We start from the raw sequence: 57,265 nt of genomic DNA, 5'->3' as shown, positions 1-57,265 counted from the left end.
GTAAGCATTGCCGCTTTTAATTTCTCAATGCGCTGCTGAGTTCCAGCGTTTGCAGCTACATCTTTGATATTTATACTCTCTCTACTCTGAGCCTCCGAAGGATTTGGCCTTAGAAGCATCATAAAAGCAAGGCTAAAAACACCACATAAGGCAAGCAGTGCAATTAATATTCCTTCTGGCCACAGAAACGACTTATTGTTTTCCACCTCATACCTCCTTCAAATATCGAACCATCAACCACGTTATGACGGTACGTTATAGCACATTTTTTTAGATATCTTAGATACCATCTGCTTTCTGGTAATCCTGAAAATTGGAATTGCGAGTAACGACAGTTCAAAATCGAGAAGACAGACTATATAGCTTTAACTGAAATCTAGAACATCATTTGGGCGATCGCTTATACAATACTTGATACTATTTAATGTCAATCCATTTATAAAAGGCGAAATGTGAATTTCCACATTCTGGCCGCTAGCTCTAAGAAAGAAGAAGCGCAATCGAATAATTAATGACACCTCAAAATCCTCTTTATCGGAGTTCTGAATTAGTTTCTGTCTTTCACTTCATGGCTAAGGCAGCATTATCCTTTTAAGTTTTATAACTTTGCAAAAAAGATGTAACTCAACTCTCATGCCTACAATTTGCATTTTTTGTGAGCTGAAATTTTTATAGCAAGACTTTCTGACAGGAAAGCTGTATAAGTTGTAGCTGAGTAAATTATTTAATTAATATACAAAACTACTTACAAGGAGCAAGGTATATGTCAGAAAAGAGTCTAATAAACTATTAGCTCTATTCTTGATAAGATATATCTTACTGCCTGCTGCCATTCCTTACTTTTTAAGAAAAAGTTAAATTTTTAACTTACAGATTGTTGCCTTGAACTTTCTATGAAATAGACAGACGAAAATTGATTAAATATAGTTTCTCATTGCCAAGGGGCATTTATTAGTTAATCTGGATACTTTTAAATCATTTAGCAAAAATGATTTTATCAGCAGCTTAACCTGTTTTTGATGCTGATGCTTAAGCTTAAATTACTAGTAGCTTTTTGTCTGTTAATCTTCTTCTTGATAGTAAGGGAGATATATTATTAATAGTACAATCTAGTATATACTGTCACAGTAAAATTACGCAATTTATTCACATCTTTATAGCCATACTGTTAAAGTATTTGCCCAATAGTATATATCTATACTAAAATAACAATCCAGTAGAATCATTTGATGTAAAATTCTAAACATGCAAGATTTTTGAAATACACGTATTCGCGTGATACAGATAAAATGATCAACGTGAAACCCAACATTCATCAGGGTCTTGGATCTCATGCTTCGCTGCGCGACGGTAACGCTAATGACCCAACCTACAAAATTTATTGCTCTAATTTAGCTGTGCTACGCCACTACATATACTTAGATTTTTTCATGCAATCAAATCGGATTATTATATTTAAGGCATTCGCTAAGGGACTTCCAAATAAAAAAATACTTGACTCTTTGTTATGGGGTGAGCCTAAAAGCCTGCCTTGGACTACGGGCGCTCGTGTACCCACCCCATAAGATTGGGTAATTTATTTGTTGGAAGTCCCTAAACTGTATTTGCCATTTAATTAGCAATTTTCTGCTCAAAGAAAAAACCGACTGGCTGTATCGCTCTACCAATCGGTGACTGCTTTTTTAGCAGTAGGAAGCAAAATTGAAAATCATCTCATAACTTGCTTTATAATTGCAGCAATTAGAATTAAAATTTTTAATTACCTAAAAATCCTAATCATCAGCTTATATTGCCTTAAACAGGTCATGGTTGATTTACAGTAGTTTTGCTTGTCTTTGGTAGATGCGATAATTGTATTATTTAATATTTAGTATGGATTTATGCAGAATCCATCATGTTTATTAGTATACCTTTTGAGTCAAAATAATCAAGGTATTTGTTCCACTTCTTAAACTGGCTAGAAACTTTTATGATTCCTCACGAAAGTGATGTAAAAGAAGAGCGTGCGTCGTTAAAAGTATGGCGTAGTTGGCAAGAAAATCTGATTTTAATTGCGATCGCATTGTGTTTGGCATTTTTTATCAGGACTTTTATTGCCGAACCCCGCTATATACCTTCTGATTCGATGCTGCCTACCTTACATACAGGCGATCGCTTGGTAGTTGAAAAAATATCCTACCATTTTCACCCTCCCATAACTGGGGATATTATTGTTTTTCAGCCACCCGCAGAACTACAACGTCGAGGATATCCCAAAGACCAAGCCTTCATCAAGCGGGTTATTGGCCAGCCTGGTGAGGTAGTTAGTGTTGCTTCTGGCAAAGTCTATCTCAATGGTCAACCTTTGGCAGAAGACTACATCGCTGAACCCCCAAATCAGCCATATCAACCAGTGAAGGTTCCAGAGGATGAGTTTTTTGTCATGGGAGATAACCGCAACGATAGTAATGACTCTCGTTATTGGGGCTTTTTACCCAGAGAAAATGTCATTGGTCGAGCAGCGTTTCGCTTTTGGCCTCTTGATCGTATTGGGTTCATTTAATTAATTTTGGATTTTAGATTTTAGATTTTTCCTTTAATCGAAAATCCAAGTTGCACTGTAAGGGCATCAAAGGTGTGACTCAAAATCTAAAATTGGCGGAGTTAGGAGTTATTTTAGACTTCTAACTTAAAACCTTAAATAATACATCAGTTGAGCGATCGCATCACCAGGTAACTCCAAACGCCGTTGGAAATCAGCTAGGTTACGATAAGGCCCGGCTGATTGCCGATTTTGCACTACTGCATGTGCTAGAGACAAATCTATAAATGGAATTTGGGCTAAATTTTCAACTGTTGCTGTATTTGGATTGATTAAATGGGCCGGACTTTCTAGAGATTCGTGATCGTAGTAAATAAAATTCAGCAGAGGTTTTAATGGCTCCAGGCGCGGCGCTGGTACAGCCAAAGCCGCAGCGATATCTTCAATACAGTAAAATTTAACACCCGAACGCGAAAGTTCTACAAGCGATCGCGCTTGGTGAATTGACAAACCTGGTAAGCGTAACCAATCATCTACAGTGGCTCGATTAGCATCAATGCGAATACCTAATTTAGCCGCTATCTGAATTTCTTCCCCAGATTGTAAGCGATAGTAGGGATCGTTGAGGAGCTTGGCCCGGAGTTTTTGCAGCTTGGGGTTCAAAGGTAGCCAATTATTCATGTTGTCGCTTACCTCAAGAAATCTGGTCTAGCAATTGGCGGCGCTTTTGCTCAAATTCATACTCTGAAATTAGCCCATCCTGGCGCAAAGCATCCAATTCCCGCATTGCGTCAGCGATCGCTCCTACCTGATTACTAACTTTTTGTGAGTTTTTTGTTGCTGACTTACCTAGATTAAAATTTTGATCAAAAGCTTCTTCATTTTGAGCTAAATACCAAACTCCCTCAATGGCACTAGCTACCTTGGGGATCGGTGTCCATGAAAGCAACACATACAAAATGCCCCATAACCTCTGTCCCAGATAGAATTTATGTAATCCTGAAATTGGTGCCAGTGTGCCAGAAAAAGCTAAAACAGCAGCAACACTTCGACTTTTGCGCTTAGTCAACATATTTTTAATAAATATACCAATACCATAGTTCCGACAATTAGACAGTTAACTACTCTGCCTTGCCCTTTAGATGAGAATTCCCAGGCATAATTTAGTATTTGCAGAAATTTGAGTAAGTTTCACATGACCATGCATTGAGCTTTGATGCTAATTTTAAATTTTTAACAGCTTAATTACTACTATGTCACAGACCTTCCTACCGCCAAAATGGCTTCAACAGCTTTGTGATCCTTACGCTGTATTAGGAATTTCTGTAATTGCTGGCGATCGCCAGATTTTAAAACGCTATCACACTTTAGCGAAGCTGCTACATCCCGATCGCCATACCAAAAGCTCTAAGCCAGATCAAGAATTAGCAACGGCAATATTTAGCCATTTAATCAATCCAGCTTATGAACAACTGAAACATCAAGAGAAGCGCTTGATGGCGATCGCTATGCTGCGATCATTTGCTTTAGAGCAGAAGCCTTTGTCTTCTCAAAGTGCCATAGCTGAGAAAATTTTGGAAATGTCTACACCCCAAGCAGAATTGTTTTACGAAGAAGCGATCGCCTGCTATGCAGAAGATCAATACAAATCATTAGATCAGTTTTATCAGGTGACGCAACAAATTAATACACTGAATTTAGTATACTTACGGTTACATAAACCAGACCTACAATCAACACAAAAAGCTGTTAGCATCCTCTCTAAGGTAGAAGTTAAGCCAGTTGAATTGACATTAAATCAAAAAACTGATGTCAAACCAGTTGTGACATACGCTCAACGTCACTACCAGCGAGCTATTGAGTACGTCAAGCTAGGCAAGTGGCCCCTAGCCGTGTCAGAATTGCGCGATGCCATCAAATTAGAGCCAAATAATAGCGACTATTATGCCTTATTAGGTTTGGTACATCTCAAACAAAAATTTATCGGGATGGCCAGGGTTTACATCCATCAAGCATTAAAACTGAACCCGCAAAATTCACTAGCTTTGAAATACGCTCCCGAAGTGAAAATTCAATCTGGTAAAAATACCAATCCCAAATCAATGGCTACAGCTATGAGTATTGCGGCTTTATTAAGTCGGTTTGCTCAAAAGAAAGGTTCTCAAGTCAAGTGGTGAAATTTCGGTAACAAACCGTACTAAAACCGAAGCTTTGTTACTAGATTACTCTCCTAGACTAAAATAATAATAGAAGTAAAACTATTAAGCTCCTGAGTCTGGACACTCAGTTTAATATAAGCAATATGGGATTCTTCGATTCTGAGATAATTCAGCAAGAAGCAAAACAGCTGTTTGAGGATTATCAAGCACTAATCAAGCTTGGTAATAACTACGGCAAATTTGACCGCGATGGCAAAAAGCTATTTATTGAGCAAATGGAAGCCATGATGGATCGGTATCGCATCTTTATGAAGCGCTTCGAGCTATCAGAAGATTTCATGGCACAAATGACAGTAGAACAACTGAAGACACAATTAGGTCAGTTTGGTGTCACCCCACAACAAATGTTTGACCAAATGCACCTTACTTTAGAACGGATGAAAGCCGAACTAGAAAAACAAGCCTAAAAAAAGTAGAGACGCGATTAATCGCGTCTGTACAGGAGTTAGGAGTTCTCAATCAACTCATAACTCATAACTTATCACTCCTAACTTTAATTTGACTTGGGGCGAGGAAACTGGGAAGGTGGCTTGAAGTTTTCTACTGGTGTGTTCTTTAGTGCTTTCTCCATAAAATCTTTCCAGATGGGAGCAACCATAACACCACCTGTTGCATGGTCAGCTAACTGTCTATTGTCATCTCTCCCCACCCAAACAGCAGTTGTTAGTTGTGGTACAGTGCCAACAAACCAAATATCTTTTTCTGACGATGTTGTTCCCGTCTTACCTGCGGCTGGGCGACCGATAGCAGCACCTTTACCTGTACCTTCAGAAATTACCGATCGCATCACATCGATAATTGCTGCTGAAGCCCAAGGATCGAGAACTAGCTGTGGTTTAGGGGTATTGTCTAGCAACACGTTACCACTACTATCGGTGACACGAGCAATTACAGTTGGTGGAGATTGCCAACCATAATTAGCAAAGGTAGCATAAGCACTAGCTATTTCCAAAGGTGTGACACCAATTGCACCAAGTGGTAAGGAAGACACAGGTTCCATTGGACTCATAATGCCCAAGGTACGGCAGGTTTCTATGACTCTATTCATACCCACAGCCTTACCAATCTTGATCACGGGAATGTTGCGCGACTGAGCTAAAGCTGTGCGGATTGGCATCGCTCCTCTAAAACTATTATCATAATTTCTGGGAAAGTACCAACCGTTACCATCTCGATAACTAACTGGAGCATCTACTACCGTTGTGTCTGGCCCATATTTACCAGTGGCAAAAGCAGTATAGTATACAAACGGTTTAAAAGAAGATCCTGGCTGGCGTTGAGCTTGAGTTGCACGATTAAATTCACTGGTTTTAGGATCTATCCCGCCCACCAATGCTTTGATAAAATGTGTGCGCGGATCTATTGACACCAGAGCCATTTGATTTTTAGATAATCCTTGCTCCAGAAGTGTTTTATGCCACTTACTGACTGTTTCCTCTGCCATGATTTGGAAGTTGGCATCAACTGTAGTTTGTACCCGCATCCCGCCTTTGAGCAGTGTCTCACGCCCAAACTTTTTAGCCAACTCTTGCGCTACAGTATTGGTTACATAAGGTAGGGCACTACCTTGAAAGGATTTGATTTTACCAAGTTTGATTTCTTGTTTGAGGGCATTGTCATACTCAGACTGGTTGATCCAGTTCAACTCCAGCATCCGTCCTAGCACTTCTTTTTGTTTCTGTTTGGCCAGCTTCATGCTCACAAACGGACTGAATTCTTCTGGTGCTTGGATCAAACCCGCCATCATTGCTGACTCACCCAAGCTTAAATATTCTGCTGACTTATTAAAGTAACTGCGAGCTGCCGTTTGTACACCATAATTGTTATGACCCCAATAAACTTGATTGAGGTACATTTCTAAAATTTGGTCTTTGGTAAGAATTTGCTCTAACCTGATTGCCAGCACCGCCTCGGCTAACTTGCGGGTAAAGGCACGCTTTTGAGACAAAAATAGGTTTTTTACCAATTGCATAGTAACAGTAGAGCCACCCTCTTTGACTCCACCTGCTACAGCGTTAACTACTATAGCCCGACCAACACCAGTAGGGTTAATACCGTGGTGATCGTAAAAGTGACTATCTTCACTTGCTAATACCGCCCGTTTTAAGTTCGGGGAAATTCTATCCAGGGGCACGACTTCTCGGTTGGCTTCCCCGTGGATGCTAGTTAAAAGTTTACCCTTAACGTCATAGATGTAAGTTGTTTCTGAGGGAAAAAAGTTACGTAGCTGTCTGACATCTGGCAAATTGCGGAAACTAATGGCTAAACCAACCAGTCCTCCGGCTACAATGGAACTTGCCAGCATGGTCATTGAGAGGAGAGTACCGCCAGCTACCTGACCGACTCCTTTCAAAAACTCAAAACCTGATGAAGCCTGACGTTGTGGCTGCTTATCTTCAAAAGTCCTAGAAGACGACACGGCGATTTCACTTCCTCACTTGTAAATTTAACTGTAATTGATTGGACGAAGCAAGGCGGTTAATTTTTTGCAATTATAGTAGTTTGGCAGATGAGAAAGCGGATAAATTGCAAGTGTTTATAACCAACTTAACTTCTAATGTGCAAAACATAGCTAACAGTGGATTTTCTAGTATGACGCAAGATTTTGCTTGGCTGCGTCGTGGTGTGGTAGAAGTTTTCCCACAACCAGTTGATGTTAACAGTGAAACTCTAGAAAAACGCTTGGTAACTACAAACCAACCTTTGAGGATCAAATTGGGCATTGACCCTACAGGCACTGATATTCATCTTGGTCATAGCATACCAGTACGGAAACTGCGAGCGTTTCAAGATGCAGGACATATAGCAGTTCTGATTATTGGCGATTTTACCGCACGTATTGGCGATCCGACAGGTAAATCTGAAGTGCGTCGTCAGCTTACAGAAGCAGATGTAGCCCAAAATGCTCAGACTTATCTCGATCAAGTACGTCCTATCTTGGATTTTGACACACCAGGAAGGTTAGAGGTGCGTTATAACTCCGAATGGCTTTCTAAGCTCAACTTAGAGAAAATTTTGGAGTTACTCTCGACGATGACGGTGGGGCAGATGTTAGCTAAGGAAGGATTTGCCGATCGCTATAAAAAAGAGAATCCAATTTTTATCCATGAGTTCCTGTACCCGTTAATGCAAGGTTTTGATTCCGTTGCCGTTGAGGCAGATGTGGAATTGGGAGGGACTGATCAAAAATTTAACATTGCTGTAGGCAGAGATTTGCAACGCCATTTTGGTCAAAAACCCCAATTTGGGATGCTAATGCCGATTTTGATTGGCACGGATGGGGTGCAAAAAATGTCCAAGTCTTTAGGTAATTATATTGGGTTGTCGGAACATCCAGGGCAAAAATATCAGAAGTTACAAGGAGTTCCAGATAATCTGCTGAAGGAGTATTTTGAACTGCTGACAGATTTACCTTTGGATCAACTTCCAGAAAACCCCCGCGATCGCCAGACACTTTTAGCTTATGAAGTTGTCAAACAGTACCACGGCGAACAAGCAGCCCAAGAGGCAAAAGTTGCCGCCCAAAGCGGCGGAAAGGAAGGTACAGTTCCAGAATTCTCTCTAGCTGAGGTATCGCATCCCGCTAAGTTAGCGTATATTCTCAATGTCACTGGCTTATGCAAAAGTACGGGTGAAGGAAAGCGAAAAATTCAAGAAGGTGGAGTGCGCTTAGATGGCGATCGCATTACCGATGTTGATACTACTTTTGCTGAACCTGCCCAGTTACAAGGTAAGGTTTTACAAGTTGGGAAAAATAAGTTTGTGCGTTTAGTGCCTTAAATGGGGAGTGGGGAGTAGGGAATGGGGAATAGGGAACAAGTAGAACAACGAGTTATTGTGGCTTTGGATGTCCCGGATGAACAAAGTGCGATCGCTCTTATAGATCAACTCCCGCAAGTAGTTTGGTGGAAAGTTGGCTTAGAATTGTTTACCAGCACTGGCCCGAAAATTCTGGAAGTGCTAAAGTCTCGGCAAAAGCGCATTTTCTTGGATTTAAAGTTTGATGATATCCCCAATACCGTTGCTGGTGCTTGCCGGAGTGCAGCTACATACGGAGTGGATTTACTGACAATTCATGCTACTGCTGGTAGAGATGCCCTGAAAGCCGCAACTGAGGCGTCACACGAAGGAGCTACAAAAGCAGGTGTAGAACCACCAAAGTTAATTGCAATTACCCTGCTAACGAGCATTTCTGCTAGACAACTGGCATTTGATTTAAAAATACCTCTAGAATTACCAGAATATGCTCTAGAAATGGCCCTGCTGGCTCAGGAATCTGGTTTGGATGGGGTAGTTTGTTCGCCTCAAGAGGTGGCACAGCTACGACAAACTTGTGGAAATGACTTTTTGCTAGTTTGTCCGGGGATTAGACCAACTTGGGCTGATATTGGCGATCAAAAGCGATCGCTTACTCCAGCACAAGCAATTATTGCTGGTGCAGATTATCTCGTGATTGGGCGTCCCATTACTACTGCGACTGAGCCGGAGTTAGCCTGGAAGAGGATTTCTGAGGAGTTAACCACGGTGGCATGAAGCTAAAAGTCAGTAAGAAGCCGGGGGATAGGGTACAGAGTGTAGGGGAGAAGAATCTTACCTCTTCGTTCAAAAAGAAAAATTATAGTTTGCTTTTAGTTTGTGGCTTCTGGGTTTTAGTATCAAATAGCCTTGCTTACCCAGCGTTCTCGATAAACCTCACCCCTAAACCTTCTGCGCTAGCAGAAAAGGAAAATGTCAACGGTGGGGTGAAGTCTTTGTGTTCTGAGCAAAATTTAGAAACATTAACTATACAGCTACTGCAAGATTTACCTAGTTATACTAATCGCGCTAGTCAACGCGCCCGCCGCCTCAGCAGAAGCAGTGATGTTTACAGTTATATGTTAGTGGCAGGAAGACCTGAGTTTACTCCTTTGCCCCTTAACCTTGAAGAATATAGTGCAGACGCTTCTAAAAGTTCTGCATCAGGAGTTGAGCAAGTTTTCTTTACTACCTTAGAGCGGCAATACATAGGAAAGAAAGCGGTAGAATTGCAGGAATTTCACTGGCTATTGTTGACTAAAACTAAAATTGGTTGGCGTTTAGTGATGATGTTTTCTCAAATTGGTTCTTATTCAGGACAACAGCCAGTATCTCCGCCACGCGATAGTAGTAAGGGTACTGTTGCCCAAGGAGTTAAAACTTGGTTACGCGATTGTCAAGCTGGAAGTGTACGTCAAAGAAGAGGAAAAGGGGCAGGGGGCAGGGGGTAGGGGAAAAAACCCCATAAATTTAAGACTGCTGAAAACTTGGACACATTATTTCTCTTTAGGAGACGCTAAAGGCGAACATGCTTTGCGTCTTGAAATAAATATTTTTACTTTGAACATAAATAAATTTGTTTGCTCTGTAACTATGAAGGTAGGGGAATTTAAAAATTCTTTCCCTTAGCAAAGCCCTCCCTGTTCCCCTGCTTCTTTGGCCAATAAAACCTAATTCCAAGTCTTCGTAAATTAGGAGAATATTAAATAATGTCTAAAATACTCACTCAAATTATTTATGAACAGGATTATCACCTGTGGTTAGAAACTACGTTGAAACAATTACAAGAACGAGATTTAGAGCAGCTTGATTGGGATCATTTGATTGAGGAGATTGAAAGATTGGGTAATGAGCAGAAACACAAGCTCGAAAGTTATCTACTGCAACTTCTCAAACATCTGCTTTTGTATCAACATTGGAGTCTTCCTGAATGTAAAAATCATTGGGAAGTGGAAATTGATAATTTTCGGGTAGAACTTAGGAAATTAACCAAATCTAAAAACCTCTACAACTATCTGCTCAGGGTGCTTGAAGAAGTCTACATTGATGCGCTACGACAAGCAAAAAAGAAAAGTGGATTGAATTGTTTTCCACAAACTTGCCCTTATAGCATTGAGCAAATTTTAGATGTGGATTATTTACCACCATTTATTTATTGATTAAGATACATCACCCAGCTAGCTTGTATCCGTGTAATTGTGCCTGTATCTATGGGAGGATATTGAGGAGAAATAGCTGATAAATAGCGAAAAAAAAGCAGGCATTATTTAAAAACGAAGGCTGGCTTGAATTTAATCGTTGTGACTCCTGTTTTTTGGCGATAACATGTAAATAAGTTTACTTCAAGCTTCTCAAACCGTGTTTGGCGTCAGTTTTTTATGGAGATTCAGTTAATTAATATCGGTTTTGGTAACATTGTGTCTGCCAATCGAGTAGTTGCCATTGTCAGTCCAGAGTCTGCCCCGATTAAGCGGATTATTACCGATGCACGGGACAGGGGTCAACTGGTTGATGCAACCTACGGCCGGCGGACTAGGGCTGTAATTATCACCGATTCCAGCCACGTAATTCTGTCGGCAATTCAGCCGGAAACGGTAGCGAATCGCTTTGTGATTTCCCGCGAGCATCAAACTGTAGATAATTGATTAGGAGTGGATAACAATCTTACTTCTATTTGCACCACATCAGCAGTACTATGTGAATTAGACAAGTTTTCTGTCACCCTTGCTACAAATTCTTTAGTCTCTAGTACAGTCCGGCGGAAATAAACCTACCATTTTATTACAGCCAGAAAAACCAAAATTAAAGCTTTTTGACTTTTGACTTTTGATTTTTTACTTCCCCAAAGGGGCTGACTTCCGCCTTGCGGTACTAGTGGACTTAGCCAGGAACACAAGACTAATAAATAATATCTATTGATTGATTCACAGGTTGAAGGGATGATGCCAGTTTTACCCATCCAGAGTATTGCTACTACCGAAGAACGCTTACATTTAGGCAGGTTGATTGTCTTAACTGGCCCTAGCGGGGTCGGTAAAGGCACTTTAATGCGATCGCTTCTAAAACGTCATCCAGAACTTTATTATTCGGTATCCGTGACGACTCGTTCTCCCCGTCCAGGAGAAATCGATGGCAAAGATTATTACTTTATCAGCCGCAGTAAGTTTGAACAATTACTTACTGAAGGTGAATTTTTGGAATGGGCAGAATTTGCTGGGAACTATTATGGCACTCCCCGTGAAGCTGTACTTAACCAAATCCATTTTGGCAAGTTGGTGGTGCTAGAAATTGAGTTAGAAGGAGCAAGACAAATTCGTGCTTCCTTCCCCAGTGCCCTCAGTATTTTTATCTTACCGCCTTCTTTTGATGAATTAGAGAAACGAATACGCGATCGCGCCCAAGACTCTGAAGAAGCGATCGCCCGTCGTCTACTCCGCGCCCAAGAGGAAATTCAAGCCGCAGATGAATTTGATATTCAAATCGTTAATGACGATTTTGAAACTGCTTTAAATGACATTGAAACGGTTTTGTTTAAATAAGTTTGCAGAGACGCGATTAATCGCGTCTGTACAGGAGTTAGGAATTTAAACTCCTAACTCCTCATTTGTAAATTAACCAAATAAACCTTGAATTACTCCCAAATTGCTAGTCAAAAAGTAAGCAACTACTGCACCACCAATACCACCAATTAAGAAAGAACTGGCGAAGTTGTTCCAGCTTTCTTTAGAGTTAAAAGCATCTACTGGAGGATTGGGTACAGTAACACTAGCAAGTGCTTTCGGAGGATTGCTATTCGCATAGAGGGATAGTCCCGCCGTTAGAAGAACAATCAAGCCAATAGCTGCCAATAATCCAGCTAAGTTGGCATTAGCTGTATCCCGCAGTGGGCCCAATTTGGCGAAGGGGCCAAATATCCAGTAACCGTGAGCCATACCAACTTCTAGCCCACGTCTGGAAGGAGTTATACCAGGACGATAAGCTGGCAAGTTATTAATGAACCACTTGGTCAAGGGAGAAGCATTAATCGGGGTTTCTAGATTACCCTTTTGCGGATCGCGGAATGGGGGAAAAACAACTTCCCGATTTCTGGGATCGCTGGGGAGATTTTTTGATGCATCTACTGCTTGTGCCATATTTTATGTTCGCCTCTAAATTTAAAATGGTGGCATTTTTATATTAATAATAATTGTCGCTAAAGATATTTTTTGCGTAATAAGTTTAGAAAAATTAATTTAGCTGCTGTCAAAACTTTGAAACTCGCAAGCTGGTTTTAGGATCGCGAGTTTCAAAGAATTAATTTGTTAGTAATTTAGTTAGTAGTTACTAGTTAATTGCCAACTAACGGCTAACAAATTTTTAAATTCTGTCTTCAACTTATGGTAATGGGTGGAAAAGTAGGTCAGGAAACCAGTAGTTAAATAAAATCAACAAAACGGCTGTCAAAGACAAATTGACAAAAAGTAAAACTGGGCCCAAAGATAGATACTTAACGAAGTATTTCTGCTGCATGAATTATTCTCCTAAATAAATCAAAGGTTACGGTAAGGGTTAGCGTGGCGAAATCGGAATTTCTGTATCTTTAGCTGTTAATTCGCCAGACAGAAATTCTTTTATGGCTGATACAGGCCAAGCAAAGCCTGAGAGCATAATTGGCAGTGCCAAAGGAACTTCAATGATTGCTTCTCTCATTTCCACGTCGCCGCCTTGTTTCTTATTCGCTTGTAGGTAGGCACGGCCTACCCAACCAATCCAACCAGCAATATAGAGAAACAGAATGCTGGGGATCAAAAAGTCACCAGCATGATTTAGACTACCATCAACAATCAAGTGAGGATAACCTTCAGGGCCACATAGCTCTTGAGAATAACGCTCAAATCGCTTTATCCCTGATTTGGGGTCAGAGGTGGTATTACGGGCATTAGCAGCTAGCTGTTGAAAAGCGGGATTGTCACTACACGGTGTCAAATTAGCCCCTAAAGCTTTTGCTGGGGAGGCAAAATTGAACCAAAGACAAATCGCTAAAATCAAAGCAAACAATCGTCGCATAGAGTTGTTTCCTTTTACTACAAAACAAAAAGTTTTATGTACAAAACGAAGCGGCTTGTACAGTTGTTTATTTGCATAACTAGGAAGTCATCATACTCTTGGGTGGGAACCGAGTAAAGTTTAAGTAAATAAAAGTTAAAGCTTCTCAACCAAGATGAGTGGGGAATGGGGAGTGGGGAGTGGGGAATGGGGAGGATAATAATTGATTGTAGTAGGGTAGTTATAGAGTCCTGGGTATAAGAATTTTCATTGTACGGTAGTAAACAAGCAAGATTTTGTTTGTTCTACTCAAAACTCAGGACTCATAACTTGGAACTCCCTACTCCCCATTCCCTACTCCCCACTCCCAATGGCAACCGTTTTAGCAATAGAAACCAGTTGTGATGAAACAGCAGTCGCAATTGTTAACAATCGTAAAGTTTGTAGCAGTATTGTAGCCTCGCAAATTACAGTCCATCAGCAGTATGGCGGGGTAGTACCAGAAGTAGCGTCTCGTGAACACTTGGAAACGATAAATGTTGCGATCGCTCAAGCCTTAGAGCAAGCCCAACTAAACTGGGAGAAAATTGACGCAATTGCCGCCACTTCTGCCCCTGGACTCGTAGGAGCGCTATTGGTGGGGTTAACTGCTGCCAAAACCCTGGCAATGGTACACAACAAACCATTTTTGGGAGTTCATCACCTTGAAGGTCACATTTACGCGACTTATTTGAGCGAACCAAGTTTAAACCCCCCTTTCTTGAGTTTATTAGTTTCTGGCGGACATACAAGCTTGATTTTTGTCAAAGATTGTGGTATCTACGAAACGCTAGGACAAACTCGTGATGATGCTGCCGGTGAAGCCTTTGATAAAGTGGCGCGATTGTTAAAGCTGGGTTATCCGGGTGGGCCAATAATTGACAAGTTGGCACAACAGGGAAATCCCCAAGCCTTTACTCTACCAGAAGGAAAAGTTTCTTTACCTGGTGGGGGATTCCATCGTTATGATGCAAGTTTTAGTGGATTAAAAACGGCTGTATTGCGTTTAGTACAGCAGTTAGAGAAAGATGGTGGACAAGTACCAGTGGCAGATGTAGCAGCTAGCTTTCAGGAAACCGTCGCGCGATCGCTAACCAAAAGAGCGATCGCCTGTGCTCTAGACTATGGTCTAGACACAATTGCAATTGGTGGCGGTGTAGCAGCGAATAGCGGCTTGAGAAAAAACCTCCAAGCCGCCGCCGTTGAACATAACCTACGCGTCCTATTCCCACCTCTAAAATTCTGTACTGATAACGCCGCCATGATTGGCTGTGCCGCCGCCGAACATCTATCTCGTGGTCATACATCCCCCCTTACACTAAGCGTTGAGTCTAGGTTAGGGCTTACTCAGGTGATGAAGTTGTATCAACCTATTGAGTAGTCATTAGTCATTAGTCATTTGTCATTAGTCATTTGTCAGGAGAGAAGAACTTTCTGTTTGCTCCAATGCCCAATGCCCAATGCCCAATGCCCAATGCCCAATGCCCAATGCCCAATGCCCCATGCCCAATGCCCTATGCCCAATGCCCTATGCCCTATAACTATTAACTATTGCTCGGATATGTTCAGCCACTGCATCCGGCTGTTCCAACATAGCCAGGTGTCCGCAATCAGGAATTTCTAGAACATTGTCACCACAATATTGGAACAGTCTGTGAAAGCTAGCTAAATGGCGCACATACTTGGGTTCCATAACCTTATCTTCGGCACCAGCCAAAAAATAAACTGGCTGCTTCAATTGGGATACTAGTTCAGGTAAACGATTGATTTCTTCTTCGGTTGTAGAGTCTAACAGACTTCCCAGAGCTGCTTCTGGGTCAGCCACAACAAAATCTATTACCCGTTGACGTGCCCAATGACGCCCCAAAGGACGAGCGACACTGGCTCTGGTAAACAGTAAATCAATCAAAGGTACTTGGGACAGCCAGCGCGGGCGGACTTGCAAAAATTTCTGACCCGCCGAGCGAAATTGCTCAAAGGCTTCTTTGAGGTAAATACCACCGCCAGCGTTGATACAGATCACTCCCTTAACACACTCAGGTATTTGATCTGCTCCCCAAAGAGCGATCGTGCCTCCCAAAGAGTGACCAATGAGCCAAGCACTATTAATATTCAGCTGTTTCAAGAGAATTGCTAAATCCTGAGCATAGGCAACAGGAGTATAAACAGAATCGATTGTTGAGCCAAGCGCACTACTGGAGATGGGCGTCAGGCTCAAAGACATTTCTGCCCGACTAAAATCGGTTTTTACCTGAGACTGGGATTCACCAAAACCCCGCAAATCATAGGAAAGGCACTGCAAATCATCTGATAGGCGGGAAATCACAGGTTGCCAATATCCACGGCTATTGAGCCAACCGTGGATAAATACTAAAGCATCGGGGCAGGAAGTGGGAGCCGTTAGCTCGTATGCGTGTGGAACGCCCAAGATTTCGATAGTTGCCATACTTATATCGTAACCTTAAGGGCAGGTGCGACTAAATACGGAGTGTGAAGAGTTAGGAGAGACGCAATTAATCGCGTCTGTACAGGAGTTGTTAATTTTTAACTCATAACTCATTACTCATTACTCATAACTCCTAACTTTTCATTTATCCAGCAACCTCTGTCGCACCCCTTCAGCAATTTTGTGACCCAGATATTCAGGAATAAGACTTTCATTCGGCCCCAACAAGTAGAGAATTAGCCGTGTACGTCCGCGCCAAACCAGTAAATTTGCATTGACTACCAGCAGGTCTTCCTGCCAGATGGCATACATCACTTTGTAGAATAATCCTGGTTGATTATCGGCTTCAATCATTAGGGCAGGGAGATGAAAGACCGGATCGACATAGAACTCAGTTTGTACCTGCTCTAAGCCAGTATCAAGATTGAATTCTACTGCCAGCATCTCTTCTACCTCAAACCGACCTCCTAAAGCTTCACGAATAGCACGACAGACATTTTCTGCGGTTTTCTCGGTTAAGGCTTTACTACCACGAGATACCAACAATTTAATAAAAACTAACATTGGTGGACGGATCTGACCGTATAGACTCAGACCGTGAATAGTCAACCCATAAGCTGCTAGTACACCAAAAATATCGCTGAGAAGAAAAGACTGGTTGCGGTAAGCAAAATGCAGGGCACTTTTGCTACCTTCAGGTTTCAGCTCAATAACAGCGCGTCTAGTTTTATAGAGACGGTAGGCTAGCCGCAAATTTTGCAGTTGAATCTCACTGCTGACGAATTGCTCATAAAACTGAGGAAACGCTCGGTTAAAGCGTTTTAGGAGTTCCAGTGTCGAAGATTTTAAACCAGAAGCCATTGTTAAGGGTAAGACTCGCTTGCTTTCATCACTTGGGGACTAGGGGCTGAATGTTAGGGACTGGGGACTGGGGAAGAATTTTCTCAAATACTCAATTTCTTGTATGCAATTCACTCCTAAGCTAACGTGCATTTAAGCTCTATACGAGCAATTGCCAGGATTAGGTTTTTCCATTTTGAATTTTCAATTACAGCAGTTTGCTTTTTAAGCGAGGTACAAAATGCAAGGCTTACGCATCAGATATTCAGACCTCCTGCCTCAAAACCCGTAGCTTCGTACTTCATGCACAAGAAAACTGCTGTATTTATATCCTTACCCTTTTGGTGAATTTCTCCTAGCCTTTACAACAAAATGCTAAAGTTGAAAATGATTGGTGTGAAACACGCCCTAACTGGCTATTACCATTGCAAATCCCGAAAACAACCGAAAAAATTTGAGTGTAAAAGGTAGTAAATGGGCTAGCTATATTAGACGTGAATCAACGCTCCTAAGAGTGGAAACCAATTCAGTTATACTACCCGAACCACGTTGGCATGGGTTTTTGGAAAACTTGGTTTAGTACTCCTGAATCTGTAGCGCCTAGTAGGACAAACCCCTTTGAAGAATATAGAGCCGATGCTGCGGGCAACTCCAACTCCAGCAGTCTTAGCGAAGCTTCTTCAAAGGAGACTCGCATCGTCTTCAGTACGGAACGAGACATTGACCTTTATGAGCTAGAAGAACTCTGTGATGCAGTTGGTTGGTCGCGTCGTCCTCTAAGAAAAGTGAAAAAAGCTATTGAGCATAGTTTTCTCGTCGCCTCAATGTGGCAGGTGAGAGGAAACCAAAAGCGGCTCATTGGTTTTGCCCGTGCTACCTCAGATCACGCGTTTAATGCAACTATTTGGGATGTCGTGGTTCACCCAGACTTTCAAAGTCAAGGACTGGGCAAGGCGCTGATGAAATACGTTCTCAAAAAACTTAGGAGTGAAGAAATTAGTAATGTCACTCTTTTTGCTGATCCCCATGTTGTAGATTTCTACCGAACTATGGGGTTTATGGCTGATCCGGAAGGCATTAAAGGCATGTTCTGGTATCCTCACTAGTGCTTAATCAAAATCAAACTCGATTTACACAAGAAAATCAGGTAAAATAGCGAAAATCTATTATTTTGATGTGGTTTTGCTTTTTTCTGCCGACGAAGGCGCAAGTATATATCTTGTAAAACTAAGTCGGCAAAAAACCTTTATCAGTAAAAAAGATTAGGCATAAGCGGTCTGATGTGATATAGTTACTTTAATGCTTTTGGTAAAGCGCGATCGCTTTGATTGGATAAAACCAAACCAAAAAAAGCAAATAGTCTAAACGGGATGTAGCGCAGCTTGGTAGCGCGCCTGCTTTGGGAGCAGGATGCCGCAGGTTCAAATCCTGTCATCCCGATTTGTTAAATAATAATTAATATACTTAACATCTAAGGCGCATTGACTAAAGCTATGTTCCTAAGATGTGCAATTAAATTGTAAATTTTTCCCGATAAAAACAAATTGCCTGTTATAGTGTTGAATTAGGTGTTGAAGCCTAACAGGCAAATTTCGCTTTTAAGTAGTAAGATATTCCTGGCACTAAGCTTTGTATAGATTTGAGAAAATATTAAAGCAAGCGGTATGGAACGATTGATTAAATAATAGCGTCACCCCATATTAGCGAAAGCCAGATAAAATGGCATTTATCAGATCCAAGGTCGAATACAGAAAGACTTTTGACTGTTTGAAAATACATATAATAAGCATCTACAGCATTTCGTGGTGAATAACAAAACGAAATCGAGAAAAACACAACTTTCGCATAGTCGATTTTTCAAAACGTTAGTATAGCAACCCTAAATAGTTGCGGAATATTGGATTTTGACCGTTGACCCTCCGGGTTCGGCAGTCCCTCTTTGTTGGAACAACAAGACCAACCTCAACGCGCACAATGAATTTTTCACAATTGAAATAGATTGCTATATAACTAAAGCTAGTTGGTGCTGTGCAACATCCAACCGTTTGTTTAATTAATTGGACTATTAATACGAGGAGCAATCATGAAATCATTTATTCGCTTAGGCGCAACATTGGGTATAGCTGGCACTGTATTTTTAACAGGGCTTTCAGGAATAGGCAATCTACCAGGAATAGGTAATCAAGAGGCGATCGCATTACCACAAGATCAGATGGTGAAAAAGCTACAAGAGATACCAGTGTTTACGCTGGTAGATCCTAAAGGTGGATTGCCAATCCTGACTGGTAGAAATGCATCTAAAACTGTTCCTTTAGTAGTATTTTTCATCAGTAAGCAAGATGCTCAAAAATTCCTTGATAATCGCTTAAGGCAAGACGCTCCAAAATTGGCAAGCACGCTCCAGGTAAGACCTTTGTCTTTGGCAGAGTACTATCAGATTGTGGAAGAGGGTAAAAAGAAGAAAGACTCTGTGATTTATACTTTAGAGCCGACACAACAACAGGTTGAGTCAGCAACTACTATACTGAATCAAAATGGGAAAAAAGGGCAGCAATTTAACGGTATTCCTTTATTCGTCCCCAAATTTAAAAAAGATAATAGGTATCTGACCATTCCCCTGGGGAAAGGCAACGAGCGCTACATCCCTTTCTATTTTGAGAAAGAGCAAGCAGTAGCTGTGTTAGAAGAATTTAAAAAAGCTGTGCCCCAGGAAGCAGCCAATACTGAAATTCAGGTGGTGGACTTGTACGGTGTTATAAATGCTCTCAATACTAGCAACGATCCAATTATAAATAAGATCGTTTTGTATCCATCACGGGAGTCTATCAATTTTTTTCGCTCGCTTGCACCGAATCAAGCTCCAGCTGCCAAGCCTGCTGCTGCACCCGCTCCGAAAAAATAACGGTTATGTACTCCAAGGTTGAGGCATGGGGGAGAAACAGCTGATATCTGGTTTACAACTTTGGCAGTGGCGCAATACTGCTCAACAAGCAGCGATCGCCACTGATGTCTCACCTGCCGAGGTAGATTGGCTGCTGTTAGAAGTTGCTGGGTTAGACCGCTTGGCACTGCGTTTGGAGTCTTTTAAAAACTGGCCGCAAATTCATGTGCAATTGCCTTTAGAAGAGTTAGACCGTTTGTGGCAGAGGCGATTAAATGACCGCTTACCAGTGCAGTATATTGCCGGAGTTACACCTTGGCGTAACTTTCAAATTGCAGTGTCAAGTGCGGTTTTGATTCCCAGACCAGAGACAGAATTCTTAATTGATTTAGCTTTAGCATCTGCCAGTAATGCTTCAGGACACTGGGCTGATTTAGGCACTGGGAGTGGAGCGATCGCCATCGGACTAGCAGATATCTTGCCAAAAGCAACAATTCATGCTGTTGATTACAGTTTAGAAGCTTTGGCGATCGCCCAAACCAACGCCCGTAATTTAGGTTTTACTGACCGGATTAAATTTTATCAAGGTTCCTGGTGGGAGCCACTGACATTTCTCAAAGGTCAATTCAGTGGTATGGTGTCGAATCCCCCTTACATACCCACCAGTACCTTACCTAGTTTGCAACCAGAAGTAGTTAACCATGAACCACATCTAGCTTTGGATGGTGGCACTGATGGCTTAGATTGCATTCGCCATTTGATAGAAATCTCCCCTAGCTATTTGCAACCTGGTGGCGTGTGGTTAATTGAGATGATGGCAGGACAGGCGGATGCAGTGCGAGAACTTTTACAAAATCAAGGTAGCTATTGTAAAATTCAAATTCACGCTGATTTAGCTGGAATTGAACGTTTTGCTGTAGCTTATAGAAGTTAGGAGTTATGAGTGAGAAATTATGAGTTTGGTAATTGGTCAAGACTTTTCACGGCATGTGGAAAAGCTTATTTTAGCGGTTTCCTAAACCCTGATTTTTCCGTTAGCTATTTTCATTAACTCAGAGCTATTGATAATTAGGCTGTGGAAAAAGCCACGCTTTTTCGAGGCTTGAGGAGTTCCCGTGAAAAGTCAGAATATATATGGGTTTCAAGCATTTTTTGGCTTTTGGTGTATTTTCCTTACCCTGTATGGGTTTGAGGCTTGTTTCTGCCTCACAAATGTTTAAGTCCCGATAATCAGAGTAGAAAAACTAAAGCCCGTAGCTAGCCGCCAATCTTTCTGAATTGTATTGTATCTTTTTATACTATTTCCTTAGATACTCGGCTTGCTTTTGTTTACTATGTATATCAAACAGAGGCAGAAACTTTACAGATTTTACTTGCTAATTGTAGTAAATTAATGCTATCAGCAAAATTATTAAGGTCAAAGCCTTAATAATTGTGTTGTACAAGAAGCTAAACATACGAAACAAAAACTGTATGCATGAGTCCTTAGAGCCAAAGCTTTTGTTTACATGGCTTGTGTAGTTAATTTCTGGTAGTTGCAAGATGCTTAAGGCGCAAGACTTAAACCTAGTTACACTTCAATTATCGATTTTTACGCGAGATATTTCTTCCTTTACTGCTTCAAAAGCTTTAGGTATTCTTCTAAGTAAATATTCCCAAAGATATGATGGTGATGTACAGGCACTACCTCTACCGGAAGAAGTTCCTTTAGAAGTTCCTAGAATAGTGTTGCAAAGTAAAGATAGAGCTTATAGGTTAGAAATTTCACCTGCGCGAATTAATTCTCTATGGTTAAGAACTGACAATGTACAAACAGAAATAGAAGAAATTGTTGATATTTGCAAGGAAGTATTAGAATATTACATTCAGTCAATGCAAATAGAAGTTAACCGCTTGGGCTTGGTTACAATAAGAGTTCATCAAACACAAAAACCAGCAACTTTGTTAAGTAAGAAATTTTGTAAGCCAGAATTAATAAATCAAGTTTTTTCGTCTTCTGAGAACTTTGAAATTCACAACCATTCTATTAAGAATATAGAAAACTTTGTGGTTAATGTGTGGACTCGTTGTAAAAGTGGATTGATAGCAAACAACGATCAAACGCATTCAGCACTGATAGTAGAACAAGATTTAAATACACTTTCACAAGACTTGGAAGATCGCAAGTTCAATCTGGAGGAAATAAAAAGTTTTTTTAGTCTTATGCAGCTTGAATCACAAGCTATTTTACAACTTTATTTTCCAAATAATCAGATATTATGATAGCTATACTAGATTCACAAAACCAGTCCGCAATAGATACAGAAGAAAGTATTATTGAGTATTCAATTAAACGATATGTTGAAGCTTTAATTCCTAATCGTGTTACAAATTTTGATAGTTTAACAAACACTAAAGTTACTAGCAAACGTTCAGCTTATGTTCAGGTTTATACATCAGAAAAAGTTTCAAAAATCATAGCGATTATTAAATCTATTGAGAAATCAAAAGAAGATATCCAACCTATAAAACAAGATACTTTTGAAATATTCTCCAAAAGATATCTATCTAGCTCTGCGGTATCAAGTAATTCCTCGAATGAGGCATTAAAAATTACTCAAGAACGCCTAATTGAACTTTGGCAAGAAGATGAAGAAGATGAATACGGTATTGTAAGGCCTACTGTTTATGCTTTTGATAAAGCGTGGAGCATTATTACTGAAGCATCACAATTTTTGAAAGATTCTTTTAGAAAAGCGTCTGTCTCTACGGATGAGGAAGGAGGTATTCGACTGACCTGGACTAAACTTGAATCAGAAGCCGAAGTTCGTCTTATCTGTCCCTGTGACCACGAGAAAGAAGTATATTTGTACCATGAGAAAGATTCAGAATATAATATTGTCAATAAAGTCACAGGATTCAATTTAGCGAGTTGGTTAAACTGGCTCAATCAGGTGTGATGGATGGTGAACAATCTACTAGTGGCAAGAAAGAATATGAGCCATTGTCATGTAGCGCCATTGTTTACAGAGCATTGCTTAGAAAACAATGGATAGATAAAGATACAGAAAGAGTAAAAGCCGATGCTTTTTTTTTACGTAAAAATAAAAACGAAAAAGGTCTTTCAGTTAATATTGCCGCACAGTGCTCGCCTAAGCAGTGTGTGGCAAAGTTTAACAAGTGTTTTGCACTAGCAAGTTTGCACGTAGGACGCATTCGAGATTTAGGGTTAGATGTGATACAGGACTCTTCAGACCATGCTAATATAATTGGCCTACCTGATGTTAATGATGATGCAGTTACAGCTGAACGTCTTGCGGGTTTACTGGCAAAACAATCACGAATTATAGATCTGTAAATGCAAGATTGAGAACAATGGCAAAACCAGAAGAATTCGCGTGCCAGTCACACTTGCAGAACAAATTTTGTCATATGCTAGGGTAATAGATTCTGGCATTGAGCTAGACCAATAGTTGGCTTTATGGACTACTGTCGGCAAGAGTATTAATCAGGAACAAATGACAAAACCAAGGCTCTTAGCATGGTAAAGCCTTGTTCATCCGCACCAACAGTAAAATTTGTGGACGAATATTGTCAGTAAACATGACTCAAGTTTCTTTAACAAATCTAATAGCTGGCGCACGCGCTGGGCTTTTGGTGAGTTTTCCTACGGATACTGTTCCTGCGCTTGCAGCGATACCAGAAAAAGCAGCATTAATTTTTGCGGCGAAACAACGCAGTCAAGACAAACCTTTGATTTTGATGGCTGCTAGTGCTGAAGATTTGTGGCCGTATGTTAAAGGTGATGAGAACGAGTATAAAGTTTGGCGAGAAGTAGCAGATAAATATTGGCCAGGAGCGCTGACGTTAGTTTTGCCAGCAAGCGATGTCTACGACGGGCTACGCCTACGCGTGCCAAAAGTTATGAACCCTATCGATCCAACAACAATTGGTATTCGAGTCCCAAACAGTGCGATCGCCCAAACTATTTTGGCGCAAACAGGCCCGCTTGCTACTACTAGCGCCAATTTTTCTGGTCAGCCGCCTTTGCAAACGATGGCAGAAATTGAGGTTCAGTTTCCTAATGTTCTGACCCTAGAATACCAGGGTGAAATATCAGGAGTGGGTGTACCTTCCACCGTTGCGAAATGGACAGGAATAAATTGGCAGATTTTGCGGCAAGGTGCGATAGAGTTAGATATTTCCAGCGATAACTAAATATAGGTCGCTATAATATTGTCTTGCTGGTTTTAACAACAGAGAAATCTGGAACTTTAGTTTGCGCTGTTGTGGTCAATTAACAAGTTAATAATTGCCAAATTATGAATTGGAGCAACTGGATATATCTAGGAGCAGGAATAGCACTAGGTGTGATTTTCCGTCAGTTATTTGTGCGAGCGCCTAATGTTTCATCTAGCTCATCCCCAGTAGCGCCATTAGATCAACAGGATATGCCACCAATATCGCAACAGCTACAGCAAACGCAGCTGGCATACTTTATGGCAAGGGAAATGAGCCAGTTTAAAGGTGGTTTTTTGGCGCGGACTACCCACGAATTGCGATCGCCCCTCAGTGGTCTGATCGGCTTACATCAGTTAATTTTGTCGGATCTATGTGAAGACCCGGCTGAAGAGCGAGAATTTATTGCCCAAGCTTACGAGCGAACGCTAAAGCTACTCAAGTTGATGGATGAAATTCTCAGCGTTGCTAGAACTGAACACGGTACTAATAAATTAGATATTCAGCCCAGATCATTAGCCCAAGTTTTAGAGGAAGTTCATAAATTAACTTATATGCTGGCGGCCAATCGCAATCTTCCCTTGGAATTGTTACCCGCCGACCCAGAAATTTATGTTTTGACAGATTACCTCTGGCTCCGCCAAATATTGATAAGTTTAATAGATACTGCCATTAATCAAATGGAGGAAGGCAGCATCTGTATTTCTAGCAGCACAGCGCCTACAAGTAATTTTGTAAACATTTGGTTGGATGTACCAACCGATGCCATACCCTGGAGCGAACCGATTGATTTAATTAAATCTGAAGATCAGCCGCTCCAGATTGACCAAGGAAAAGCTGCTCTTTCGCCAGGAATGAGGCTGTTAATTAATCAGACTCTGGTAGAAGTTATGGGAGGAAAGTTAGAAATCCTGCCCTCGACCATTGCGAAGGAACCACATCAAGAGATTAGCAGACTACAAATCTCTATGCCCCTAGTGATTCCTGAAGCTGAACTTCAGTAGGAGGAGCAAAAGCACGGTTAGGTAGGTTATGTAGCACCATCGTAGTGGTGGTATTGGGTTGAAAACCAATCTTTTCGTAGAAACCCTGCTGGTGAGTAGTCATCAGGTAAACGCGCTCAACCGACCTCATGCGGGGATGACTCAAAACGGTTTCTACTAACTTGCTTCCCAATCCACTACTTTGATACTCTGGATGAATCACAACATCCCAAATTGTGGCGCGATATATGCCATCAGATGTTGCTCTAGCAAAGCCAATGAGTCGATCGCGAAGGCAGACAAAAATCACTGGCTCACTGTTGTCAATGGCTATACCTAAATCTTCAATACTGCGACCTTTTGCCCAAAAAGCTGAAACATTTAACAGTTCTTGAAGTTGGTAAAGGTCAATTTCAGCCTTGCGATCGCTAAATTGAATCTGAGACTCGTTCATTATGGCATCCACTTTTGGCATTATCTTTGTATATTTAAGCCATATTTTGCTAGAAAATGCTGTACGTGTATATGTATATGCAACGAGAAAGAAAGTTTAATCATTTATCCCAATATTTCAATATTTAATGACAAACCCACTTCCATAAAGGATGAGTTGGCCCCTGCTGACGTATCCGATAAACTTGTTTTTCTAAACGTTGTTTTTCCTGTTCTGGTAGTCCGAGTAAGATATTTCGACTTTGCCAAACTAAAACAGCAGCAGTCATTCCAATACAAAAGGTTAAACCAAAGGTAGACAGTGGATGGTAGAAGAGTCCATATCGCACCGCTACCCAGGTAAAATATTGTTGCCACAGAGAAATTTCTGTACGTAGACCCCACAAGCTAACAGGTGCAATGGTGAGCCACAAAAAGCCCACAAACAGCCACCTACCATATATTGTTAGCTGGTGTAGTTTTTGTACTTGTTGAGCAAATGATGGGTCAGTAATTAATGGTTTTTCCTGTTTATCCATAGGGGAATAAAATTCCAAAGCAGATGTGAGCAATTCAAAATCAGTAAACCGATTGTGAAATGCACACAAGTTTAACTATCCTGGGAACTGGTAGATGTATCAATCGGCTCTAAGCTTTCTACCACTTGGGATTCACCCCTTTCTCGCCACCAAGTAAGGAGAGTACTGGCGATGAAAATACTTGAATAAGCTCCCATCGTGAAGCCAATAATCAAAGCTAGAGCGAAAAATCTTAGTGTTTCTCCGCCAAATAGAAAGATCGCAGATAATGTTAGCAACACGGTTAAGGTCGTGTTGATTGATCTTGTCAAGGTTTGGTTAACCGCATCATCTACAATTTCGGCAATCGGCTGTTCAGGATGGATTTTAATGGTTTCCCGAATGCGATCGTAAATCACCACTGTATCGTTGACTGAGAAACCTGTGATAGTAAGTAAGGCGACGATAAAAAGGCTATCTACTTCGATGCCCGCTACCAAACCCAAAATCGAGAATACCCCTACCGTGATTAAAATATCGTGAAATAGGGCAATGATCGCAAACACCGCATAATCTAACTGGAAGCGGAAGCTCATATAGATAGTAATACCGATGAAGGAAACTATCAGAGCTAATAGCCCAGACCTCAACAGTTCTTTGCCCAAGGTAGGGCCAACGGAGTCAATTTGGTTTTTTTGCGGATCAAAAGCACCAATTTGTTGGCTTAAAGCATTTTGCAAGTTGGTGCGCTGATCGACATTTAAATCTTTTGACCGAATTGATACACCATTTTCTGCTCCATTTTCGGAGATAAGTTGGATGCTGCTATCACCTAACCCCTGCGCTTTTGCTACTTCCCGGACAGCGTTGATATCAATTGGTTTGTCACAGTTGCCTGGTTTGGTGCAATCTCGAACAAACTGCAACCGTGTACCACCGATAAAATCTAAACCGGGGCGTAAGGGTGCGTGAATATTGGGTTGTTGCCAAGAAATCACCATTGAGATGATCCCGGCGAGAATAATTACAGCAGAAATAGTCCACCAAAGCGATCGCGATTTGTTTATACTCAGTTTCATCGAGCCACCTCTGCCTTATTCGATGCTGGCAGGTTTGGACAGAAAAGTTCTGTCTTCCGTAAAGAAGGAATTGAAATTGCCAAAAACAGCAATGTCCGACTACAGGTAATTGCGCTAAACATACTCACAGCTACCCCCAAAGCTAAGGTTAGTGCAAAGCCTTTGACTAAACCAGACCCCAGCCAAAACAGTGCAGCACAAGCAATCCATGTAGTGACGTTGCTATCTAAAATACTAGAAAATGCTCGGTAGAAACCAGATTCCACAGAACGATACAAAGATTTACCAGCTCGCAATTCTTCTCGCGTCCGTTCAAAAATTAGCACATTGGCATCAACTGCCATCCCAATACTGAGAATAAAACCAGCAATTCCGGGCAAAGTTAGGGTGACGCCTAATAAAGCAAAGGTTGACCAAGTTAAGAGGGAGTAGATCACTAATGACACATCCGCAATCAGTCCAGGTAATCGATAATAAAACACCATGAATATTAATACTAAAGTTAGACCACCAACCCCAGCATAAATACTGCTTTGAATACTATCTTTACCCAAAGTTGCCCCTACTGTCCGCCTTTCTGCAATTTCTACTGGTACGGGTAATGCACCACCACGTAGTTGCACACCTAAGTCATTGGCTTGTTGTGCGGTAAAGCGTCCTGTAATGATGGCAGAACCACCAGTAATACCAGTGGCGGCAAATTCTATACCCACAGTAGGAGCGCTGATCAGTTCATTGTCTAGAAAAACACCAATGCTACGCCCAGTACCAGCAAGATTTTTTGTCAAATCGGCAAACAGTTGACCACCCTGTTGGTCGAAGCGAATGGCAACATGCCAGTTATTACCTTGACTGGGTTCACCATAAGCATCCTTGAGGTATTTGCCAATTAGAGGTGGTTTGGTGCTTTCAAACAATTCTGCGATCGCTTGATTATTTTTTTGCAAATCTTCTTGATTCTTGACAATTGCTGTTTTGTCAGTACTCTTTCTCAACTCTTCTTGTTTGACTTTCAATTCGGCTCTAGATGTTTGAAAAGCAAACAGTTGGGTTTCTGTATTCGGTTTTTGGGTGCGAAATTCTAACTGCGCCGTACCACCTAGCACCCGTTCGGCTTGCTCTGGGTCATTAACTCCTGGGAGTTGCACCAGTATTTTATCTGCGCCGACGGTTTGGATCAATGGCTCAGAAACACCCAGACCATTAATCCGACCTTCGACAACTTTCTTCACACCTTCCAATTCTCGTTCGGTGATTGTGGGAATATCTGCTGATGGTTTCACCTGAATTGTGAGCTGTGAGCCTCCGCGTAAGTCTAGCCCAAGAGGTATCGGAATTGTGGTAATCACCGTAATCGCGGCGATTATCAGGACTAAAATCAAAATTAATAGCGATCGCTGTCTTTGCATACCATAACTCGCAACTGACAAAGGCTATAATAGCGCTCTTTTGTAGAGTTAGGGCATTGGGCATTGGGCATTGGGGATCGGGAATTGGGGATTAGGCATGGGGTATTGGGCATTGTTACTCTTCTCTTGCTCCTCCCCAGTCTCCAGTCCCCAGCCCCCAGTCCCTAGACCCTAGACTCGCAACGCTACCATTTTTTCCACAGCTTCTACGATTTGCTCTGGTTGGATGATTGTTAGTCGTTCTAAGTTGCCGTTGTAAGGTGTGGGGATATCTTGGGAAGACAGCCGCAGTACTGGCGCATCTAATTCATCGAATAAGCGATCGTTGATTGAGGCGATGACTTCTGCTCCAATACCCGCAGTTCGCATGGATTCTTCTACAACAATGACTTTATGGGTTTTACGTACTGATGCCCCAATACTATCAAAATCCAATGGTTTTAGAGATATTAAATCGATAACTTCTGGATCATATCCTTGTTTTTCAAGAGTCTTTACTGCTTGTAGCACATGATGCCGCATTCTGGAATAAGTAATAATTGTGACATCTTTCCCCTCACGCACCATTTCTGCTTTATCCAGAGGTAGCAAGTATTCTTCTTCTGGTAAATCTTCTTTTAAGTTGTAAAGTAAAACGTGTTCAAAGAACAACACGGGGTTATCATCGCGGATAGCGGATTTCAGTAATCCTTTAGCGTTTCTTGGTGTGGAGCAGGCAACAATTTTCAAACCTGGCACAGCTTGGAAGTAAGTTTCTAGTCGCTGGGAATGTTCTGCGCCTAGCTGCCGTCCGACACCGCCAGGGCCGCGAATTACCATCGGAATTTTAAAGTTACCGCCAGAAGTATAGCGCAGCATCCCAGCGTTGTTGGATATTTGGTTGAAGGCGAGCAGTAAAAAGCCCATATTCATACCTTCAATGATGGGACGTAACCCTGTCATCGCTGCTCCCACTGCCATGCCAGTAAAGCTATTTTCGGCAATGGGGGTATCTAGAATGCGGAGTTCGCCATATTTTTGGTACAGGTCTTTGGTAACTTTATAGGAACCGCCGTAGTGTCCGACATCTTCACCGAGAACGAATACGCTGGAGTCACGCGCCATTTCTTCATCAATGGCTTCACGTAAGGCGTTGAAAAATAGTGTTTCTGCCATTTAGACCTTTTATTACGATTATAGTTTTAGAATTTTATCGTGCTGCTGTCGCAAATACGGTGAGCGATCGCACTAGTTAGAGTTTAGGTTGTTTAAACGAACCGCATAAGCACTATATCGAAGCTATTTTCCCGTTAGATAGAGGTAATTTAGAAGCTGGAATTACCTCTATCTACAGCTAGGTTCTCATTTAACCTCCATTACACTAAATAGTAACTTTAATCAACTAGGAGCTTTCAAAGCTGCTTCTGTTTGGGAGTGCAACAACAAACCATATTCCAAGCCTTCCACCACCGCTTGATAAGAAGCCTCCAAAATATTGGTGGAAACCCCTACTGTAGTCCAGCGTTGACGACCATTGCCCGACTCTACCAAAACACGGGTTTTTGCCGCAGTGCCTGTATGTCCGTTGAGAATCCGCACTTTGTAATCTGTCAAATCAAAGGTTGCTATTTGGGGATAAAAATTCACTAAAGCCTTGCGTAAAGCGGCATCCAAAGCTGCCACGGGACCATTACCTTCCGCCGCTTCCAGAATATTTTTGCCGTCAACAGCGAGTTTAACCGTAGCTAAAGCATTGCTAGTTTCTTTCCCCTCAATCAAGTCACAGTGGACTTGAAAACCTTTGACTTCAAAAAACTTTTGGCGACCTCCCAAAGCTTCATGCATCAACAACGCAAAACTGGCCTCTGCTGCTTCAAATTGAAATCCTTCACTTTCCAAATCTTTGAGGCGCTGGAGAATTTGCTTGGCTTCAGCCTTCAGTTGATCGAGGTCAATGCCAAAACTGCGGGCTTTGGCTAAAACATTGCTAAGTCCAGACTGTTCAGAAATCACAATGCGGCGATGATTTCCAACTTGTTCCGGCTGAATATGTTCATAAGTTAGGGGATTACGTTCCACAGCTGATACATGAATACCGCCCTTATGGGCAAAAGCCGAAAGTCCGACAAAGGGAGCGTGTTCATCTGGCGCGAGGTTGACCACCTCACTCACAAAACGACTCGCTTCTGTAAGTTGTGTTAGCTGGTCTTCTGTGATACAACTGTAACCCAGCTTCAATTGTAAATTGGGAATTAATGAACAGAGGTTAGCATTACCGCAACGTTCACCGTAACCATTAATTGTCCCCTGTACCATCTTTGCCCCTGCCATCACGGCAGCTATTGCGTTAGCAACCGCCATTTCCGAATCGTTATGAGTGTGAATTCCAATTTGGGGGATTGGGGATTGGGAAGAGTCTTTCCTAGTCCCTAGTCCCCAGTCCCCAGTCCCCAGTTCCCCAGTCACCCTCACCACATCTTGAACAATTTGGCTAATTTCATGGGGTAAAGTACCACCATTAGTATCACAAAGGACTAACCATTCAGCACCAGATGCGATCGCAGTTTCTAATGTCTGTAAAGCATAATCTCGATTGTGCTTGTAGCCATCAAACCAATGTTCGGCATCGTAGATAATGCGACGCCCTTGAGAACGGAGGTACTCAATCGTGTCGCGGATCATCGCCAAATTTTCTTCTAATGTCGTCTTGAGGCTGGTTGTGACATGTAAATCCCAAGACTTGCCAAAAATCGTTACCCAGCGAGTCCCCGCAGCCAAAATATCTTGTAGCATCGGTTCGGTTGCAGCAGTGGAATTGGGGCGGCGAGTCGAACAAAAAGCCACAATTTCAGCTTGTTTTAGCGGATCTTCTTGGAGTTGCCAGAAAAATTGTACATCCTTGGGGTTAGCTCCAGGCCAACCGCCTTCAATAAAGGGAATTCCCAGTTGATCGAGTCTACGAGCAATGCGTAACTTATCTTCTATCGATACTGATAGCCCCTCGCGCTGAGTGCCATCTCGTAATGTAGTGTCATAGAGCCAAAGTTGAGGTGAAGAATTTGTGGTCATAAAACTGGGACCGACGAGACAACTTTCAAGGCAATGTGTCAATATACAACAAAACGCCAGTTTGGCAATTTAAAAATGCCTAAGGTACTAGCTCAAGGTAAAACAATTGAGTGCGTAAGCAAAAGCAATCTCCGAACAATTTTGCTGCAAAATGGAATTGAACTCTACAATGACGGTGCTAAGTTAATAAACTGTCGGGGCATTGGCAGTTGCGGAACTTGCGCGGTTAAGGTAGAGGGCGAAGTATCAGCTGCGAATTGGCGTGATCGAGCACGGCGTTCGCGCAGCGTGCGCCTAAGCGCATTCGCTTCCTCCCCATTCTCCTACAACAGACTTGCGTAAGGAACAGTCAAACTCTGGTTGTAGGCGATGTGAAAGTGACAAAGTTTGATGGATTTTGGGGACAAAATTCTCGAATAGTGTGGACACCAAAAGGTTAAAAAGGAGTAAGAAAAGATGGGTAGATGGACACCCTTAATTTTAATGGCTGGAGGTTTGGCCATTCTGCTTGGTACATTACTGGGCATCAACTTTCCTATGGGAGTACAAACCGCTAACGCTCCCAGTGACAAAAAATCACAAGTCCTGCCAGCTAATATCAATGTTAATAGCAGTGCTGGCAGCAAGAATGAAGAAACTGCAACTGAAGGAAATCAAACAACCGAAACAAACGCAAACAAGCGCAGTATTGTAGCTCCAAGACCTGAGAACAGGAGTAACGTTGCTCAGAATCCTTCTGATGACTCAACATCACCTGCTGACACTACAACAGACAACAATACAGATTCTTCACAAACAAATACGCCATCTAACGAAACAAATCAAGGCAATGAACCAATTCGCGCTTTGTGGTAACAGATCCGTCTATAGTTACGAGTTATAAGTTATAAGTTATGAGTTATGAGTTATTAGTTATGTACTAATGACTAATGACTAATGACTAGTGACTAATGACTAATGACTAGTGAGATTGTAATTATTGGTGGCGGCGTTATTGGTTTAGCGATCGCCATTGAGCTAAAACTGCGCGGGGCAAGTGTCACCGTGCTTTGTCGTGACTTCCAGGCTGCCGCTACCCATGCTGCTGCTGGGATGTTAGCACCAGATGCAGAAAACATCCCTAATGAGGCAATGCGTTCCTTGTGTTGGCGATCGCGTGCATTATATCCTGACTGGACGCGCAAACTAGAAGAACTAACTGGCTTAAATACTGGCTACCGTTCCTGTGGCATCCTTGCACCCGTCTTTGAAGAGGCAGAGGGGCAGGGGGCAGGGGGCAGGGGGCAGGGGGCAGGGGGAGCAGGGGGAGATAGGGAAGTAAATTCTTCATCATCCCCCTCTTCCCCGGCTTACTGGTTAAATGAAGAGGCAATTCATCAATATCAGCCAGGATTAGGAACCGAGGTAGTTGGTGGCTGGTGGTATCCTGAAGATGCACAAGTTGATAATAAAGCTTTAGCTCAGGTATTGTGGACGGCAGCTGAGTCTGTTGGTGTTGAACTCAAAGATGGGATTACAGTAGAAGCATTTTTACAGCAGCAAGGACAAGTGGTTGGCGTGCAAACCAATGCGGGAATAATTCGCGCCGCGCACTATGTTTTAGCTTCAGGTGCTTGGTCAAATGAGTTATTACCAGTACCCGTGCGTCCCAGAAAAGGGCAAATGCTGAGTGTACGGATACCAGAAATTGCGCCGGAGTTGCCCTTGAAGCGGGTTTTGTTTGGGCAGGATATTTACATCGTACCAAGACGCGATCGCCTTGTGATTGGCGCAACCAGCGAAGACGTTGGTTTCATTCCCAACAACACCCCAGAAGGCATTCAAACACTATTACAAGCTGCCATCCGGCTGTATCCCCAACTTAAGCATTATCCCATCCAAGAATTCTGGTGGGGATTTCGCCCAGCTACCCCCGATGAATTGCCCATCCTTGGTACTAGCCATTGTCAAAATTTAACCCTTGCAACAGGTCATTACCGTAACGGGATTCTACTTGCACCCGTAACAGCCGCCTTAATTGCCGATTTCATCTTGGAACAAAAGTCTGACCCTCTACTTGCTAATTTCCACTATTCGCGCTTCCAGTCCCAGCCATCTACCTCCACCCTAATGCTGACTCACTCTGCCAATTTTTCCAACGGGAATCACCCTACCATATCCCCCCATTCCCCACTCCCCACTCCCCACCCCCCACTAATCATTGCTGGCAAAACCTTCCAATCCCGCTTGATGACGGGAACTGGTAAGTATCGCAGTATTGAAGAAATGCAGCAAAGCATCGTCGCCAGTGATTGCCAGATTGTCACCGTAGCAGTACGACGGGTACAAACCAAGGCCCCCGGACATGAAGGTTTAGCTGAAGCCTTAGATTGGACAAAAATCTGGATGTTGCCTAATACCGCAGGTTGCCAAACTGCTGAAGAAGCGATTCGGGTAGCGCGTTTAGGGCGAGAAATGGCGAAATTGTTAGGGCAGGAAGATAATAATTTTATAAAGTTAGAAGTAATACCTGACCTTAAGTATTTACTCCCAGATCCAATTGGGACGTTGCAAGCCGCAGAACAATTAGTTAAAGAAGGTTTTGCAGTATTGCCCTATATTAACGCTGACCCGATGTTAGCCAAACGTTTAGAAGAAGTAGGTTGTGCTACAGTTATGCCTTTAGCATCGCCAATTGGTTCTGGACAAGGACTAAAAACAACCGCCAACATCCAAATCATCATCGAAAATGCGGGTGTACCAGTGGTGGTAGATGCCGGTATTGGTTCACCCTCAGAAGCCGCCCAAGCAATGGAATTGGGAGCAGATGCTTTGTTGATTAATAGTGCGATCGCACTTTCTCCAAACCCAGCAGCAATGGCTCGTGCCATGAATTTAGCAACAGTTGCCGGTCGTTTGGCATACATTGCTGGCAGAATGCCTATCAAAGACTACGCCAGTCCTAGTTCACCTCTGACTGGGACGATTACTAGTTAGGGAATCGGGCATGGGGCATGGGGCATAGGACATAGAGCATGGGGCATGGGGCATGGGGCATGGGGCATGGGGCATAGGGCAGATACTGTTGGCGAATTGGTAAGGATTCTAACTCATCAGCCCCAATCGATCTTAATTTATTTAATTTCAGTGCGTTTCAACGCACTTTAGCTATGAGCAATCAATTTATTGCAGGGCGGGAAAGCAATGCAAAACCAAGATTTTAGGGATGGCGGGTTTAACAAGAAAGTAAATTGACCAACAGTATCTGGGGCGTGGAGCATGGGCGTGGAGCATGGGCGTGGGGAATAGACAGACAAGGGAGACAAGGGGAATAATCAATGCCCAATCCCCAATCCCCAATGCCCAATGCCCAATGCCCAATGCCCAATCCCCAATCCCCAATCCCCAATGCCCAATCCCCAATGTAACGATTTGTCTAGCAGTTTAAGGGCGGATTTAGCATTTATGTAACATTAAATGAACGATAAAGATAAAGGAATTAATTCATGCCCTATACAAACGAAGAAGGCGGTCTTCTAAATAATTTCGCCAAGGAACCAAAGATTTATCAAGCAGAACCCCCCACAGAAGGGCAGAAGCGAACTTATCTTTTACTAGGAATAGTCGCTACAGTTTTGGTTGGCGGCTTGATTCTAGTTGCCTTCTTTGTTTCTAAGAGCAGCTGATCGTAAAATATTTTAATAAAACTTCATTTTCTTGATAGTTTTTCAGGTTCCGATTTTAAAAGGAGCCTGCTTTTTTATTTTTTGTTAAAATTGAATCAGAAATTAGAGTATCATTATATACTAATTTATTTTACTATACCTGAAAAACTCAATTTATCCTAAGCAGCACAGCGTTAGCTTAAAAATCATTTCTATTATGAGATTAGCCGACTTGGATATGCCGAGAAAGGTGATATGTATTGTGTTTTGGCTCTTTAGCCGCCATGAGCGTGAATGATACTGCACAAAATGATAATTCCACTTGGAATCGGCAAGTATACCAACGATTGAAACTTGCCTTAAGTCTTGGTTTACGACGGCAACTTTTTTTAGCAGTATGTGATGATTTACACTTGAGAAATCAAGTAGCAACTCGTCTGCATTCTACATTGGCTTATCCTATTGGACAAGTGCTATCTCAGCGATCAAATGCCCAAGAAAATAGCACTCTAGCTTATCCGCGATTAGTTACGTTGCGTTTGAATTTAAATGATCCCAATCCCATAATTCAAATAAATCAATGGTTGGCAAACTATCCACCGCCAATTGTTGGAGCATCAAAAGATACCCCTGGAAGACCTTTTCCAGTACCAGCATTTCAGATTGTCGGCGTGGAGCATCTCACCAAGCAACCAGTCGCTACACAACGGTTATTTTTGCACCATCTCCGCCGAAGCGAACAATATTTCTCTGTACAAGAATCTAACTTGCTGTTATGGATACCGCGTCCTTGGTTATCTGCTATCAAGCAATCAGCGCCACAGTTTTGGCGTTGTCGGACTGGCGTATTTGTGTTTGCCGGAGAACCTACACCAGCGACTCAGAATTCAGGTTATCCAGAACGTTTTTCTAATCCCAGAAGCTTGGATCTAGGCTATATTGAGCAGTCAATTGTAGATGAATCAGTTACCCAAACAGAACTTAGAAGCGCCGATACTGAGTTAAAGTTGAAGAATAATTCCGATTTTCCGGCAGAAACACAAGGGAATAGCGTAGATAAAACCCAGGAATCGCCATCGACAGCAGATTTATTAAAGGCTGCGCCACAACAGCAGGAATCTACTAATAGGTCTGGTAGCGCAAGTAATAATCAATCGCTGTCGTCTTTATCTCATATTAGTAGCGAGTTAACGGAGCTAGTAATAGCAACAATAAATACAAATATTGTCCAACATACAGAGGATTACTTGCAACCGCAGCAGATTTTGTTGGAGATTGAAGAATTACACCAAAAACAAGTTCCAGGAGAAGTACTGGCAGAAGCTTATCATCGCTTGGGCACTTTATACCGCCTTCGCATTGAGCAAGGAGAGTCAACCCTAGAAAATCTGATGGTGGCAATTATTGCCTATCAGGAGGCTATTAGCTATGACGAAGCCTCACCACAACTCCCAGATATCTTAAATGATTTGGGTACACTCTACTGGATGCTATACCGTACACCGCCTAATTCTGAGGAAGGACAAACTTATATAGAGCAGGCAATAGAATTTTATCAGTTAGCGTTGAAGATGATCTCGCCCCAGACACACTCAGAAACTTACGCTCGTGTACAAAATAATTTGGGGACAGCTTATGGTGATTTAGCTCGTTTTTCTCACCCATCTGAAAATTGGCAGCAAGCAATTTTAGCTTACAATGAAGCACTGAGCTACCGTACAGCCGAGATGGATTCATTAAAGTATGCGGCTTGCCAGAACAATTTGGGTACTGCTTACTGGCATTTAGGGCAATACAACCAACCGATTGTGCATTTAAAGAAAGCGATCGCAGCTTACAACGAAGCACTTGTACACTACAACCCCGAACAAGAACCGCTCAAGTATGGCATGATTCAAAACAACATCGGCACCGCCTGTTGGAATCTAGCACAATACGAACAACCTGCCCAAAATCTCCAGCTAGCTATAGATGTCTACACCGAAGCTCTCAAGTATCGCACTCCAGCTAATGTTCCCAGCGCCTGCGCCGCTACACAAAATAACCTGGGTACTGCCTACTGGCATCTAGCAAACCTATCTCAAACAACTAAAGAGGCACGGCAAAAGTATCTGCAACTATGTATTAGCGCTTACGAAGAGGCCGTAGCCTTGGCTCACTCACTTAGCGGTATTCCTTTAAGTTTTGATTTGCTTGCCTCTTATAATAACTTGGGACTAGCACATTATCAGCTAGTAATAGATAAGTCGTTTAATGATGACAAAGCAACACGTTCTCAACACCTAGAAATAGCATTAGACAACCATTTACAAGCCTTAAACGGATTAAGCAAACAGCCAGAGGCTTATCAAACATCCTTTAATTATATAGTGAAAACTATTCGTGCTTTTCATAATGAATTAGGCATACAAGGACAAAATCTGGCTTTATCTAAAGTTCCTAGTCAGTTGTTGCCAGAAATTTTGTCAAAGCTATAAAGTATATACTGAAAACCTTTGAAAAAGAGGCAGGGGGAGAAAAAGAAATAGTCTATTTCAATTTGTCAAGATTCGATTAGAATTACAGGGTTTTTTATCCCTTGCAGTTGGTTCTCCTTGAATTCGACCAACGAATCACATTTGTCTCAATAACGTGAAGAGTGTAAAAAAGAGTAACTTTATCTTGACTTGACAATTGATCAGAGAAGCGAGTAAGGTAACGATGTCTACGATGGGCTACGCCTACACAATTACTGTTTTACTAATTTGTAATTATTAAAATATTTTTTGCCAATTCATAAGTTTAACTTAATAAAATAATTATTTAGATAATATTTTATAATAAAATCCAGCAAAATATTGGCGCGTTTTAAGAAAGTTTACTAATTTAGACTGGAAACATAGTTTAAAAAAGCTCCAAAATTAGATTTGGATACTTAAGTTATGAAACTAAGTTTGATTTTTGCGACTGCTATCTCTAGTTTTTTTGTGGGTGCGACTATAGCACTTGGTTTCTCTGACCAAGCAGATGCTCTAAGTTTTTCTGGTATCTCTACTGGTACATGGGGAGAACCTACTCCAGGAAGCATCGATATCAATCCCAATCCCATATACACAGGTGTGGGAAACAACATATTTACTTGGGGTGATGCTAATGTGTGTCTACCAAGTCCAAATCCTAGTGGGTGTACAATAACAGGCTCAAATAAACTTACCTTTATTGGAAATTCGTTTTCAACTGACATTAACTCTGTATTCAAAGTAGGTGATTTAGCTTACTTTAATGGAACTGTAGTTAAAGGTACAAGTGTTGAAGAGGTGCCTTTAAATCTCAATGTATCCTTCAGCTCTCCCGTTGGAATCAGTCAAGTTTTTGACTTGAAATTGCATCTAGTAAATACACCTAATAGCGTAACAAATTCTGAAGAAGAGAATGCAGACCTTGTATTTATAGACGAAAACTTGAGTAATCGGACTTTTGCCTTTGAAGGCAATAAATACACGCTTGAACTAACTGGTTTTAATCCAGACGTTGGGCAGATAAGTATTAAGGCTCTTGAAGGAGGCACAACTAAAACAGCTATTTATGCCAAAATCAAAAGCATACCTGAACCTGCAACAGTAGCGGGTCTATTCCTGCTAGGCATGTACCTGATATCTAGTAAAAAATTGCTGGAGAAGAAATAGTCAGAGCTTTCAGCTCCAATACAAGGTTTGTAGCAGTTCTCGTACCTGTGAGAAATCCTACCGACGATACCTCAGTTTGCTCAACTCTTTTAAGGCGTCCGCACAAATGGCTCCTGTCTTTTATGCAATTGAGAACCGCTACATAGCCATATTCCATAATTGATAAATTTTAACCCAGCATAAGAATTGCTGCGATCGCATCAAAATTTATTCCCATTGAAGAATTTAGGAGTAAAGCCGGAGACGCTCTCTACGAGACATGAAACTCCTGCTGTAGTCTTCTGACCATGAGGTAGGGTGTCCTTGGCTTTGCTCCTGACTAACCAATAAATTGCAAACCTTTCCCAAGTTTTAGGAAATAAATCTACAATAAAAGTAAGCTAATCGTCATTCATTTTTTCAGAATGATTCGCTTGTAGTAAGCTGCTCTAGCCCTGATTTTATGCAACTTAAATGCAGATTAGCTTAAGAGTTAGCAGTCAGCCCATTTGCCTCTATTTAGTGGTGTAGATATAGGACTCATATTTGATTTTTGAAAAAATACCTAGAGGAGCCAATCGTGTGGTGAGGTAGTCCCATATTCTCCCAAAGGCAGAGGCTGCCGCCAACTCAAAGCGTCTCGTAGAGAAGGGGGTTCCCCCAAGAAGGAATTGCCGTTAGCGTAGCGGTAGCGAGCTTGCGAACGTCAAGGGTTTCCCGACTGGAGCGAACTGGTATTGTGTGGCTGCGAGAGTACGGCACTATTTTTAAGCTGTTCGCATTCCTATATATGGATGTAAACAATAAAACAACTTTGGCAACAATTAAATTAATTTTGCGTCATATTGAGAGTATCTCACCATCTATTTAGTGACGCACATTAGCAAAATACAAATTCTGAGGAGCGATATCTCCAATAAGACTGGTTGCAACACAAACTCCAGGTTATATAAGCACTTTCATATTCAGAATGCGCCTATAAACAGGTTTCATAAATTTTAGAAACAAACTAAGTGAATCAACGTCATTAAATACATCACATATACAAAGGTTTACTCACTTATGACTTGCCTACATCAATGGAAATCTGGAACTGCTGCGCTCATGGCAATAGCCGTTACTGCAAGCGTCACTGCCCCACTGTTAACTTTAGCTCCTGCTAATGCACAATACAGAATTGGGCAAGACAGAGTTGGGCAATATGGAAACGTTACTATTCCTTCTGGGGTTGCTTTACCTGTTACCTACGAGAAAGAGACAATCACTATTGCTCCTGGGGAAAGTAAATCTCTAACCTTGAGAATAGCGAATGACATTATTGACAGAAATAGAAATGTCTTGATTCCCGCCGGGACTAAAGTAAATGGACGATTAGAATCTGTTGATTTAGATAGTTATTATTCAAGAACTACAGATGATAATCAAGGGAAAGGCGTGCGGTTTGTAGCTCAAGAATTAGAATTTTCTAATGGTCAGCGTCAGCCAATTAATGCAAGTTCTCGGACATATACCACAACTCAAAAAGTTTCACAGGGGCCCAGCACAGGTCAGGTTTTAACTGATGCAGCTATTGGTGCTGGTGCTGGTCTTTTAGGTTCACTAGTAACTGGTAACCGCAAAATTGACGATTTAAAACCTGTTCTCGGTGGGGCTGCGGGTGCGGGAGCAAGTGTGCTTTTGAGGAAAAAACAAGGAAGTGCCTTTGTTCTTAGACCCGCACAGGATTTGAAGCTTACACTGAATTCTAACTTGAATTTAGTACCACAATCCCGCTACTAGATTTAACTTAATTTAACTCGTGACTTTAATCACCCCTAATAGGCGATCGCACAATACATTTAAAGTGGCGATCGCCTTCAATTTTAATAGCAAAAACATATATTTAACAGCAACCATTCTACCTTTATATCGTCTTAATCATTATCAATATTTATTAATATACTTATTTAATTGTACTGTGTAGAGAGTTAGGAAAATCGGCTCTATTTTCTTCTCTATCCAAAAGAGTATTCAAAATTACGTAATATCCTGATATTTTTGTTAAATAGTGGGTGGCAATAAAGGAGCTTTTGCTTGTGGAAATTCGAGGTTTCGGTATAGGCACATGTCTTGCAATTCCCGTAGTATTAGGTCTTTTAAGTCAGGGAGAAAGGATAAAAGAATTTTTAGTTCCAAACACCCATCAAGATCAAGTATCCACTAATAAGGAAATGAGCCTATCTAGCCGCCAGCTAATTAGCGCGAATTCAAAACCGAAAACATACTATGTTAGTGGTAGTGGAAACGACAAAAATAACGGGCTTTCTACTTCATCCGCCTTTAGGACAATTCAAAAGGCAGCAGACCTTACCAACCCTGGCGATACAGTATTGATTATGAACGGCGTATACAAAAATATGGCCAAAGCTGGGAGTGTAGTAAATATTAAACGTTCTGGAAAAGCAAATGCATGGATTAGGTATAAAGCATATCCTGGGCATTCCCCAAAAATTCAGCACAATACATGGAATGGTATTTTGATTTCAAATGGAGCTTCATATATTGAGATCAACGGCCTGGAGGTTATAGGGAACAATGCTAATATCACCCTTGATTATGCAATGAGTCAGAAAACAAACAAAGTAAACCCACTGACTAATGGAAACTGCATCAACATTGACGGACGAAACAATGGTCGTATTCATCACATCCGTATTGTGAATAACAAAGTGCATGACTGTGGAGGAGGAGGTATTTCAGCGATTCAATCTGACTATGTGACAATAGATAATAACGTGGTATTCAATAATGCTTGGTATAGCGTTTATGGTAACAGTGGCATTTCATTGTTGAACAATTGGAATTCTGACAATAACCGGGGATACAAGATGTTCATTACCAACAACAAGAGTTACAACAATCGCATGTACATCCCTTGGATTGCAGTTGGAATGATTACAGACGGTAATGGCATCATTATCGATAGTTCGAGAAATGATGAGAAGAAAATAAAAATGAGTCCATATATAGGACGTACTTTAGTTAAAAACAATCTTTCATTTAATAATGGTGGTTCCGGTATTCATTCATTTTTAAGCGATCATGTTGATATTGTAAATAATACTGCTATTTTAAATAATCAGAGTCCAGAAATTGAAAATGGGCAAATATTTGCTAATAAGTCATCTGATGTCAAAATTTTAAGAAACATTCTCTATGCGTATCCTGGCAAGGTTATTAACAGTAATTACAATACTCAAAATGTTACTTATGACTATAATATCTACCTCAATAGTTCTAAGATAAATGTCAAAGGACCTAACGATGTTGTTGCAGACTCAGAGTTTTTAAGTAAGCATCCCACTATTGAAAAAATATCTAGTAATTGGAAATCAAAGTTAGATAGACAAAATCCGCCAACGCGGAATAATGTAGAGTCTAAGTCGGTAAGTTTAGTTTGTGAGCCAATGACTTATACTTTGCAAAGCAAACCTATCCAAGCGGGATGCTCCTCGACATCTTTGGCTCAAACTCCTGCTTCACCTTCGGCTCAAACTACTGCTTTTTCTGATGTTTCATCTAACTATTGGGCGGCACAATTTATTCAACAATTGTCACAGCGAGGTGTAATTGCTGGATTTCCTGATGGTACTTTCCGCCCTGATGAACCTGTGACACGCGCTCAATTTGCGGCTATGGTCGATAAAGCTTTCCGAAAATCACAGCAACGACAGGCGATCAAATTTTCTGATGTGCCCAGCAACTACTGGGCATCCAGTGCCATTGGGAAAGCCTATAGCATTGGTTTCTTAGCAGGATATCCTGGTAATCGCTTTGGGCCTAACCAGGCTATTCCCCGCCAGCAGGTTTTGGTGTCCCTCGCCAACGGTCTGGGATATACTTCTGGTGGAAATACCGAAAGTACTCTGAGGTATTTCAATGATGCCTCTAATATCGCTAGCTACGCCCGTAGCCCGATCGCAGCAGCAACTGAAAAACAAATTGTGGTGAACTATCCTAATGTGAAGTCCCTAAATCCAACCGCAACTGCTACTCGCGCCCAGGTAGCAGCTTTTATCTACCAAGCATTGGTTAGTTCTAATCAAGCCCCAGCAATTAACTCGCCTTATGTCGTGTCAAACCCCAGGAATTAACTGCTTGATGTCGTAACTCAATTCAAGTCCTAACTTTAATCACCTCTGATAGGCGATCGCCACTTTAACTATAGTGGGCGATCGCCTTCATTTTTAAACCTAAAAAATCTATTTTTCAGCAACTATTTCATCTCTGTATCGTCTCACTCAATATTCATATTTTCTAAAATACTTATTTAATAGCATTAATCAGTAATGGGCTAATTTCACTATTACCTCCTGCTAGCTCTGTTGGCAGATATTTTCTAATTTTAACTATCTGATTACCTTGTATGTCGAAAGTAATGGGTTTTCCAAAAAGCAGAAATTATTGGGAACCTAATACTTGAGCAAAGGTCTAATTAATTAACAGTAAAAAAACTAATTGTACCGGGATTAAAAATTAATGTTTACTTTAAATAGTTTGCAATCTGGAACAGCAGCACTCATGGCTTTAAGCGTCACAGTCGGTACTGTAGCGCCTTTCATTGCAGCTTCACCATCTTTTGCTCAAACTACTTTTTCTGATGTTTCATCTAATTATTGGGCAGCACAATTTATTCAAGAATTGTCACAGCGAGGTGTAATTGCCGGATTTCCTGATGGTAGTTTCCGCCCTGAAGAAGCAGTGACACGCGCTCAATTTGCCGCTATGGTCAACAAAGCTTTCCAAAAACCAGCGCAACGGCAAGCAATCAATTTTGCTGATGTGCCCAGCAACTATTGGGCATCCAATGCCATTCAACAAGCCTATACCATTGGTTTCTTATCTGGTTATCCTGGAAATCGTTTTGAGCCTAACCAAGCTATTCCCCGCCAGCAGGTTTTAGTTTCCCTCGCTAATGGTCTGGAATATACTCCTAGCGGCAATACCGAAAGTACTTTGCAATACTTCAACGATGCTTCTAACATCGCTAGCTATGCCCGTAGCCCGATCGCAGCAGCAACCCAAAAGCAAATTGTGGTGAACTATCCTAATGTGAAGTTCTTAAATCCAACTGCAACCGCCACTCGCGCCCAGGTAGCAGCTTTTATCTACCAAGCATTGGTTAGTTCTAATCAAGCCTCAGCAATTAACTCGCCTTATGTTGTGGCTATCGGTTCTACTACCCCAACACCTATAGCTGTGACAATTCCTCAAGGGACTGCTATCCCCGTGAAGTATGACAAGGCAGAAAAAATTCTGGTTACAAAGGATGAAACAGCGCCTTTGACATTAACAGTATCCCAAAACGTGGTTACGCAAGAAGGTTCTGTAGTAATTCCGGCTGGTAGTCAAGTTATTGGTCAACTCAAACCTGCTACAGGTGGTTCTCAATTCGTTGCCGAGAAACTGGTTTTGACCAATGGTCAGGAGTATCAGCTTAACGCTACTTCAGACGTGATTACCAAAACTGAAACCGTCAAGAAGGGTACTAGTATTGGTTCAATTCTCAAAGATACTGTATTGGGCGCAGGTGCAGCAACTGCGGTATCTGCCGTCACAGGCGATCGCGCCATTGCTACAGAAGAAGTCTTGGGTGGTGCTGGTATCGGTGCGTTGGTTGGTCTGTTCTTCGGCAAAAATAGTGTTGACTTAATCGCCATTGACCCAGATACCGATTTACAAATGACTATCAATCAAAATTTACTAGTCTCGCTCAAATAGTCATTGGTCATTGGTCATTAGTCATTAGTATTTACAAAGGACAAATGACAAATCCTAAACTTCCGGTAACCAAATAATAAACGTAGTTCCCGGTGCATCGGTTGAAGTTATCTTAGAGTTGATTGCAGGGCTGAAAACCTCGATTTCGCCCTGCATTTGCTCTATTAATTGTTTTGCGATCGCTAACCCCAAACCAGTACCGGGGATTTCTGTTTGCGCTTGTACACCCCGATAATGCCGTTCTCCAAGATGTTCTAAATCTTGGGGCGGAATGCCAGGCCCGTTGTCACTAATGACAATTCCCTGAAAATTAGCCTTTTCTTGCCCCGCCTGAATTAAAATTTTGCCACCAGTGGGAGTGTATTTCAAAGCATTATCAATAATGTTAGTTAATACCTCTCGTAATGCTTTGACGTTGGCACGTACTAGGGGTGAATTCTGTTGTATTTCAGTTATTAGTTTTAGCTTTCGCTCTTGGGCGATCGCTTTGGCTGATATTAATAATGGTTCTAATATATCTGCTAAAGAGCAGTCAACTGCTTTATCTCCTGTTCCCGGCAATAATAGCGGCGGTTTAGCATCTTTTTGAATAGTTGCTTCTACAAATACTTCTTCAGGAAGATGTAGTGGTGCTAAATCTGCCTCTGTCAAATCAATTACTTGATCAAATTGTTGCAGCAATTCTTGGAGGCGATCGCTTTCCCGCACAATACTATTTGCCACATTTCGGTTTGTGTCTGCTGGTCTGAGCCTTTTCAATAGCAGTTTACCAAAAGTCCGCAATGCTGTTAATGGGTTACGAAACTGATGCAACAGATTATCTAGCAAATCTCGCTGTTTTTCTTGAAGAACTTGTTGCTCATGTAACTGCTGCTCAAACCATGCTCGCCGTTGATCTAAAATACAAGCGATCGCCAGTGTTTGGGCTATGCGTTGAATCTGACTTTCTTCGTGTTCATTCCATCCCCGATCTTCCCTACCCGTCACTAATAACCCCATCATCACACCCTCATAAACCAGAGGTAAAACAATTTGGTTACCACTAAATAAATATTCCTCTTTTAGATGCGGTTGAGACGCATCTGGGATCTCAGACTCCGGTGACGAGGTTGGAGATTCTGATCCTGCTGTCAATAACCTTCTCTGTTGATTGGGTAATATAAACACATTTCCAACTTGAAGTTGTTTGTGTACTGTCGCTTCAGCAGTCTCTTCCCCTGCTGGTAATAATGCTGTTTCGGGGTAGATTACTACAGGAATCAGTTTGGCCTCACCCGAAGGAGTCTCTACCAATTCTTGCGTCAGGTACACAATACTTAAAGTTGCTCCCAGCCCTTGGGTTAGTAGCGCTATTTGCTCTCGACATAAAGCAAGAAAATCGGAACTGGCAGACATTAACATTTTTTAGCTTTTGCTCAAGATTACAGATTTTGAGGCATGATAAAGAAAAGATACTTAGTTTTTACCTCACCTATTTAATAAAGCTTAACTAAAATCTTCTACATGAAAGGTTTGTACCAAGGGATTATATCCTTAGGTTATTTTGTTTTCCCTATCTCCAAAGATATTAATTTTCTTAAATTAAAAGGTTAAAAACTATTGATATTTTGAACTAGAACCTATATAATGACGACTGATTTTGTAGCTATCACTACAATCTATAGCTTGAAAGAGGAGGACAATAGATTGGCAAGGAGACGCAAAAGGAAAAGTCGTCGTCGTCAGGAAGGACGGCGAATTTTGGAACATGTGCCTCAATATAGCATCGAAAGTGGCGAAGAAAAACCTGTGACAGCAGCGAGAAGATTCATTCAAGCTGAAGGTATTTTGCCACCTGCGTTGCTACTCGTAAAGCGAAATGAACACACCACAGACCGTTATTTCTGGGCAGAAAAGGGACTCTTTGGTGCTCAATACGTAGAGGAAAACCATTTCTTGTTTCCTAGCTTGAGGGTGTTAGAACCTTCGCCAGGTCAAGAACCTCTTGCTTTAGCTAGTCGGTGAACCATAAACAGTCATCTTAGGCATTGAATGTGGCTCCTAACTATCATTAACTGGCAAAATTGCTAAGTTTATGCAAAATTTAATTTTTTTTTAGTTTGGAGCTGATTTGCTCTTTAAGGCTAGTCCAGGTAGTTGGAATATCAACTTGTGTCAAACCACGCTAGATTGCATGGATTGATACTATTTTGAAGATGCAGGGAGTGGGTATAGAGCCAAGCGCCTCCAAAAGCGCTAGTGAAGTTGGGTTTTATGCCGTAAATTGTTAAACCTTGCTCTGTCAACAAATTTAAGTTAATGAATTTAAATTTTTCCCCACTACTTTTGTCGTGGGGAAAATTGACAAAGCAGAAGTCTTAATTTGCTCCTTCCTACTTTCCAGTGCCTAAAGAGTAGGTCAGATCAGAAGTCTGCATATCATAGTTAAGAGATGGTCATAAAAACCAACAATTATTCAGCAGCCTTGAGCTGTAGAATCCTCTGTAACTCGCCCAGTTCATCTCGATGGGCGACTACAGTGATTTTACTTGAGGAGGTTTGTTCGCTCTGAGTTGTTTCTACTTTGAGCGACACCTTCTCAAGTCTTCCAGATTTTTTCCAATAAAATAGACCACTCAAAGGCGACAGCAGTACCATAGGCAGAACAAAGGTACTGAAATTAGGAAAAAGCAGGTACACGACTAGTAATAGAGAAACAATACCAGTCGCTGCCAGCAGAGTTAAAAATATAGCTAAAAACCAACTGGGGCGAACATTACCTTCAAAAGTCACTTGGTTTTGTTCTCGGTCTACCTGTGCTACTCGGTAAGACCGCGAACGAAAATACTCTTTTAATTGAGACATTAAAGCAGCTTCGTCTTGCTCAGATACCAGTTGTGCTGTTTCTATGCGGTCTTTAGTCGAGGCACGAATAAAGAAAAACAGCCCAACTGATAACAACAAGGTTAGCAGGAACGTAGATGGCAAAATAGCAGTATCCATAACTAATTGTTATTGTTTGACTGGAGGAGACTTATTCATTATCAATTATTCGTTACTTTGTCCTCTTGTTGATGTAGTCAAGCCATTGAAAAGCTAAATCCTGCGCTTGAACGTGCCATTCTGGAGAAACTTGGTACATTCGCCTGGGGCGTCCTCGTCCTTCGAGTTTCTTCCAATATCCAGTAATTGCCCTTTCATCTTCCAGAAATTTGATTGCACTATAAAGTACGGTATCCGAAAGTCTATAGGTTGGATATTCAGTTTCTAATCGCTCAATCAACTCGGTTCCGTAAGATTCACCTTGTAATAAAACAGACAGTATGTAACAAACTGCTACTTCCTGACAAAGGTAAGTTGGCGGAGGATTCTCAAAGAATTGATATATATCCTCAAGTTTCATGGTTAGTGAATGGCTAAAAAAATGCCTTAGGGTAGGGTCTACAATCCTTGTAGCCAGTATATAGTGCTACTGATAAGTGAGTAATATATAAAGCTACTTAGACTAGATATCCATTGCGTAAATAGGAAATAGTTACCCACGCCTGTGAAGTTGTGGGACGAGTTTGCGAGTTTTAGGGGCACAAAATAGTGTATCCCTACTCAAGCTCGATACGGGTGGTGAGGAGCGAACAGACAGTGGCAAAGTCACTATCTTGGTGTTAAGTGATGCCGAGCTAGTTAGAACTGCTGAAGCAATAAAATGCCATCGAAGAAATTTTACAGGTAAAATGCTATTTTGTCTGTAAAAGTTCATAAACACTTTGTTTTCCAGTGATTTTCCCAATGCGAATTCTGAAAGCTTACGCTAAAGGAGATGTCTGGGTTAAAGCTGCTACGGCAGTGAAAACACTTAAGTTGTAACCATTACTGATTTCCTGCATCAGAGAATCTCTTGTCTCTTATGGCAGGTGTGATAGTAAATTTATCAAAGAAGACCTCAAGCAGGAGAAACAACACCTGACAATTCAGGTTATATGGAAAAGCCCACGAAAAATTTAACCCCCTAGTCCCTTTCCCGCTTCCTAAAGCAGGAAAATTCAAAGTCTCTCCTTTTAAAAGAGAGAAATAGAAGTGAGGTTTTCTAGATGCCGTGAAAAGTCAGAAAGAAGGCCGGGAAGCTTGGGAAAAGTACTCTCCGTGTCTTTGTGTCCTCTTCCGTGCCCCTTGATCAAGCGCCCAGCAAATTGGTATCACTACTATGTCACAAACTCCCGATGCCCCATCATCTTCCTCAACTCTACGGGCAATTGCCCAAATATTTCGTCTTTTAGGTTGGAGTAGCTTCTGGATTCAGTTAGCTTTAGGTGTAGTTTCTGGCGTAATTTTGCTGGCAAACAGCCTTTTTGGTCGGAATATTGGTAGTACTAATAATGCGGGAACAGGTTTTGGTGTCTTATTAGAAGTTTGTGGACTTTTGGCATTGGGTGGAGGCATTTATTTAGCTTACCGTTACACCAGAATTGGCAATCAACTCCAATCTTCTAATCCCAGCAACCGCCCCCGGAAAAGTGAGACTGTACAAGTGTTACGCTTAGGATTATGGGTTAATTTGGCGGGAATATTGTTAACTCTATTAGGGGCGCAAGCAATTGTAGGTAGTTTTACGCTTAGGGCTTTGTCTCAAGGTCAATTAATATTTTCTGCCCAAGCTAATCAAGCGATTATCAGTGGTTTAGATATGTTTGTGGTTTTAGCAAATATCCAGACCTTACAAGCCCACTTTGCTGGACTGTTAGCATCACTTTGGCTACTCAATCGCATCAACCGACTTTAGTTTAGGAGTCAAAAGTCAAGAATTACTAGGTTCTTCTCTCCTTATCCCCCTCTTTTGACTTGGGTGCATAATTGGCTATATGCTGCTGAAATGTTGACTGGAAGATAATAGGCTAAAAACTGAGAAAAATCTGTGCTGGATATCAAGCAAATACGGGAAAATCCGCAATTAGTTCAAGAACGATTGGATAGTCGTAGTGGTAAATACGACATCGAACCGATTTTACAATTAGATCGGCAACAACGGGAACTTGAGGGAACGCGCAGTCAACTCCAAGCTCGTAGCAACGAAATTGGTAAAATTGTCGGGCAAAAGATTAAATCTGGGATAAATCCTCAAGACCCAGAAATTCAAGCTTTGCGGGATGAAGGTAACTCTGTCAAAGCTACGTTGAGTGAACTGGAACCCCAAGAAAAAGACCTTAAAGCTAAAATTGCTCAACTTGTGTTAGCACTTCCTAACTTACCAAGCGACTCTACACCCCTTGGTAAAAATGAGGAAGATAACGTAGAAGTGCGGCGTTGGGGTGATGAGTACATTCCCCAAAATCCGAATATTCTCCCTCACTGGGAAATTGGCGAAAAGCTAGGTATTCTCAATGTTGAACGGGCTGTGAAAGTTGCCCAAAGTCGCTTTGTGACATTGATAGGCGCTGGTGCGGCATTGGAAAGGGCTTTAATTCAATTTATGCTGTCTCTCCATACTCAAGCGGGTTATGTGGAAGTCAGTCCGCCTCTATTAGTTAATACCGAGTCTTTGACGGCGACTGGTCAGTTACCCAAGTTTGCGGAAGAAAGCTTTAAATGCGCTGATGATGATTTGTGGCTGATTCCAACGGCGGAGGTTCCAGTTACAAATCTTTATCGAGGTGAAATTCTCGCTGCTGAAAACTTACCTATTTATCACTGTGCTTTTACTCCCTGTTTTCGCCGCGAGGCTGGTAGCTATGGGCGCGATATGCGGGGATTAATTCGCCTCCATCAATTTAACAAGGTGGAAATGGTGAAATTTGTCGAACCCAGCACATCTTTTGATGAACTGGAGAAATTGGTAGGGAATGCAGAAGCAATTTTACAGGCGTTGAAGTTGCCTTACCGAGTAGTAAATTTAAGTACTGGAGATTTGGGATTTGCCTCTACCAAAACTTATGATTTAGAGGTTTGGTTGCCTTCTTCTGGCAAATACCGCGAAATTTCTAGCTGTTCCAATACTATAGATTTCCAGGCGCGACGGGCTGATATTCGCTTCAAAGAGGCGGGGAAGAAAGGCACTCAGTTCGTACATACCCTCAATGGTTCAGGTTTGGCTGTGGGACGGACTATGGCAGCAATTTTGGAGAATTATCAACAACCTGATGGGACGGTAAGGATACCAGAAGCGCTGCAACCTTATTTGGGACGTGAAGTATTGTAATTAGTCCTTTGTCTTTTACCAATGCCCCATGCCCAATGCCCAATGCCCAATGCCCAATGCCCAATGCCCAATTAGAATGGAGATAACTATAGCTTAATATTTTCACTAATTTACTCTATGTCAGTTTTAGCAGCGATCGCAGTTTTGGCTGTTTTAATCTTGGTACACGAGTTGGGACATTTTGTTGCAGCCCGTTCTCAAGGCATTCTCGTTAACCGCTTTTCTTTGGGTTTTGGCCCAGTTCTTCTTAAGTATCAAGGAAAGCAAACTGAATATGCTGTCCGCGCCTTTCCCTTGGGCGGCTTTGTGGGCTTTCCCGATGATGACCCCGATAGCGATGTTCCACCCAATGACCCAAATCTACTACGTAACCGTCCAGTTTTAGACAGGGCGATTGTTATCAGTGCCGGAGTCATCGCAAATTTAATATTTGCCTATTTAGTGTTGGTTCTGCAATTGGGTATCGTCGGTATTCCCAAGGAATTAACCTATAAAGCTGGTGTCGCCGTACAGCCTGTTAATCAGGAATCTGTTGCTTATCAAGCAGGAATTCGGGAAGGAGATATTATTCTGGCTGTTAACGGTCAAGAACTCCCGGCTTCTGAAAAGTCAACTCCGTTGCTGACAAAAGAAATTCAAACTCATCCCAATCAGCAAATCGAACTGAAAATTCTGCGTGATAACCAACAACAAACTCTGAAATTAACGCCAAAACTGGGAGCCGATGGTAAAGGAGTAGTTGGTGTAGCACTTAGTCCCAATGCTACAGCAGTTTATCGCCGTCCTAATAGTCCTTTTGAAATTTTTGGCATTGCTGCTAACAGGTTTCAACAATTATTTGTTGGTACACTCAGTGGTTTTGGGCAGTTAATTACCAACTTTCAACAAACTGCCGGACAAGTTTCTGGGCCAGTTAATATTGTCAAAATCGGTGCAAAATTAGCTGAAGACAATAGCGCAAATCTGTTGTCTTTTGCGGCAATTATCAGCATTAACTTGGCTATTATCAATATTTTGCCTTTGCCAGCTTTGGATGGCGGACAACTCGCTTTTCTGCTGATTGAAGGTTTACGCGGTAAGCCTGTACCAGCCCGGATTCAAGAAGGTGTAATGCAAACCGGTTTGGTGTTACTCTTAGGGTTAGGAATTTTTCTGATAGTCAAAGAAACTACTCAATTAACTAGCCAATTGGAGTGGGTACAAAAATTATTCCAGTGAAAATAGGGAGTGGGGAGTAGGGAGTGGGGAATAGGGAAAAGGAAGTTTTACCTTTGAAGCAACGGGCGATAGAAATTTTAGCTCGGCTAAAGCGTCTTTATCCAGATGCTACTTGCTCTTTGAACTACTCAACGCCAGTACAATTGTTGGTGGCAACGATTCTCTCGGCTCAGTGTACTGATGAGCGGGTGAATAAGGTTACACCAGCTTTATTTGATCGGTTTCCTGATGCTGAGAGTTTAGCGATCGCTGACTTGGTAGAATTAGAAGACTTGGTGCGTTCAACAGGGTTTTATCGCAATAAAGCTAAGAACATTCAAGCTGCCTGTCGGATGATTGTTAGCGAATTTGACTCTGTTGTGCCTAACCAAATGGAGCAATTATTAAAGCTTCCAGGTGTGGCGCGGAAAACAGCCAATGTAGTTTTGGGTCATGCTTATGGCATTAATGTTGGAGTGACGGTAGATACTCACGTTAAGCGCCTTAGCGAACGTTTGGGTTTAACCCAAGAAAAAGACCCCGTTCGGATTGAGCAAGATTTAATGGTTTTATTGCCTCAGCCTGATTGGGAGAATTGGTCAATTCGGCTGATTTATCACGGTCGTGCTATTTGTAAAGCACGCTCTCCCGTGTGCATTGCTTGTGAACTTGCCGATTTATGTCCTACTGCTAATAAACCAGTGGTTGTAGGGTAAGCGACACAAGTAACCCCAGAATTGATGGATAAACTGTAGAATGGAAAACGGTGTCTTTAAATAAGTTAGAGAATATATGGCAAAAAAGAGCATGATTGAGCGCGAGAAAAAGCGCACTAGGTTGATAGAAAAGTATGCTGACAAGCGGGAAGCTCTTTTGGAAGAGTTCAGAAGTGCAGCATCTCCCCTAGATAAGCTAGAAGTCCACCGGAAGATTCAACAGCTACCCCGGAATAGTGCGCCCACCCGCCACCGCAATCGTTGCTGGTTGACTGGTCGTTCTAGAGGTGTTTACCGCGATTTTGGACTGTCTCGGAACGTGCTGAGAGAATGGGCGCATGAAGGCCTTTTGCCTGGAGTTGTTAAGTCTAGTTGGTAAAAAGTTATGAGTGATGAGTTATGAGTGATGAGTTATTAATTGAGACAAACCTAACTCCTAACTCCTAACTTCTAACTCCTAACTATTTATTATTGACCACAACACTTATCAATTCCCAGACTTTCTAAGAGTAGATCGCTGACGGCGTTAGCGATCGCAAACTCTCCATAGAAGCTATTGGAAAAATCATACGACTGCATCTCTGTGACAATGGCAATTACCAGAGAGCCAAGGTCGTTTTCTCCTTCCATCCGTTGACGCACAAAAATCTGTGCGGCTCGTTGGGCAATGTTTTGGTTAACTGCTTCGGGGATAAATTCTGTATCTAGCCAGCGTTGTAAGCGTTCTCGTAACCATTCACCTTCGAGAAGAGGGTTTTCGGGTGGTGGTAGGGTAATGGGGGGAATTGGTTGAGTCATTTTTTTTATTTTAAACGCAGAGGGGCGCGGAGGAAAACGCAGAGGAACGCGGAGGATGGTTGATAGGATCAAATGGCGTTTCTAAGAGTGTTTTTTTATATTTATTTATGGAATATGATATCGCGGCTATTGTTGAGGGTTATGCACAAGGCTATTTTCTCATGGCTGATGAGTGCGATCGCCTGAGTTGGTACGGAAGTCGCGATCGAACTTTTATTCCTTTGGATGAACGGTTTCGCTACCCTAAGTCTTTGCAGCGTGTCCTGAATCAAGAACGTTTTAGTGTGGCTATTAATCGGGACTTTCAAGCTGTGGTGGCTGGGTGTGCTGACAGAGAGACAACTTGGATTTCACCGGAATTACAAAAGATTTACTGGCTACTTTACCAGAGTGGTTATGCTTTTAGTTTTGAAACTTGGCAGGGTGACGAGTTAGCTGGGGGAATTTTAGGGATTGTTATTGGTGGGGCTTTCATTGGCGAGTCGATGTTTTACCGGATTCCTGAAGGCTCGAAGGTAGCGATGGTAAAGTTGGTGGAAAGATTGCGTCAGAGGAAATTTGTGTTTTTTGATGGCCAAATGATGAATCCACATTTGGAGAGGTTTGGGGCTTATCGGGTTGGGGATGAAGAATATCAAGTTTTACTTAAGCAAGCATTGGAACGTCGCTGTTTTTTACTATAAAAATAAATGGATTTCTCATTCATCTGCAATAAGCGATAATGGACTTAACTGTTTATGTATTGTTCATTGAGCCTTCATGCAGTTTGAGTGGGACGAAACAAAGAATCTTGAAAATATTCGTAAACATCGAATTGATTTTGCAGATGTCCCCGGAATGTTTAATAATTCCATGCTGATTGAGCTTGATGAGCGTTTTGATTATGGCGAAGATCGCTGGATCGGAATGGGCTTTTTAGGCAACGGTGTAGCGGTTGTCGTTTGGACAGAACGCCAGAACAACATAGTCCGCATTATCTCAGCACGAAGGGCAAACCGATATGAGCGTCAACGACTTGAACAATACCTCACGTACTGATTGGGCTGCATTAGAGGCGATGACGGATGAGGACATTGATTACTCAGACATCCCACCATTGAGCGATGAGTTTTTTGAAAATGCCACGCTGAGGATTCCCGCAACACGAGCTAGTGACCTGATTGAGTTAGATTCAGAAGTGATAACGTGGTTTCGTAAACAAGGTGCAGAGTACAAAACACTGATTAACTCAGTTTTGCGCCGTTACATTGAAAACAGTGGCGATCAAGGCGCAAGCTAACAATAACTTTACAGCGAACGGTCTACCACTTACTTTTAAAATATAAGGTTGGGTAGAAGGATGGACTTACCCAACATATTCTTGCACTCACAATCTTAAATATTCCAGAATGAGAAGTGCGATCGCAGGATTTATCATTCATTTGAAATAAGCGATAATAATTAACTATTTGTGTATTATTCATTAAAGCTTCATGATTGTAATTGTAGACAAAATCCATGCCCAGGAAAATTCGGGAATTAAAAGCTCAAATTGGGTGTGAAGGATTCGTTTATCTGCCTAAGCGTGGTAAAGGTAGTCATGAGCGTTGGCTACATCCTTTACTCAAAAAAACGCTAACAATTCCTGGTAAGGATGGAGACGATGTGCCAATCTACCTAGAAAAACAGTTCGCAAGTTTATTGACTGAACTCCAAGAGTTAAGGGAGAAGAAGGATTTATGAATCGATACAGTATGATTCTTCAATGGTCTGATGAAGATCAGCTTTTCCTAGTCACAATTCCAGAGTTTGCCGATCGCGTTATTATGCCTTGCACTCATGGCAAAACTCGTGAGGAAGCTATTCGTAATGGCGAAGAAGTGATTGAAATGTACTTGGAAGCTTGGCAAGTAGAAGGTGAATCTATTCCTGAACCTAGCACGCTGCAAATTGCCTGATTACCAAGCAATTCAATAATTGCAACTAAGAAGCACCTATAGGACTCATATTTGATTTTTGAACAAAACTCAGTACACCTTTATTCCTTCTTCCCAGTCCCCAGTCCCCAATCCCCAGCCCCTTACCTCTACGAGTTGACGTTTCTTGGGCTACCCTAAAAATACAATCGGTAAACTAGCCTTGTTATGAGTGTTGTAATCTCAGACGAAATTCTCCAAGCATCTCATCTCACCCCAAGCGAGTTTTGTCAAGAAATTGCGCTGTTCCTATTCCAGACAGGACGCTTAACGATAGGCTACGCCAGTCAGCTAGCGGATATGCAACCCAATAGTTTTCGCCAACTCCTCAAGCAGCGAAACATCCCTCTCTACTCCTATGAGGTAGAGGATTTTGAATTGGATTTGAAAAATCTGCGAGAACTTGGAAGGCTGTGATTGTTATCAGCGATACGTCAGCAATCACAAATTTGGCAGCAATTCAACACTTGCAACTTCTGCCTCAACTCTACACTCAAGTCACCATTCCCGAAGCGGTATATTGTGAGCTTACCGATATCGATCCTCCCGTTCCTGGAACCTCTGAAGTTCAAACTGCTTCTTGGCTGGAAATTCGACAAGTTGCAAGCCGTGAGATTGTCGAACGACTTCGATATGAGGTGAGATTAGACGCTGGAGAGTCTGAGGCGATCGCTCTTGCCTTAGAACTGAGTGCTGATTTACTATTGATTGATGAGCGTCGAGGTCGAGCAGAAGCTAATCGCCTGGGGTTGAGGATTACTGGATTGCTGGGTATTTTGATTGAGGCAAAACACCAAAATCTCATCGTTGCTGTCAAACCGTTGATGGATGCCTTGATTACTACATCAGAGTTTAGAGTCTCTCCAACCTTATACAATCAGATTTTAGATATGGTAAATGAAGGTTGAGTAAGCAATATAATCTCTATTAGATGGATAGAGCGATCGCTCAATGCAGAATATTCTTGGTAACTTTAGTTTGGCTTTAATCGGGAGATAGAATTTCAATACGAGAAAGTACTAACCAATTAGTAATTGCACTTATGCAAATTATCAAAATTCATAAATATTTTTTATTATTTATTTTTTGCTAATATTTATTAGTTTTTCTACCTCCAGAGCTTTTTCTTGTAAATCTAAATCTCGATAAATTTGCAAACTTTCGGCTAAAAACTGGATAGCCATTGTTTCTGCACCTGGTTGATTTTTTTGGGTACGTTTGAGGTAAATTTCGCCCAACAACTTGTGTGCTGAGGCTTCTAGTTTTTGACGGTTATACTCTTGAAAAATTTGCAGACATTTTTGAGCAATTTCTTCGCTATAATTCAGGTTTTCTAAAGCTTCTATCTCTAGATAAGCACGAGCCATATCGAGAGATTCCTCAGCTTTATTTACTGTTTGCCCTAGTTCATCAAAATAGGTTAAGCCTCTGGAATAATACTCTTCAACTAGAGCAGCTTTTTCTAGAATCGATATGTCTTGGTTAGGTAATAAACGTAGACGTTGTGAGTAGAGTAAACCAAGAGTAGTGTAGTTGTAAGCAAGGTTTTCTTGATATTCGCCTGCGGTATTTATTTCTCTAGCTTGGCAAAGATTTTTTTCAGCTTCTGCAAGTAAATCAACTATTTTTGTTGAATCTAAATGATGATTTGCTAATAAGCATTGGCAAGAAGCAAGTTGTCGATAACATATAGCTACATTTTTATTTTTGCCTAATTGTTGATAAAGGTCGAGGCTTTGTTGAAAGTAATTGATGGCTTGTTCGGATTTACCCCAATCTTTATAAATCCTTCCTAATTGCCGATAAGCATCAGCAATATTAACTTGGTCATCCAACTGCTGACGGATGGCTAAATCTTGATTTTGACACTCAAGAGCTTGTTCGTATTTACCCCATTTTCGATAGCAATTCCCTAGCCAGTTCCACAGA

58 protein-coding genes, 1 tRNA gene and 3 pseudogenes (1 of these 62 running past the window's edge) are annotated in these 57,265 nt (G+C 41.6%); 42 read left to right on the top strand and 20 right to left on the bottom strand.

The features are described from left to right. Positions 1-206: the start of a polysaccharide deacetylase family protein gene (locus CDC33_RS24785; RefSeq protein WP_109011170.1), read on the bottom strand. It extends 709 nt beyond the left edge of the window; the window shows 206 of its 915 coding nt (coding positions 1-206); the start codon lies at positions 204-206; its stop codon lies off the left edge, out of view. Positions 207-1,969: 1,763 nt separating this feature from the next. Between CDC33_RS24785 and lepB the strand changes: the two genes are divergently transcribed. After that, the gene (lepB, locus tag CDC33_RS24775) at positions 1,970-2,542 is read left to right on the top strand and encodes a signal peptidase I (RefSeq protein WP_109011168.1); all 573 of its coding nucleotides are present in this window, start codon (positions 1,970-1,972) and stop codon (positions 2,540-2,542) included. A 126-nt stretch (positions 2,543-2,668) separates the two neighbouring features. Here the strand turns inward: lepB and CDC33_RS24770 are convergent, their stop codons facing one another. Both CDC33_RS24770 and CDC33_RS24765 read right to left on the bottom strand, forming a co-directional pair. Next, positions 2,669-3,202, bottom strand: coding sequence for a ComEA family DNA-binding protein (locus tag CDC33_RS24770; RefSeq protein WP_109011167.1), 534 nt, complete (start codon positions 3,200-3,202; stop codon positions 2,669-2,671). A gap of 13 nt (positions 3,203-3,215) precedes the next feature. After that, the gene (locus tag CDC33_RS24765) at positions 3,216-3,593 is read right to left on the bottom strand and encodes an SHOCT domain-containing protein (RefSeq protein ID WP_109011166.1); all 378 of its coding nucleotides are present in this window, start codon (positions 3,591-3,593) and stop codon (positions 3,216-3,218) included. Between the two features lie 181 nt (positions 3,594-3,774). Between CDC33_RS24765 and CDC33_RS24760 the strand changes: the two genes are divergently transcribed. Both CDC33_RS24760 and CDC33_RS24755 read left to right on the top strand, forming a co-directional pair. Beyond that, the gene (locus tag CDC33_RS24760) at positions 3,775-4,698 is read left to right on the top strand and encodes a J domain-containing protein (RefSeq protein ID WP_109011165.1); all 924 of its coding nucleotides are present in this window, start codon (positions 3,775-3,777) and stop codon (positions 4,696-4,698) included. Between the two features lie 125 nt (positions 4,699-4,823). Further along, on the top strand, positions 4,824-5,147 hold the full coding sequence (locus tag CDC33_RS24755; protein ID WP_109011164.1) for a DUF1825 family protein: 324 nt from the start codon (positions 4,824-4,826) through the stop codon (positions 5,145-5,147). An 86-nt stretch (positions 5,148-5,233) separates the two neighbouring features. Here the strand turns inward: CDC33_RS24755 and CDC33_RS24750 are convergent, their stop codons facing one another. After that, a complete protein-coding gene (locus CDC33_RS24750; RefSeq protein ID WP_109011163.1) occupies positions 5,234-7,159 on the bottom strand; it encodes a transglycosylase domain-containing protein in 1,926 nt (641 codons plus the stop codon). 173 nt (positions 7,160-7,332) lie between these two features. Between CDC33_RS24750 and tyrS the strand changes: the two genes are divergently transcribed. The 6 genes from tyrS to gmk all read left to right on the top strand — a co-directional run bounded on the left by tyrS (position 7,333) and on the right by gmk (position 12,074). Beyond that, positions 7,333-8,520 (top strand): tyrosine--tRNA ligase, encoded by a 1,188-nt coding sequence (tyrS, locus tag CDC33_RS24745; RefSeq protein ID WP_181374236.1) that lies wholly within the window; start codon positions 7,333-7,335, stop codon positions 8,518-8,520. 21 nt (positions 8,521-8,541) lie between these two features. Further along, positions 8,542-9,273, top strand: a complete 732-nt coding sequence (pyrF, locus tag CDC33_RS24740) for an orotidine-5'-phosphate decarboxylase (RefSeq protein ID WP_109011162.1) — start codon at positions 8,542-8,544, stop codon at positions 9,271-9,273. Continuing rightward, complete coding sequence (locus tag CDC33_RS24735) at positions 9,270-9,986, top strand: hypothetical protein (protein WP_181374123.1); 717 nt, start codon at positions 9,270-9,272, stop codon at positions 9,984-9,986. The genes pyrF and CDC33_RS24735 overlap by 4 nt, the downstream gene beginning before the upstream one ends. Positions 9,987-10,244: 258 nt before the next feature. Next, positions 10,245-10,694: a DUF29 domain-containing protein gene (locus CDC33_RS24730; protein ID WP_244919340.1), complete on the top strand. Its 450-nt coding sequence runs from the start codon at positions 10,245-10,247 to the stop codon at positions 10,692-10,694. 219 nt (positions 10,695-10,913) lie between these two features. Then, entirely contained in the window at positions 10,914-11,180 is a 267-nt protein-coding gene (gene remA, locus CDC33_RS24725) for an extracellular matrix/biofilm regulator RemA (protein ID WP_109011161.1), read from the top strand. Positions 11,181-11,474: 294 nt separating this feature from the next. Then, complete coding sequence (gene gmk, locus CDC33_RS24715) at positions 11,475-12,074, top strand: guanylate kinase (RefSeq protein ID WP_109011159.1); 600 nt, start codon at positions 11,475-11,477, stop codon at positions 12,072-12,074. A gap of 72 nt (positions 12,075-12,146) precedes the next feature. Here gmk and CDC33_RS24710 read toward each other — a convergent pair whose 3' ends face one another. From CDC33_RS24710 to CDC33_RS24700, 3 genes are all read right to left on the bottom strand, one after another. Then, positions 12,147-12,668, bottom strand: coding sequence for a photosystem I reaction center protein subunit XI (locus tag CDC33_RS24710; RefSeq protein WP_109011158.1), 522 nt, complete (start codon positions 12,666-12,668; stop codon positions 12,147-12,149). Positions 12,669-12,909: 241 nt separating this feature from the next. Beyond that, on the bottom strand, positions 12,910-13,044 hold the full coding sequence (locus CDC33_RS24705) for a Photosystem I reaction center subunit IX (RefSeq protein ID WP_109011157.1): 135 nt from the start codon (positions 13,042-13,044) through the stop codon (positions 12,910-12,912). Positions 13,045-13,083: 39 nt separating this feature from the next. Continuing rightward, positions 13,084-13,581, bottom strand: coding sequence for a Photosystem I reaction center subunit III (locus tag CDC33_RS24700; RefSeq protein ID WP_109011156.1), 498 nt, complete (start codon positions 13,579-13,581; stop codon positions 13,084-13,086). 349 nt (positions 13,582-13,930) lie between these two features. Between CDC33_RS24700 and tsaD the strand changes: the two genes are divergently transcribed. Next, a complete protein-coding gene (tsaD, locus tag CDC33_RS24695) occupies positions 13,931-14,980 on the top strand; it encodes a tRNA (adenosine(37)-N6)-threonylcarbamoyltransferase complex transferase subunit TsaD (RefSeq protein WP_109011155.1) in 1,050 nt (349 codons plus the stop codon). Positions 14,981-15,127: 147 nt separating this feature from the next. On the opposite strand, the gene CDC33_RS24690 is transcribed toward tsaD, so the two are convergent. Beyond that, positions 15,128-16,045, bottom strand: a complete 918-nt coding sequence (locus CDC33_RS24690) for an alpha/beta fold hydrolase (protein WP_109011154.1) — start codon at positions 16,043-16,045, stop codon at positions 15,128-15,130. A 141-nt stretch (positions 16,046-16,186) separates the two neighbouring features. Next, positions 16,187-16,906, bottom strand: a complete 720-nt coding sequence (locus CDC33_RS24685) for a hypothetical protein (RefSeq protein ID WP_100899857.1) — start codon at positions 16,904-16,906, stop codon at positions 16,187-16,189. A gap of 533 nt (positions 16,907-17,439) precedes the next feature. On the opposite strand from CDC33_RS24685, the gene CDC33_RS24680 reads away from it, so the two are divergent. From CDC33_RS24680 to CDC33_RS24640, 9 genes are all read left to right on the top strand, one after another. Continuing rightward, entirely contained in the window at positions 17,440-17,991 is a 552-nt protein-coding gene (locus CDC33_RS24680) for a GNAT family N-acetyltransferase (RefSeq protein WP_100899858.1), read from the top strand. A gap of 260 nt (positions 17,992-18,251) precedes the next feature. Then, positions 18,252-18,325, top strand: a tRNA-Pro gene (locus CDC33_RS24675). Between the two features lie 643 nt (positions 18,326-18,968). Further along, positions 18,969-19,787: a Tic22 family protein gene (locus CDC33_RS24670; RefSeq protein WP_109011153.1), complete on the top strand. Its 819-nt coding sequence runs from the start codon at positions 18,969-18,971 to the stop codon at positions 19,785-19,787. Between the two features lie 25 nt (positions 19,788-19,812). Further along, positions 19,813-20,700 (top strand): peptide chain release factor N(5)-glutamine methyltransferase, encoded by an 888-nt coding sequence (gene prmC / locus CDC33_RS24665; RefSeq protein ID WP_109011152.1) that lies wholly within the window; start codon positions 19,813-19,815, stop codon positions 20,698-20,700. Positions 20,701-21,308: 608 nt separating this feature from the next. Beyond that, positions 21,309-22,028, top strand: a complete 720-nt coding sequence (locus tag CDC33_RS24660) for a hypothetical protein (RefSeq protein ID WP_109011151.1) — start codon at positions 21,309-21,311, stop codon at positions 22,026-22,028. After that, the gene (locus CDC33_RS24655; RefSeq protein ID WP_109011150.1) at positions 22,025-22,705 is read left to right on the top strand and encodes a hypothetical protein; all 681 of its coding nucleotides are present in this window, start codon (positions 22,025-22,027) and stop codon (positions 22,703-22,705) included. The genes CDC33_RS24660 and CDC33_RS24655 overlap by 4 nt, the downstream gene beginning before the upstream one ends. Next, positions 22,705-23,103, top strand: coding sequence for a hypothetical protein (locus tag CDC33_RS24650; protein WP_109011149.1), 399 nt, complete (start codon positions 22,705-22,707; stop codon positions 23,101-23,103). Before CDC33_RS24655 ends, CDC33_RS24650 begins: the two co-directional genes overlap by 1 nt. A gap of 245 nt (positions 23,104-23,348) precedes the next feature. Next, complete coding sequence (locus tag CDC33_RS24645) at positions 23,349-23,963, top strand: L-threonylcarbamoyladenylate synthase (RefSeq protein ID WP_109011148.1); 615 nt, start codon at positions 23,349-23,351, stop codon at positions 23,961-23,963. Between the two features lie 104 nt (positions 23,964-24,067). Beyond that, positions 24,068-24,988 (top strand): sensor histidine kinase, encoded by a 921-nt coding sequence (locus CDC33_RS24640; RefSeq protein WP_109011147.1) that lies wholly within the window; start codon positions 24,068-24,070, stop codon positions 24,986-24,988. Here the strand turns inward: CDC33_RS24640 and CDC33_RS24635 are convergent. The 6 genes from CDC33_RS24635 to cimA form a co-directional block, all read right to left on the bottom strand. Next, the gene (locus CDC33_RS24635; RefSeq protein WP_109012695.1) at positions 24,951-25,421 is read right to left on the bottom strand and encodes a GNAT family N-acetyltransferase; all 471 of its coding nucleotides are present in this window, start codon (positions 25,419-25,421) and stop codon (positions 24,951-24,953) included. The genes CDC33_RS24640 and CDC33_RS24635 overlap by 38 nt on opposite strands. A 124-nt stretch (positions 25,422-25,545) precedes the next feature. After that, the gene (locus CDC33_RS24630; RefSeq protein ID WP_109012694.1) at positions 25,546-25,938 is read right to left on the bottom strand and encodes a hypothetical protein; all 393 of its coding nucleotides are present in this window, start codon (positions 25,936-25,938) and stop codon (positions 25,546-25,548) included. Between the two features lie 71 nt (positions 25,939-26,009). Beyond that, positions 26,010-26,996 carry a protein translocase subunit SecF gene (gene secF / locus CDC33_RS24625; RefSeq protein ID WP_109011146.1) on the bottom strand — a complete coding sequence of 329 codons (987 nt, stop codon included), beginning with the start codon at positions 26,994-26,996 and terminating at the stop codon, positions 26,010-26,012. Next, complete coding sequence (gene secD, locus CDC33_RS24620) at positions 26,993-28,405, bottom strand: protein translocase subunit SecD (protein WP_109011145.1); 1,413 nt, start codon at positions 28,403-28,405, stop codon at positions 26,993-26,995. The genes secF and secD overlap by 4 nt, the downstream gene beginning before the upstream one ends. A 171-nt stretch (positions 28,406-28,576) precedes the next feature. After that, a complete protein-coding gene (locus tag CDC33_RS24615) occupies positions 28,577-29,560 on the bottom strand; it encodes an alpha-ketoacid dehydrogenase subunit beta (RefSeq protein ID WP_109011144.1) in 984 nt (327 codons plus the stop codon). 222 nt (positions 29,561-29,782) lie between these two features. Then, on the bottom strand, positions 29,783-31,453 hold the full coding sequence (gene cimA / locus CDC33_RS24610; protein WP_109011143.1) for a citramalate synthase: 1,671 nt from the start codon (positions 31,451-31,453) through the stop codon (positions 29,783-29,785). 75 nt (positions 31,454-31,528) lie between these two features. On the opposite strand from cimA, the pseudogene CDC33_RS24605 reads away from it, so the two are divergent. From CDC33_RS24605 to CDC33_RS24565, 10 genes and pseudogenes are all read left to right on the top strand, one after another. Next, a pseudogene (locus CDC33_RS24605) lies at positions 31,529-31,893 on the top strand (2Fe-2S iron-sulfur cluster-binding protein). 16 nt (positions 31,894-31,909) lie between these two features. Then, positions 31,910-32,308 carry a hypothetical protein gene (locus CDC33_RS24600; protein ID WP_109011142.1) on the top strand — a complete coding sequence of 133 codons (399 nt, stop codon included), beginning with the start codon at positions 31,910-31,912 and terminating at the stop codon, positions 32,306-32,308. 102 nt (positions 32,309-32,410) lie between these two features. Beyond that, a complete protein-coding gene (gene thiO / locus CDC33_RS24595) occupies positions 32,411-34,429 on the top strand; it encodes a glycine oxidase ThiO (RefSeq protein ID WP_109011141.1) in 2,019 nt (672 codons plus the stop codon). Positions 34,430-34,938: 509 nt separating this feature from the next. Continuing rightward, positions 34,939-35,118, top strand: a complete 180-nt coding sequence (gene psb34, locus CDC33_RS24590) for a photosystem II assembly protein Psb34 (protein ID WP_109011140.1) — start codon at positions 34,939-34,941, stop codon at positions 35,116-35,118. Positions 35,119-35,381: 263 nt separating this feature from the next. Next, positions 35,382-37,574, top strand: coding sequence for a tetratricopeptide repeat protein (locus CDC33_RS24585; RefSeq protein ID WP_109011139.1), 2,193 nt, complete (start codon positions 35,382-35,384; stop codon positions 37,572-37,574). A 444-nt stretch (positions 37,575-38,018) separates the two neighbouring features. Further along, a complete protein-coding gene (locus CDC33_RS24580; protein WP_109011138.1) occupies positions 38,019-38,762 on the top strand; it encodes a choice-of-anchor K domain-containing protein in 744 nt (247 codons plus the stop codon). A gap of 1,041 nt (positions 38,763-39,803) precedes the next feature. Further along, on the top strand, positions 39,804-40,520 hold the full coding sequence (locus tag CDC33_RS24575; RefSeq protein WP_109011137.1) for a conjugal transfer protein TrbI: 717 nt from the start codon (positions 39,804-39,806) through the stop codon (positions 40,518-40,520). 431 nt (positions 40,521-40,951) lie between these two features. Continuing rightward, positions 40,952-41,851, top strand: a pseudogene (locus CDC33_RS42110) (right-handed parallel beta-helix repeat-containing protein); the annotation flags it as partial. 336 nt (positions 41,852-42,187) lie between these two features. Then, a pseudogene (locus CDC33_RS39055) lies at positions 42,188-42,859 on the top strand (S-layer homology domain-containing protein); the annotation flags it as partial. A gap of 400 nt (positions 42,860-43,259) precedes the next feature. After that, the gene (locus CDC33_RS24565; protein ID WP_109011136.1) at positions 43,260-44,501 is read left to right on the top strand and encodes an S-layer homology domain-containing protein; all 1,242 of its coding nucleotides are present in this window, start codon (positions 43,260-43,262) and stop codon (positions 44,499-44,501) included. Positions 44,502-44,555: 54 nt separating this feature from the next. On the opposite strand, the gene CDC33_RS24560 is transcribed toward CDC33_RS24565, so the two are convergent. Further along, positions 44,556-45,902: a sensor histidine kinase gene (locus tag CDC33_RS24560; RefSeq protein WP_109011135.1), complete on the bottom strand. Its 1,347-nt coding sequence runs from the start codon at positions 45,900-45,902 to the stop codon at positions 44,556-44,558. A gap of 285 nt (positions 45,903-46,187) precedes the next feature. Between CDC33_RS24560 and CDC33_RS24555 the strand changes: the two genes are divergently transcribed. Beyond that, positions 46,188-46,505, top strand: coding sequence for a DUF3155 domain-containing protein (locus tag CDC33_RS24555; RefSeq protein ID WP_041566316.1), 318 nt, complete (start codon positions 46,188-46,190; stop codon positions 46,503-46,505). Positions 46,506-46,952: 447 nt separating this feature from the next. On the opposite strand, the gene CDC33_RS24550 is transcribed toward CDC33_RS24555, so the two are convergent. Both CDC33_RS24550 and CDC33_RS24545 read right to left on the bottom strand, forming a co-directional pair. Then, positions 46,953-47,483: a cofactor assembly of complex C subunit B gene (locus CDC33_RS24550; RefSeq protein WP_109011134.1), complete on the bottom strand. Its 531-nt coding sequence runs from the start codon at positions 47,481-47,483 to the stop codon at positions 46,953-46,955. Between the two features lie 52 nt (positions 47,484-47,535). Beyond that, positions 47,536-47,883, bottom strand: coding sequence for a PadR family transcriptional regulator (locus CDC33_RS24545; protein WP_109011133.1), 348 nt, complete (start codon positions 47,881-47,883; stop codon positions 47,536-47,538). Positions 47,884-48,681: 798 nt separating this feature from the next. Here CDC33_RS24545 and CDC33_RS24540 point away from each other — a divergent pair. The 5 genes from CDC33_RS24540 to rpsN all read left to right on the top strand — a co-directional run bounded on the left by CDC33_RS24540 (position 48,682) and on the right by rpsN (position 52,962). After that, on the top strand, positions 48,682-49,257 hold the full coding sequence (locus CDC33_RS24540) for a DUF3611 family protein (protein WP_109011132.1): 576 nt from the start codon (positions 48,682-48,684) through the stop codon (positions 49,255-49,257). Between the two features lie 132 nt (positions 49,258-49,389). Beyond that, the gene (serS, locus tag CDC33_RS24535) at positions 49,390-50,670 is read left to right on the top strand and encodes a serine--tRNA ligase (RefSeq protein WP_109011131.1); all 1,281 of its coding nucleotides are present in this window, start codon (positions 49,390-49,392) and stop codon (positions 50,668-50,670) included. A gap of 117 nt (positions 50,671-50,787) precedes the next feature. Then, positions 50,788-51,888, top strand: coding sequence for an RIP metalloprotease RseP (gene rseP, locus CDC33_RS24525; protein WP_109011129.1), 1,101 nt, complete (start codon positions 50,788-50,790; stop codon positions 51,886-51,888). A gap of 23 nt (positions 51,889-51,911) precedes the next feature. Further along, positions 51,912-52,583: an endonuclease III gene (nth, locus tag CDC33_RS24520; protein ID WP_109011128.1), complete on the top strand. Its 672-nt coding sequence runs from the start codon at positions 51,912-51,914 to the stop codon at positions 52,581-52,583. Positions 52,584-52,659: 76 nt separating this feature from the next. Then, positions 52,660-52,962, top strand: a complete 303-nt coding sequence (rpsN, locus tag CDC33_RS24515; protein ID WP_109011127.1) for a 30S ribosomal protein S14 — start codon at positions 52,660-52,662, stop codon at positions 52,960-52,962. Between the two features lie 89 nt (positions 52,963-53,051). Here the strand turns inward: rpsN and CDC33_RS24510 are convergent, their stop codons facing one another. Continuing rightward, positions 53,052-53,381 (bottom strand): DUF8822 family protein, encoded by a 330-nt coding sequence (locus CDC33_RS24510; protein WP_012410384.1) that lies wholly within the window; start codon positions 53,379-53,381, stop codon positions 53,052-53,054. Positions 53,382-53,488: 107 nt separating this feature from the next. Here CDC33_RS24510 and aat point away from each other — a divergent pair, with 107 nt between their 5' ends. The 7 genes from aat (at position 53,489) to CDC33_RS24475 (ending at position 56,244) form a co-directional block, all read left to right on the top strand. Beyond that, entirely contained in the window at positions 53,489-54,064 is a 576-nt protein-coding gene (gene aat, locus CDC33_RS24505; protein WP_109011126.1) for a leucyl/phenylalanyl-tRNA--protein transferase, read from the top strand. 76 nt (positions 54,065-54,140) lie between these two features. Beyond that, entirely contained in the window at positions 54,141-54,419 is a 279-nt protein-coding gene (locus CDC33_RS24500; RefSeq protein ID WP_109011125.1) for a BrnT family toxin, read from the top strand. Then, positions 54,382-54,660: a BrnA antitoxin family protein gene (locus CDC33_RS24495; protein ID WP_109011124.1), complete on the top strand. Its 279-nt coding sequence runs from the start codon at positions 54,382-54,384 to the stop codon at positions 54,658-54,660. Before CDC33_RS24500 ends, CDC33_RS24495 begins: the two co-directional genes overlap by 38 nt. A gap of 218 nt (positions 54,661-54,878) precedes the next feature. After that, positions 54,879-55,103: a type II toxin-antitoxin system HicA family toxin gene (locus CDC33_RS24490; RefSeq protein WP_109011123.1), complete on the top strand. Its 225-nt coding sequence runs from the start codon at positions 54,879-54,881 to the stop codon at positions 55,101-55,103. Then, positions 55,100-55,318 (top strand): type II toxin-antitoxin system HicB family antitoxin, encoded by a 219-nt coding sequence (locus tag CDC33_RS24485; protein ID WP_100899697.1) that lies wholly within the window; start codon positions 55,100-55,102, stop codon positions 55,316-55,318. Before CDC33_RS24490 ends, CDC33_RS24485 begins: the two co-directional genes overlap by 4 nt. Positions 55,319-55,504: 186 nt before the next feature. Then, positions 55,505-55,753 carry a UPF0175 family protein gene (locus CDC33_RS24480; protein WP_109011122.1) on the top strand — a complete coding sequence of 83 codons (249 nt, stop codon included), beginning with the start codon at positions 55,505-55,507 and terminating at the stop codon, positions 55,751-55,753. Continuing rightward, entirely contained in the window at positions 55,750-56,244 is a 495-nt protein-coding gene (locus CDC33_RS24475) for a PIN domain-containing protein (protein ID WP_109011121.1), read from the top strand. Before CDC33_RS24480 ends, CDC33_RS24475 begins: the two co-directional genes overlap by 4 nt. A gap of 171 nt (positions 56,245-56,415) precedes the next feature. Here CDC33_RS24475 and CDC33_RS24470 read toward each other — a convergent pair. Then, positions 56,416-57,265 (bottom strand): tetratricopeptide repeat protein (locus CDC33_RS24470; protein WP_146195890.1); only part of this gene is annotated, 850 nt, incomplete at its 5' end.

The organism is Nostoc commune NIES-4072 (genome assembly GCF_003113895.1).
Classification (GTDB): Bacteria; Cyanobacteriota; Cyanobacteriia; order Cyanobacteriales; family Nostocaceae; genus Nostoc; species Nostoc commune.
Note: the sequence above shows the minus strand (reverse complement) of the source record. Positions and strands in the feature narration are given on the sequence as shown.

What these genes read in the sequence shown, in the direction of transcription:
- lepB (WP_109011168.1), top strand. Translation starts at nt 1,970, where the DNA reads ATGATTCCTCACGAAAGTGATGTAAAAGAAGAGCGTGCGTCGTTAAAA.
- CDC33_RS24770 (WP_109011167.1), bottom strand. Translation starts at nt 3,202, where the DNA reads ATGAATAATTGGCTACCTTTGAACCCCAAGCTGCAAAAACTCCGGGCC.
- CDC33_RS24765 (WP_109011166.1), bottom strand. Translation starts at nt 3,593, where the DNA reads ATGTTGACTAAGCGCAAAAGTCGAAGTGTTGCTGCTGTTTTAGCTTTT.
- CDC33_RS24760 (WP_109011165.1), top strand. Translation starts at nt 3,775, where the DNA reads ATGTCACAGACCTTCCTACCGCCAAAATGGCTTCAACAGCTTTGTGAT.
- CDC33_RS24755 (WP_109011164.1), top strand. Translation starts at nt 4,824, where the DNA reads ATGGGATTCTTCGATTCTGAGATAATTCAGCAAGAAGCAAAACAGCTG.
- tyrS (WP_181374236.1), top strand. Translation starts at nt 7,333, where the DNA reads ATGACGCAAGATTTTGCTTGGCTGCGTCGTGGTGTGGTAGAAGTTTTC.
- pyrF (WP_109011162.1), top strand. Translation starts at nt 8,542, where the DNA reads ATGGGGAATAGGGAACAAGTAGAACAACGAGTTATTGTGGCTTTGGAT.
- CDC33_RS24735 (WP_181374123.1), top strand. Translation starts at nt 9,270, where the DNA reads ATGAAGCTAAAAGTCAGTAAGAAGCCGGGGGATAGGGTACAGAGTGTA.
- CDC33_RS24730 (WP_244919340.1), top strand. Translation starts at nt 10,245, where the DNA reads ATGTCTAAAATACTCACTCAAATTATTTATGAACAGGATTATCACCTG.
- remA (WP_109011161.1), top strand. Translation starts at nt 10,914, where the DNA reads ATGGAGATTCAGTTAATTAATATCGGTTTTGGTAACATTGTGTCTGCC.
- gmk (WP_109011159.1), top strand. Translation starts at nt 11,475, where the DNA reads ATGATGCCAGTTTTACCCATCCAGAGTATTGCTACTACCGAAGAACGC.
- CDC33_RS24710 (WP_109011158.1), bottom strand. Translation starts at nt 12,668, where the DNA reads ATGGCACAAGCAGTAGATGCATCAAAAAATCTCCCCAGCGATCCCAGA.
- CDC33_RS24705 (WP_109011157.1), bottom strand. Translation starts at nt 13,044, where the DNA reads ATGCAGCAGAAATACTTCGTTAAGTATCTATCTTTGGGCCCAGTTTTA.
- CDC33_RS24700 (WP_109011156.1), bottom strand. Translation starts at nt 13,581, where the DNA reads ATGCGACGATTGTTTGCTTTGATTTTAGCGATTTGTCTTTGGTTCAAT.
- tsaD (WP_109011155.1), top strand. Translation starts at nt 13,931, where the DNA reads ATGGCAACCGTTTTAGCAATAGAAACCAGTTGTGATGAAACAGCAGTC.
- CDC33_RS24690 (WP_109011154.1), bottom strand. Translation starts at nt 16,045, where the DNA reads ATGGCAACTATCGAAATCTTGGGCGTTCCACACGCATACGAGCTAACG.
- CDC33_RS24685 (WP_100899857.1), bottom strand. Translation starts at nt 16,906, where the DNA reads ATGGCTTCTGGTTTAAAATCTTCGACACTGGAACTCCTAAAACGCTTT.
- CDC33_RS24680 (WP_100899858.1), top strand. Translation starts at nt 17,440, where the DNA reads ATGGGTTTTTGGAAAACTTGGTTTAGTACTCCTGAATCTGTAGCGCCT.
- CDC33_RS24670 (WP_109011153.1), top strand. Translation starts at nt 18,969, where the DNA reads ATGAAATCATTTATTCGCTTAGGCGCAACATTGGGTATAGCTGGCACT.
- prmC (WP_109011152.1), top strand. Translation starts at nt 19,813, where the DNA reads ATGGGGGAGAAACAGCTGATATCTGGTTTACAACTTTGGCAGTGGCGC.
- CDC33_RS24660 (WP_109011151.1), top strand. Translation starts at nt 21,309, where the DNA reads ATGCTTAAGGCGCAAGACTTAAACCTAGTTACACTTCAATTATCGATT.
- CDC33_RS24655 (WP_109011150.1), top strand. Translation starts at nt 22,025, where the DNA reads ATGATAGCTATACTAGATTCACAAAACCAGTCCGCAATAGATACAGAA.
- CDC33_RS24650 (WP_109011149.1), top strand. Translation starts at nt 22,705, where the DNA reads ATGGATGGTGAACAATCTACTAGTGGCAAGAAAGAATATGAGCCATTG.
- CDC33_RS24645 (WP_109011148.1), top strand. Translation starts at nt 23,349, where the DNA reads ATGACTCAAGTTTCTTTAACAAATCTAATAGCTGGCGCACGCGCTGGG.
- CDC33_RS24640 (WP_109011147.1), top strand. Translation starts at nt 24,068, where the DNA reads ATGAATTGGAGCAACTGGATATATCTAGGAGCAGGAATAGCACTAGGT.
- CDC33_RS24635 (WP_109012695.1), bottom strand. Translation starts at nt 25,421, where the DNA reads ATGAACGAGTCTCAGATTCAATTTAGCGATCGCAAGGCTGAAATTGAC.
- CDC33_RS24630 (WP_109012694.1), bottom strand. Translation starts at nt 25,938, where the DNA reads ATGGATAAACAGGAAAAACCATTAATTACTGACCCATCATTTGCTCAA.
- secF (WP_109011146.1), bottom strand. Translation starts at nt 26,996, where the DNA reads ATGAAACTGAGTATAAACAAATCGCGATCGCTTTGGTGGACTATTTCT.
- secD (WP_109011145.1), bottom strand. Translation starts at nt 28,405, where the DNA reads ATGCAAAGACAGCGATCGCTATTAATTTTGATTTTAGTCCTGATAATC.
- CDC33_RS24615 (WP_109011144.1), bottom strand. Translation starts at nt 29,560, where the DNA reads ATGGCAGAAACACTATTTTTCAACGCCTTACGTGAAGCCATTGATGAA.
- cimA (WP_109011143.1), bottom strand. Translation starts at nt 31,453, where the DNA reads ATGACCACAAATTCTTCACCTCAACTTTGGCTCTATGACACTACATTA.
- CDC33_RS24600 (WP_109011142.1), top strand. Translation starts at nt 31,910, where the DNA reads ATGGGTAGATGGACACCCTTAATTTTAATGGCTGGAGGTTTGGCCATT.
- thiO (WP_109011141.1), top strand. Translation starts at nt 32,411, where the DNA reads ATGACTAGTGAGATTGTAATTATTGGTGGCGGCGTTATTGGTTTAGCG.
- psb34 (WP_109011140.1), top strand. Translation starts at nt 34,939, where the DNA reads ATGCCCTATACAAACGAAGAAGGCGGTCTTCTAAATAATTTCGCCAAG.
- CDC33_RS24585 (WP_109011139.1), top strand. Translation starts at nt 35,382, where the DNA reads ATGAGCGTGAATGATACTGCACAAAATGATAATTCCACTTGGAATCGG.
- CDC33_RS24580 (WP_109011138.1), top strand. Translation starts at nt 38,019, where the DNA reads ATGAAACTAAGTTTGATTTTTGCGACTGCTATCTCTAGTTTTTTTGTG.
- CDC33_RS24575 (WP_109011137.1), top strand. Translation starts at nt 39,804, where the DNA reads ATGACTTGCCTACATCAATGGAAATCTGGAACTGCTGCGCTCATGGCA.
- CDC33_RS24565 (WP_109011136.1), top strand. Translation starts at nt 43,260, where the DNA reads ATGTTTACTTTAAATAGTTTGCAATCTGGAACAGCAGCACTCATGGCT.
- CDC33_RS24560 (WP_109011135.1), bottom strand. Translation starts at nt 45,902, where the DNA reads ATGTTAATGTCTGCCAGTTCCGATTTTCTTGCTTTATGTCGAGAGCAA.
- CDC33_RS24550 (WP_109011134.1), bottom strand. Translation starts at nt 47,483, where the DNA reads ATGGATACTGCTATTTTGCCATCTACGTTCCTGCTAACCTTGTTGTTA.
- CDC33_RS24545 (WP_109011133.1), bottom strand. Translation starts at nt 47,883, where the DNA reads ATGAAACTTGAGGATATATATCAATTCTTTGAGAATCCTCCGCCAACT.
- CDC33_RS24540 (WP_109011132.1), top strand. Translation starts at nt 48,682, where the DNA reads ATGTCACAAACTCCCGATGCCCCATCATCTTCCTCAACTCTACGGGCA.
- rseP (WP_109011129.1), top strand. Translation starts at nt 50,788, where the DNA reads ATGTCAGTTTTAGCAGCGATCGCAGTTTTGGCTGTTTTAATCTTGGTA.
- rpsN (WP_109011127.1), top strand. Translation starts at nt 52,660, where the DNA reads ATGGCAAAAAAGAGCATGATTGAGCGCGAGAAAAAGCGCACTAGGTTG.
- CDC33_RS24510 (WP_012410384.1), bottom strand. Translation starts at nt 53,381, where the DNA reads ATGACTCAACCAATTCCCCCCATTACCCTACCACCACCCGAAAACCCT.
- aat (WP_109011126.1), top strand. Translation starts at nt 53,489, where the DNA reads ATGGAATATGATATCGCGGCTATTGTTGAGGGTTATGCACAAGGCTAT.
- CDC33_RS24500 (WP_109011125.1), top strand. Translation starts at nt 54,141, where the DNA reads ATGCAGTTTGAGTGGGACGAAACAAAGAATCTTGAAAATATTCGTAAA.
- CDC33_RS24495 (WP_109011124.1), top strand. Translation starts at nt 54,382, where the DNA reads ATGAGCGTCAACGACTTGAACAATACCTCACGTACTGATTGGGCTGCA.
- CDC33_RS24490 (WP_109011123.1), top strand. Translation starts at nt 54,879, where the DNA reads ATGCCCAGGAAAATTCGGGAATTAAAAGCTCAAATTGGGTGTGAAGGA.
- CDC33_RS24485 (WP_100899697.1), top strand. Translation starts at nt 55,100, where the DNA reads ATGAATCGATACAGTATGATTCTTCAATGGTCTGATGAAGATCAGCTT.
- CDC33_RS24480 (WP_109011122.1), top strand. Translation starts at nt 55,505, where the DNA reads ATGAGTGTTGTAATCTCAGACGAAATTCTCCAAGCATCTCATCTCACC.